Below are 57,671 nucleotides of genomic sequence, written 5' to 3'. Positions count from 1 at the left end.
GCTTGAATTTCTAAATGTTGAACATTGTCCTGATTTAAACGAGCTACCAATTTTTCACGTACTAGGCTATTTGCGATTGCAATTGTCACATGTTTATCGGTTTTAGAATCATTGATAAAATCCGTGTAGCTTAGTACTTTATATCCGTTTAAATCTGTATTTGCCTGACCGTCATCAATAAATACAAAATGTTCTTTATTTAATTCAGTAAATTGCGCACGTACTAGTGGCATGACTTCTTTACCAAATCCGCTTGCACCGTAAACACCAATCAATTTATTCGACATTATTCTTTATCCTTATGTTTCGATCCTGTAAAGCGAGTCATGGTTGCCTCACCTTCTGCACTAATGTCATCTTTAGCAATAACCTTTTGCACAGTTTTCAACATGATTTTAAAGTCGAGCCAGATGGACTGGTTTTCAACATACCATGTGTCCAGCTTGAATTTTTCTTCCCAGCTAATAGCATTACGCCCATTCACTTGGGCATGACCCGTCATGCCTGGGCGCACATTATGGCGTTTTGCCTGTTCTTCATTATATAAAGGCAAATATTCCATAAGTAATGGACGTGGGCCAACCACACTCATATCACCTTTAATCACGTTCCATAGCTCTGGCATTTCATCCAAACTGGTTGAACGCAGCATTTTGCCAAATGGGGTCAAGCGTTCACTATCGGGTAGCGGATTACCTTGTGCGTCTACTGCATCTTTCATGGTGCGGAATTTGATCATTTCAAATGGCTTACCATTGAGCCCTGGACGAACTTGACGAAACAACACCGGCGAACCTAGATTTTTTTTCACTTTATAAGCAACGTATGCATATAGAGGGGAAAGCAGAATAAGTGCAATAGAGGCAATAATAATATCAAGCAATCTTTTCATTAATTGGAATCACTTTGGAAAAACAATACTTTCAAGTTTGGTTGCAATTTTGGAATAATCTAAATGTTGTAAAACGTATTCCTTCCCACGTAGCCCCATGTCTTGGCGCTGGTGTTCAGGTAAATGGTATAACTGCAAGATTGATTCCGCAATCAATGCAGGATTTTCGGCATCGATAGTTAAACCTGCATCTGCCAGTTCAACAATGTCGCCTTTTCCAGAAAAGGCATGAATCACTGGTTTAGCTGAAAAAAGATACTCAGGCAGCTTATTCGGTGCTATACCAAAGCGATAAAGTGAATTTTTTTGCCAGCCTATATAACAGATATCAAATGTACTTAACATCGATTGAATTTGCTTCTTGGGAATGGCATCAATAAACGTAATATTATCCAATCCTAAATCTAATGCCTTTTGAACCAAATGCTGTTTTTCTTTCCCTGAACCGACAAGTACGAAATGAATATCTTTATACGCCAACAATAATTTAGCAGCATCAATTAAATCATCTATCGCATTTGCTACACCTATTGTACCTGTATAGCCAACAATAAATTTATTCTTTGGTAACTGTGATAAAACTTCTACAGACAAATTTTCTTTATGAATGACCTCATTTATTGATATTCCATTTGGAATCCAATTAAATTTTTTAGGGTTTAGCCCCCTACTCGTCATATGTTCTACAGCATTGAAGAGATTAGAGAATACATAGTCTGACTTTTGGTATGCTCTATCTTCAATCCACTGCATGAATCTAACAAATGGATGCTTGGGAGAATGCCCACCGAGCTCTATTAATGTCAAAGGCCAAATATCACGAACTTCAAAAATAAATTTAGATTTAAATTTATTTGCAAGATGCTTAGCTCCTAAGTAACCAATAGGTGAAGGAGATGAATACAAAATTGCATCAGGTCGGTCAGTAATAACTGATGTCAATTTTGTCAGTGCCCAAGAAAATTTAAACCAATTCAGCACACGTTGTTTGCTGTGAGCTTCTTGGTATTCTGGTAAATTCACCCAGACGAAGGTAAAATTTTTATCAATTTTTTCTAACAGATATGGTTCTGAAAATTGCTTCGGTTGACGTAGTAAATGACTATATCGCCCCGCAATTAAATAAACTTTATATCCTTTTTTTGCTAATTCCTGCGCAAGATAATAATGTCTTCCGCCCATTGCTGTTTCAGGTGTTGAGCTATATTGGTTGATGAGCCAAATGGTTTTAGATGTATTCATAACTCACCTTTTTTAAACTTGCTTACTGTTGACTCTAAAACATGGATCATTTGAGTAATGCAGGATTTCCAAATATAATTTTCTAAGACCTGCTTTTGAGCGTTTTTACCATATTCAGCAATTAATTGTGGTTGTGTAATCAATTCATACATGGCATCCGCTGCTTGAGTAATATTCTCACTCTCCACAATAATCCCAGTCTCATGATCAATAACTAATTCTGGTAGTCCCCCAACATTAGAAACAATCACAGGACATTGATTTAGCCCTGCTTCAAGTATTGCTACGCCAAAACTCTCACTTCGGCTTAATGCTACGTAAATATCTAATTTTGCTAATTCTTGTGGTACTCGTGAATATTCAACTTGCCCTACAAACTCTATAAACTCACGAATATTTAAGCGCTCTGCGAGTTTAGTGAGATTAACTAACTCGTCACCACCACCAACAATGCGTAAACATAACGCTTGCGCTACTTCTGGTTTACTTTTACATAATTTCGAATGCAGTAAAGCGAAAGCCTCTATAAGAATATCTATTCCATACACAGGCTTTAAAGATTTAACTGTCCCTATAACAATCTTATTTTCAGAGATAAAGCCTGATTGTTTGTAAATTCGGTTGTTATAAAAAACTGATTCATCAACACCAAAGGGGGTAATTTCAATAGGCTTATTCAGTTTAATCAATTTAGAAGTTTCAACTGCCATACATTGGCTAGTTGAAGCTACAGTATCCGCACTTAAAAGATTCTTTTTTACAAGCCATTTATGAATAAATGATTTCTTAGGAAACAAAAAAATATCACTTCCCCAAACAGAAAGTACATATGGATGGAACCCAATTAACCTTGCTGTAGTTCCATAGCCACTGGCATAATGTGCATTGATAATATCTGGTTTGATTTCGTTGATTAATTTTTTTACTTTCGAAACCATCGTAAAATATCCTAAATTACCTTTAAAAGGTAATTCGTAATATTTAACTCTTTGATCTAAATTATGCATTAATGGATGTTGACTGATCAAGAAGACCTGTAACCCAGCTTCCTGCAACCCATTAGCCCATTTAATAGTATGAATACTATTTGCGCCTGCAAGCAATACTATTTTCATAAGCTATTCACTCTTTCTAGCTCTATATCGAATCTTTGCTCCCATGTTAAAATACTATTTTGGCTAAACTCTAGAGAATTAGAAGATAATTTATTAAAATCAATTTCATTATTAATAATTTTGTCAAAAATCAATAATAAATCCGGGATAATCCTATCCTCACTAATTAACAAGCCATTTAAACCGTCCTTAATATATAGACCTGTATCTCCATTATTTACAGCTATCATAGGAGTTCCACATTGCATTGCTTCAAAAAAAGGATTACCAATATTTGAAGATTCATATAAGCTAAAAATACCTTTTGATGATTTTAAAAGCGGATATATTTTCGCATTATCTACAGCACCTAAAAAACAGAAAAATCTCTCTATATTATAATTCAATACTAGGTTTTTAAGATAATCAAGGTCTGGCCCATCTCCTACTATAACAAACTTATATTTAAATTTATTTTTAAACTCAAATAAGCTAAAAGCTTCAATTAACAAGTGAACTCTTTTAATCTTAGTGAGCCTAGAAACTAAGATAAAATAATTAAAATCTAAATCTAGATTACAACTATCTAAGTTAGATTCAGAAACTTTATTAACACCATTCGATATAAATAAAAAGTTTTTTAAAGATTTAGATTTAATTTTTTTTAAAACTTTATCACCTTGAGTACCATCATTTGTCATAATCATAAGATCTGAGGGTAACCATAAAGCCAATAGAGTATCTAAATTAAAGATTAGATTAAAGTAACGTCTGTGCAAAAAATGTTCTTTAATATAGTAGACACCTTGAAACCTAGAAATATATTTTTTATTTTTAAAAAATAATTTTAATATATTTGAAGCTAATACACCTTGCATTTCATAGCCATAAATAATTTTACAATCTTTATTTTTTAAAAGAAATACTAGCCCTTTAACAAAAAGAAGAAAAACAACTAATATAGAACTTAACTTTGTAAATAAAAGAGAAATAAATCTATTATTACTTGCTCTTAAATTGGGAAAAGGCCAATAAAATCTTTTCAAATTACCGCCTTCAAGTTTTTTTTCTTTCTCATAAAAATAATTACCTTTTTTCGAGTTATCACGATATACAATGTAATTAACATCATAACCATTTTTTATATAGGCTTCCGGTGTTTTATATATAACTTGTATCGATTTATCTTTAAAATCAATTCCAGATAAAAATAATATTGATTTTGCTTTCATAAAAATTCCTCTACTTAGCTTTTAGATACTTCGATAACACCATTATCATTGTTAAATATATCCACACAAAGCCCTGATATAACATCCAACTCCTGTGGAGGAAAATCACAAAAACAGTTAATAGAGTACACAATAAAATAGTATTTTTGTTTTTAATAGCATTAAAACATATCAACATAAAAAAAATAAATAGAAAAAATAAAGATATAAAACCTGAAGACACAATAAATCTTCTATAGTCGCTAATTAGAATATCATTTAATGACAAAAACTCAAAACCTTTACCCCAAAAATAATTACTTAAACTAATTTCCCCCAAATAATCCCCCCCTCGGGATCTATCTTCTAGGACAGAATCTGTTTGAAACTTATAAAAAAACAAGTTATCCATTAACGAAGTAATAAAAGGTATATACAAATAAGACAAACAACTAATAAAAATTAAAATAATTGGAATAACTATTTTAGTTGATTTTAAGTTCTTTAAAAATAAAATCAAAAAATACAATATATAGGCAGAGGACGAAAATGTTAGGAATAAAGCAATCGTTATGATTTTACCCTTAAAACTAGTAAATGTCTTTTCCATTAGAATTAATGCCATAGCTAAATATATACCAAAATGTCCTGGCTCCTGAAACCACCCATTTGCACGATAAATATTTAGACCTCCAACATTAAAAGCTTGAGAATCTAAGAAAACTGCTGAAAAATAAATAAAAGCTCTATCTGTTCTAGCCTCATTATTTATATAAATATGAGGAAAAGGAATATTAAAGGTCAAAAATACATATGAAATAATTGTAAAAATAGAAATAGCAGCCATTATATTAATAAAATTATTAGCAGCCTTATAAACCACCTCTCCATCCATTAAAAAAACCAAAAAAACTAAAAAAACCAGAACTAAATTATATAAACTAAATATATCAAACTCTCTAAATGGAATAAAAATTAAAGCTAACAATACGAATAAAATTATAAAATTTAAATCCAACTTCCTAATAATTAAAAAATTATTAAAAATAGCAAATAGTAATAAAACAAGAACTGGGACAACAATAACATATGCATTAAACCAAGTAAAAAATGGTTTAGCGAAACACAATAAAGTCACAGACAACAACAAAGAAATTATAGTTTTTTTATTTAGCATCATTATAAATCACACTCTTATTTAGTCTAACAAAATACATAATTACCAAAAAAAATATGATGTAAAAGATAAAGCTTGAGCATGCAAAATATTCAATTGATAAAGATGGAAATTTTTTTGAGAAAATCAATAAACCTATAATTCTTAATAGAAAACCAAATATATGTAAACACATTGCAACTTTTTGTTTATTTAGAACATGAAGTGCCATAGAAAGGGGGGATGTTAACAGTTGAAAAATAAACCATGGTAAGAGTAAAAGTACTATACTACCTGAACCAGCCCATTCTTTTCCAAAAATTAGTGGAAATAAGTAAGGAGATAAAATCCCTATTAATATTAAAGGCATCACTCCTAAAAATATTAATTTTTTAATGATAGCAAATGTAAAAGAAAATAAATTTCCTTTTAAAGCTTCATTTCTTGCATCAGACAAATATATTTGAGATATAGCATTTCCTATTAACATAATAGGTATAGCCATGATTTTCATAGCCAACATCAAATATCCTGTTTTTTCTCCAGAAACTGTTAGAAAAATTATTATTATAGGCAAATGAATACTTATACTACTTAAAAGGCCTTCTATTAATGAATATTTAGGATAATTTTTATTTTTAATAAAGACATCTATTAAACTATATTTAGTTATCTGTCTTAATTTTTCTTTATTTTCACTAAAAAAGAAGTAAATTAGCCTTACCCCACCCCCAATAAAATTAAATAACTGACCATATATTAATCCTACACTTCCTGCATTTAAAGAACCACTTAAGATTTGAACTGATGAAGATGATACAGATTGTACTAATCTAGTTTTCGCTATAAGCGTATATTTTTTTCTTCTTACATTCCAATACTGTAAAGAGGAATACACTCCTGATAAAAAAACCCCCAAGGGTATAGCCCATAAATACCTTAATAGTTCAAGTTTATTAAAGCTTTTTAAAATATTTTCTCCCCATAGAAATAGTGTAAGAGCGATTATCATAGTAAGCAAAATATTGCAAATAATTGACAAAACTACCAAAGCTATTGCATCTTCATCTTTTTCCTGAATTGTTATAGCTATCTCAAATCGAAAGCAGGCACCAACTGCCAAAATAGATACAGATGCTAAATAGACAGAAAATATTGCAAAATCATCAGGAGTATATAATCTAGTTATAAATGGCAGGCATAATAAGCTAATTAGTTGAGCAAAAGCAGTACCTCCAACCAAAACAGATACTGCTTTTAAAAAGCCTCCCTGTGCATTTAACTTTGCATTAACTTTATCAAGAAGGCTTTTCACAACTATTTACTCAAAAGTGCCGCAACAATTTTTTCTTGAGCTTCTGCAGTCAAATAAGGATGCATTGGCAAACTCATCACGCGCTCAGCAATTGCATCACCTACTGGTAGGCTTACATTCGCATTGGCAACTGCTGGCTGCTTATTCAATGGGATTGGATAATGTACCGCTGTAGGAATACCCTGCTCTTTCAGCTTCGCTTGCACAGCATCACGGTTTTCAACTTGAATGGTATATTGCGCCCATGCACTCTGATTATGTGCTTCAATACATGGTGTAGTATTAACACCCGCTTCATTAAACAGTTTGGTATAGGTTTCTGCTACACGCTGACGCGCTTGCATTTCTTCATCCAAAATTTCAAGTTTTGGCAAAAGAATGGCAGCTTGTAATGTATCCAAACGACTATTCATACCTACACGAATGTGATGATAACGACGGTCTTGACCATGTCGTGCAATTTGGCGAATCACTTTTGCCAGTTCATCATCATTGGTAAAAATCGCACCACCGTCCCCATAGCAACCTAAAGGCTTACTTGGGAAGAAACTTGTACAAGCCACAGTAGTTAAGTTACAACTTTTACGACCTTTATAGGTTGCACCAAAGCTTTGCGCTGCATCCTCAATAACAGGAATATTATATTTCGCTGCAATTGCATTGATTGCATCAAAATCAGCGCATTGACCGTACAAGCTTACTGGAATAATTGCTTTCGTACGCGGGGTTATCGCTGCCTCTAATTGTTCAACATCCAAATTATATGTATTTGGATTGACATCGACATAGACAGGCGTCGCACCCAATATTGCAACTGTTTCAGCTGTTGCAATATAGGTAAATCCGGGCGTAATCACTTCATCACCCGGACCGATACCAAACGCCATTTGTGCAATTTGTAAGGCATCGGTACCATTTGCACATGTAATACAGTATTTTGCACCGACATAAGCAGCAAGTTTTTCTTCTAACTCTTTTACCTCAGGACCTAAAATGTATTGACCATGTGTTAATACATGTTGAATACCCGCTTCAATCTTATCTTTTAAACGAGCTTGCTGAGCTTTTAAATCAATAAATTCAATCATGTTTATGCCTGTTCTTTGATTACAGTGCTACCAGACAATCGGTATATCGCACCTGTATGGGAACACACAGATTCTGCATTACCGGTTAAAGGTAAATCTAACTGTTCACCGAACTCACTCATCCAACCAATTTGTTTTGCTGGAACACCTACCATCAATGCATACGCCGGTACGTCTTTATTAATGACTGCACCAGCACCGACAAACGAGTATTCACCAATCGTTACACCACAAACAATGGTACAGTTCGCACCCAGTGTTGCGCCTTTTTTAACCAAGGTATTACGATATTGGTCTTTGCGTTCAATTAAAGAGCGTGGGTTATACACATTGGTGAAAACCATGCTTGGTCCACAAAATACACCTTCTTCCAAGGTCACGTTATCGTATACCGACACGTTATTTTGAACTTTACAATGGTCGCCAATAACGACTTTGTTGCCAACGAATACGTTTTGTCCTAAAGATACGCCTTGACCGATTTTGGCACCGCCACATACGTGAACAAAATGCCAAACTCGCGAATCGCTTCCTATTTGCGCACCTTCATCAACAATCGCTGTTTCATGTTGATAAAAACTCATAATCATTCCCTGATTTATTTTACTTTAGCTAATAATGGATGTGGGTTCGCAGGGTTTTCCACAATAGGAGCAACACGAATGACTTCTACTGTTTCAATTGCTGCTCGGTTTTCTTCCACACCGTAACCTTTGCCTTCCAAAATACGTTGATAACTCTGCGTATGTAAATCTGTAAAACCGCCTGAAAATTCTAATTCTTCATTTTCAATCGTAATACTACGGTAAGTTAGCTTTTCACCTTTTACAGCATTTGATGGCAGGTTATTTGCATCGATAGACAAGAACCAACGAACACGAGCACGTTCATATTCTAAATAGCCAGATGCAGTTTTTTCATCACGATAATGCACTTCATTTTTAACGATATCACCAAAAATGAAATGCAGCATGTCATAGAAATGCACACCAATATTGGTTGCTACGCCGCCAGATTTTTTATCTACACCTTTCCACGATTTTAGATACCATTTACCACGTGAAGTCAGATAAGTTAAATCGACATCAAATACTTTATCAGCAGGCGCAGCTTGTACTTTATCACGTAAAGCAATAATTGATGGGTGTAAGCGTAATTGAAGAATTGAGTTTACTTTTGCACCATACTGTTTTTCATATTCAGCTAACATATTTAAGTCTTCTGAATTTAAAACCAATGGCTTCTCACAAATTACCTCAATACCATTTTTTAGGGCATATTTCATATGAGGCGCATGTAAATAGTTTGGTGAGCAAATCGCAACGTAATCTAATTTCTGACCTTTAAGCTTCTGATCTTCAACATAGGCTTCAAACTGTTCAAACTCAGTAAAAAATTCAGCCTCAGGGAAATGACTATCCATAATCCCAACAGAATCGTTTACATCCATAGCAACGGCTAAATCGTTACCTGTTTCTTTAATCGCTTTTAAGTGACGTGGAGCGATATAACCAGCAGCACCGATAAGGGCAAATTTTTTCATTTATAAAACTTCTTAATTTTCAGATTAGAGACGGAATACAGTAAAACCTTGAGCAGTTAATTGATCGCGATCGAACAAACTTTTCACATCTGCAATGACAGGTTTTTCGGATTTCACCAAATTACGTAATTCTAAAGCAGACATATCACGGAATTCATTATGACCCACTGCAACGACTAAACTATCAACTTGGTGTTCAGCGTCAACCTGACCTAATTCAACACCATATTCATGCTGTACTTCTGCTGCATCTGCCCAAGGATCACAAACCACAACGTTTACGCCCCATTGTTTAAATTCAGCAATGACATCCGCAATTTTACTGTTACGAATATCAGGGCAATTTTCTTTAAATGTCACACCCAAGATACCAACAGTTGCAGTGGTTACATCAATTCCATTTTTAACCATATGTTTAATGGTAGATTGAGCAACATATTGCGCCATGTTGTCATTAATACGGCGGCCCGCCAAAATTACTTGTGGGTTATATCCCACTTCTTCTGCTTTATGTGTCAAATAATACGGGTCAACACCAATACAGTGACCACCCACCAAACCTGGACGGAAAGGTAAGAAGTTCCATTTACTACCAGCAGCCTCTAATACATCTATAGTATCTATATTTAGACGATCAAAAATCACTGACAACTCATTTACTAGCGCAATGTTTAAATCACGCTGCGTATTTTCAATCACTTTAGCTGCCTCTGCGACTTTAATACTTGCAGCTTTATGAGTGCCTGCTGTGATAATACTGCTATATACAGCGTCAACTAAATTTGCGATCTCAGGTGTGCTACCACTGGTAATTTTTTTGATCTTGGTGAGTGTATTTACTTTATCACCAGGATTAATACGTTCTGGACTATAGCCTGCGTAAAAATCTTGGTTAAATTTTAATCCTGATATTTTTTCAATAACCGGAATACAAACTTCTTCTGTTGCGCCTGGGTAAACCGTCGACTCGTAAACAACAACATCGCCCTTAGATATTACTTTGCCTATCGTTTCACTTGCTTTACGCAACGGAGTTAGATCTGGTCGGTTTACACCATCAATCGGGGTTGGCACAGTCACAATAAAGAAGTTACATTTTTTTAAATCGTCCAAATCAGCTGAAAATTGTAAATATTCTGCTTTTTTTAATTCTTCAGGCGAAACTTCTAAAGTGTGATCTTGACCACTTCTTAATTCATCGATTCTTTTTTGATGGATATCAAAACCAACAACTGGGCTTTTTTTACCAAATTCAACAGCTAAAGGTAAACCTACATAGCCCAACCCAATTACTGCTATTTTTAGTTCCGAGAGTTGCAACATTCCAGAGCCTTATAATTTATGATTTAATCATGTGAAAAACGCCTCATAATATAGCAGAAATAGCCCTTATATTTTTCGGGAATTATTATTTTTCGTAATCAAAAAATATAACTGCAAAATTCAACGTTTATTTTTTATCCAATATATTAATATTTGATTTTTAACACCAATTACTTAAATGAATTTATTATGTATTCATTAACAAATATGTGTTTTATTTCACACAATAATCATTACACTGTAGCAACACATTTTGACAGCAAATCCTAGGATGTTTACTTTACATAGTATAAAATGCTGCGTTATATATTTTAAAAATCAGGCGATTGCCTTTTTTACAATTCAATTATTTTTATAAGTAGGATTTCGAGTGAGTTACTATCGTTATAGCTTCTTGTTAGCACTCAGTTTAGGTATGACGGGTTGTGCAATCACATCAGGTCTTCAAACATATGATTTACAAAAAGAAGGTGTTTTCCAAACAGATCTAGGTTCAACTGTAAATGTCATCAAATTATCACAAGACAATTTAGCAGCCGTTCAACCCGCACAGATTAATCAACAAAATTTTGCTCACCTTTTCAATCAACAACAACAACAATATCGATTAAATTCTGGTGATATTTTATCCATTTATTTATGGGCATATCCGGAAATAACGCCACCTACAAATACCATTAGTAATGAAGAGGCGATAAAATCAAACGGTTACCAAATCGACCAAAATGGTTATATTCAATTCCCTATTATTGGCCGATATAAAGCTGCCGGAAAATCCCTAACAAAAGTCAATCAGGAGTTACGTAGCCAACTTGCCCGCTATTTAAAAACTCCAGATGTGATTGTTCGCGTTCTTTCCTACCAAGGCCAGCGTTATTCTGTCCAAGGTAATGTAATGAAAGGTGGTCAATTTAATCTCACCGACCAACCTACCAGCGTATATACTGCACTTGGTCTTGCTGGCGGTGTGAATACGCAATTTGGCGATAATACGTCTATTACCTTGGTACGCCAAGGACAAACTTACAACTTAAATAGCATTCAGTTAGAAAAGGCTGGCTATTCACTACATAATCTACTCATACAGCCTAACGATACAATTTATGTCAATTCACGCGAAAATCAGAAAATTTATGTAATGGGTGAATCTGGTAAAAATCAATCCCTACCAATGCGTGATCAAGGAATGAGTTTAAGTGATGTCTTGGGCGAAAGTCTTGGGGTAAACTCGCTTTCTGCAAGTCGAGGTAAAATCTACGTAGTACGTAGTGATATGAATAGTCCGATGACCGAAATTTATCATTTGGATTTAACCAGTATTGGTGACTTTGGACTCGCAAACCAGTTCAGAATGCGTAGCAACGATATTGTATATGTTGATGCATCTGGCTTGGCACGTTGGCAGCGCGTGATCAATCAGGTGATTCCTTTCTCAAATATGATCTATAACATCGACAGAATGGGTCAATAATGTTATTTAAAAATATTCTGGTGGTGTGTGTAGGTAATATTTGCCGAAGTCCTATGGCAGAATATCTTCTGAAAAAGAATCATCCCGATCTGAATATTTATTCAGCGGGAATCTCAGGCATGGTTGGACATCCAGCAGATGAAAAAGCTCAACACTGTATGCAAAAAATTGGCATCGATATGAGTGGACACATTGCGCAAAAATTAAATGCTGAACTGATCAAGAAATCAGATTTAATTTTAGTCATGAGTTCAAATCAACAAAAGCATATTGAACAAACATGGCCATTTGCAAAAGGAAAGACTTTTCGTTTAGGCCATTGGCAAGGTAAAAATGTGCCTGACCCATATCAGCACGATCAAGCTTTTTTTGACCAGACCTCAGAACTGATCCAATCTTGCATTGCAGATTGGACTAAACAAATTTAACTTTTGATGTACGATTATGAGCCAAAATACCAATACAGAAGATACAATTGATTTAAAGGAATTATTTTTCTCTCTGATTGCACAGTGGAAGTTAATTGCATTATGTGTAATTTTAAGTCTTGTTTGTGCCTTACTTTATCTTAGAACCACTCCCGACACTTATGCAGTCAATGCTTTAGTACAAGTCGAAGAGAATAAAGGGGCTTCTGCTGCCTTATTAGGTGATCTTTCTAATATGATTGATCAAAAACAACCAGCGCAAGCAGAAATTGAGATTCTTAAATCACGTTTAGTTCTAGGCACCGTGATTCAAAACTTACATCTAGATTTAAAAATTTCGGGTACTGAAAACTCTTTCACTGATCGCTTATTTTCGCCGCATGAATATGTCACAGAATATAAAAATAAATCAGTCGTTTTCAAAGATAATGAGAAAAGTTTTGAAATACGCCAATTTGATATTCCTGCACAATATCGTGACAAGAACCTTGGTCTCCAATTTCAAGATAATAAATTTTCTTTAATTGACCTCCAGACTGAACAAACAATTTTAACAGCACCATTGAACCAAAAAAGCTCTTTGCGTACAGCAGAAGGTTTTTGGGAAATCTCAATTTATAGCAAAGATCAATTCAAAGATGACTATTTAATTCAAAAACAGTCTTTACCTGCTGCAGTTGACAGTATTTTGGCAAATTATTCTGTTGCTGAAAAAGGTAAAATGACGGGCGTGCTTGGCCTTAACTATCAGGGCCAAGATAAAGAACATATTACAAAAGTTTTAAATGCCATTTTAGCAGCCTACAGCCATCAAAATATTGAAAGACGTTCGGCTGAAAGTGCACAAACATTAAAATTCCTCGACGAACAACTCCCTGAATTAAAACAGCAGCTTGATGTCGCAGAACGTGAATTTAACAAATTCCGTCAAGAGTTTAATACCGTCGATGTAACCAAAGAATCTGAACTATATTTAACTCAAAGCATCACTCTTGAAACTCAAAAAGCTGAATTAGAGCAAAAAGTTGCTGAAGCTTCTGCGAAGTACACTAGTGAACATCCAGTGATGCAACAAATGAATGCTCAATTGGGTGCAATCAATAGCAAAATTGGTGAATTGAATACCACCTTAAAAAAATTACCAGACCTACAACGTCGTTATTTACAGCTCTATCGTGAAGTTGAAGTGAAACAACAACTTTATACAGCGTTGTTGAATTCTTACCAACAGCTTCGTATTGCCAAAGCTGGTGAAATTGGTAATGTCCGTATTGTGGATACTGCCGTAGAGCCTATTGAACCAATTGCACCAAAAAAACTACAAATCTTGATACTTTCAATTTTTCTTGGTGGTTTCCTCGGTACATTACTTGCACTACTACGTAACATGCTACGCTCAGGAATCAAAGATTCTTCAGAAATTGAGAACACCCTTGATCTTCCGGTTTATGCCACTGTGCCACGTTCTCCTGTTCAGGAAAGTCGTATCAAGTTACTGAAGAAGAAAAAGACCATTCCTGTACTTGCGGTTAAAAATAGCGATGACATTGCGATTGAAAGCCTGCGCAGTATGCGTACTGCCATTCACTTTGCACTGACATCTGCAAAAAATAATCTGATCATGATTTCAGGGCCTGCGCCTGAAGTCGGTAAATCGTTTATTTCAACCAATTTAGCTACGATTCTTGCGCAAAGTGATAAACGCGTTTTAATTATTGATGCCGATTTACGTCGTGGTTATTTAAACAAATACTTCAATCATGATAACCAACCAGGCCTTTCTGAGTATTTAAATGGTCAGCGTGATCTAGACAGCATCATTAAAACCACTGAAATTCCAAATTTAAGTGTGATTACTCGCGGTAAGAGCCCTTCTAATCCATCTGAGCTTTTAAGTTCTGGTAAATTTAAAGAATTCTTAGATCTAATTTCACCGATGTTCGATCATGTGATCATTGATACACCTCCAGTACTTGCGGTGACAGACGGTATCATTATTTCGCAATTTGCTGGCGTGAATCTGGTGATTGCTCGTTATGCGAAAACTCAGTTAAAAGAGTTAGAGTTAACCGTGAACCGCTTTGAACAAGTGGGTGTGAAGGTCAATGGTATTATTCTAAACGACATTCAACGTAGCTCAGCAGGTTATGGTTATGGCTATAACTATTCTTATGGTTATAAAGCTTCAAAAGACCTAGACTGATTCAGCGCGTTGTAAAAAAGCCACCGAATACGGTGGCTTTTTTTTATTTGCGAAATTTATATTGCATGCCACTTTCTGTATAAAAAATGTTTTATATATTCATACCGTTATAGTATAAAAATAAGAACATGACTATGATGATCTTTCCTGCACCTTACCTGATCATAGAGATAGGTAAGCGCTGAACAGGAAAAGTCTGCTAGAATTTCAGCAACTTTTTACATATAAAATAATTGTGGGAAAATATATGAGTAAGGCCCTACCTATCGCTGTCGCTGTATTACTCGGCGGTGCCGCACTTGTTCCTGTTTACTATGCAACTAAAACACCTGCTACGCAATCAGCAACATCAACTCAACCAGCTGCAAATGCTTCTGCTGTCGCTAAAATCAGCTATGCTCTAGGTTATGAAGTTGCCCATCAAACGCCTCCAGAATTAGATATTGATAGCTTTGTCACTGGCGTTCGTGCAGGCCATGCTCGTGCAAAACCTGCATATACTGAAGAAGAATTACAAAAAGCATATGCTGAGTTCCAGCAAGAAATGCAAAACAAACAACTTGAAAGCAATAAGCAAGCACAAAGTAGCAGCGATAATTTCTTAACAGAAAACAAAAGCAAAGCTGGGGTTAAAACCACAGCTTCTGGTTTACAGTACCTAACAACGAAAGAAGGTACAGGTAAACAACCACAAGCGACATCGGTTGTTAAAGTCCACTACACAGGTAAGTTAGTAGATGGCACAGTATTTGATAGTTCAGTACAGCGCGGCGAGCCAATTGAATTTCCGTTAAACCAAGTAATTCCGGGTTGGACTGAAGGTCTACAGTTAATGAAGGAAGGTGGCAAAGCTACTTTATATATTCCCTCAAACCTAGGTTATGGTGCTCAAGGTGTTCCAGGAACAATTCCACCGAACAGTACTTTAATTTTTGATGTAGAACTCATTGAAGTTAAATAATAAAACCGGTACAGGAGAGCTTTTTTGCTCTCCTGCTTTATTTTGAGACTCGGTCATGAAATTACAGATCAGTATGTTGTGTTTGGCACTCTGCTCAAGCACTGTATTTGCCAAAGATGTCAGTAATAAAAGTAGTGCTGCAGAACAAGTGGGTTATAGTTTTGGTTATTTAATGGGACGCAGTAATGCTGAATCCATTAAGGATTTGGATATTGATGCATTTGTTGCAGGTTTAAAGGCAGCTTCTAAAGGTCAAGCTTCGTCATTAACAGATGAAGAAATGACTCGTGCTTTAACTCAATATAAAAAGCAAACCGAAGCGAAACAACTGATTGAATTGAAGAAAAAAGCGGACGCAAATGCGACTATTGGCACTACGTTTCTTGCTGAGAATGCCAAAAAACCAGGTATTCAGGTCACGAAATCTGGCCTGCAGTATCAAGTCATTCAAGCCGGCAAAGGCAAGTCACCCAAAGCCAATTCAAAAGTGAAAGTTCACTATGAAGGGCGCTTAATTGATGGCACTGTTTTTGATAGTTCAATTGCACGTAACCAACCTGCGATGTTCCAAGTGAGCCAAGTCATTCAGGGTTGGACGGAAGGTCTACAGTTGATGAAAGAAGGTGCAAAATATCGCTTCTTCATTCCTGCCAATTTGGGCTATGGTCAAATTGGTTCAGCAGACGTCATTGAGCCAAATAGCACGCTGATTTTTGATGTAGAGCTCATTGAAGTTCTCCCTAAATAACAATACCCACTTCAGGAGCATCGACAAATCTCGGTGCTCCTCAATATTTCTTCGTACCATTATTTTCTTTTACAATTTTTTTGATTGATTTGACTTAAAATTCACATTGATATCTTATATTTATTTCACAAAAACCAATTTCCATTTATTTTAAATCTTCATCAACTGCGTAGCCGCACATAAGGATTTGACCATGACCGTTAAAATTAAGACTCGCGAAATTCAATATACAGCAGCGGATGGAACTCAACTTTTTGGCTATTTTGCTGCTCCAGAGTTAGACACTGCGATCGCAGGTGTGTTAGTTGCCCCTGAATGGTGGGGACGCAATGAATATACCGAACAACGTGCGCGTGAATTGGCTGAACACGGCTATGCTGCTTTCGCTTTGGACATGTATGGTGACAAAAAAGTCACCACAGATGCCAAGCAAGCTTATGAATGGATGATGCAGACTTTTGATCATGCCGACACTATTGTGACCCGTGCGTCTGCTGCATTACACACTTTGGCACAGCAAAAAGAAGTAAATGCAGATAAACTCGCAGCTATAGGCTTTTGCTATGGCGGAAAAGTCGTGCTGGATTTAGCTCGTTCAGGTGCTGCATTAAAAGCTGTGGTGACCTTCCATGCAACACTTGCTACAGCGACTCCTGTACAAACAGGACAAGTTCAAGCAGAGATTTTAGTGCAACATGGTGAGCTCGACTCGATGGTGAGCTTAAATGATGTTGCAACCTTTAGAAATGAAATGGATGCTGCCCAAGTGAAGTATCAAATCAATATTTTTGAAGGTGCAAAACATGGCTTTAGCAACCCGATGGCGGATGAACGCGCCAAAGCCAACGGCGTAGATTTAGCTTATAACGCTACTGCAGAACAACAAAGCTTAGCGGCCATGTATGCCTTGTTAGCACGCCAGCTTGGTTCTTAAATCGCTAAGAACCACTACCAATATTGAATTTATAAAAATGAGGAGAGCACAATGACAGAACTCAATTGTCCATATTGCAATTTTGACGAATATGACGTGATTGCAAAAAATGATTTTGGTGTTGTACTTCCTGAACCACATACACTGTCTAAAGGGCATGCTGTCATTGTCCCACTACGTCATGTTGGTTCATTTTTTGAAATTACTGATAAAGAACGTAAAAGTTTAATGTCCTTACTTGAACAAGCGCGTAATGAATTAAATTTACGCTATCAACCTACTGGCTTTCATATTGGGTTTAATGATGGACAAGTTTTTGGCGAAGCCACTGAACATGTGCATATTCACATTATTCCACGTTATGAAAACCAAACATTGGCGCTTGATACCCGCTGGGGCTTTAAAAGCTAAACTTTAAAAATTCACACTCACTAAGGAGCTTCGGCTCCTTTTTTGATAGCCACTATTTTTGCATTTCCCCTGATATACAGATTTCGTTTTGAACAAAAAAGAATGCCTATAGAAAGATGTATACTAGGCAGATTTTTTCAATTTTGACTGTATTGCATGTTTAACTTTTCTGATGCCCTTCTCGACTGGTTTGATGTCCATGGTCGTCATGACTTACCGTGGCAAGTGAAGGATGACCCTTACAAAGTGTGGGTTTCAGAAATTATGCTGCAACAAACCCAAGTCAAAACTGTCCTACAATATTTTGATCGATTTATTCAACGATTTCCGACTGTTGAAGATTTAGGCCATGCCTCTTGGGATGATGTGGCGCCCTATTGGGCTGGCTTAGGCTACTATGCACGGGCTCGGAACTTACACAAAGCCGCAGGAATTGTTGCACGTCAGGGACATTTTCCAAGCAATCTTGAGCAGTGGATGGAACTACCGGGCATCGGCCCGTCTACCGCGGGTGCGCTGATGTCTTTGGGTTTAAGACAATATGGCGTGATTATGGACGGCAACGTCAAGCGAGTATTGTCTCGTTTCTTTGCTATAGAAGATGATTTATCGAAACCTGTACATGAACGGGCCATGTGGCAACTGGCGACAGAGCTCTGCCCCACTGAACGCAACCACGATTATACCCAAGCGATTATGGATCTGGGTGCAACGGTATGCACGCCGAAAAAACCACTCTGTTTATATTGTCCCATGCAACAGCACTGCAAAGCACATGCTCAGGGTTTAGAAACTGAATTACCTTATAAAAAGCCTAAAAAGCCTGTTCCAGTGAGAGAGGCTCAAGTCATGCTGATTCAATCTGCAGGAGAATGGCTTTGGATACAACGTCCGAATAGCGGTCTATGGGGCGGTCTATGGTGTTTACCTATTTTTGATCAACCCCATGAGTTTCAATCCCACACTCAGCAGCTTGGACTGAAACCTACCACCACTCAAGTGCAGATATCACATAGCTTTACCCACTTCACTTGGCTTTTAGAAGCTACTGTATTTACCGTTGCTGCCGATCAAAAAGAGCATTTAGCCATTGAATGCAACGCACAGTGGTATACCCCGATACAAGCCACTGCACTCGGTATTCCAACCGCCATGAAAAAACTCATTTCTACGCTAGAACTCGAAAGCCATTCTATGCCATAGTTTTGAACTGCTCATCAATTGTATAGGGACAAATGTGACTCAAGGATTTTTTCAGCTTCGCAAAGGATTGTTCGGTGGTATTGGTTTTATTTTGCTTTTACTCAGCGCCTGTACGTCGACTCCACCCAAACCATCAGGCAGTACATTGCCTGCTCATGAAGTGAAAAAATTACAAAACATGCGTTTATCCAATCAATTGCCTGTTCCTGTTCATCAAGTCAAACGAAGTGCGCTCAAGGATACTTGGGGCGCAGCGCGTAGCCAAGGACGAAGCCACGAAGGCATTGATATTATTGTTCCACGTGGAACAAAAGTTCTCAGTGCTACAGAAGGTTTAGTTGCTGACTTACGTAATAACAATTTGGGTGGTAAAGTGATATGGATTATGGGGCCCGCAGGTTCTTGGCATTATTATGCGCATCTTGATGGTCATAAACGTGGCTTAAACGTCGGCGACTATGTCAAAAAAGGTGATGTCATTGGCTATGTAGGTAATACTGGCAATGCTCGACATACTGCACCACATTTGCATTATGGCATTTACTTGGGTGAGAAAGGTCGCAATGCCGTTAACCCCTATCCGTATTTACGTTAATTTTAGGAAACATACATGTCAGAAGCGTTGATCAATCGTCTGGTGGAATTTGCAGAATCTGGTAATCAACAAAAAATCAGCCTCAATGGACAGTCTTATCAGGGCTGGATCATGGAGATCACTGAAGAAGCATTACTCATCAGCACCGGCTACGCAGACAAATCAGGTAAAGATGTATGGATTCAATTTGCCGATCTCGATCAAGCGGAACTGTTGTATTGGGACAATAAAAACGACCAATGGACTGTCTTTAAAATTTAAGTCAAAAGGAGTATTCAACATGACGATACAACGCTGTGCTTGGTGCTCCGAAGATCCTTTGTATATTGCCTACCACGACACTGAGTGGGCTAAACCTAGCTTTGATGAGCAGCATCTCTTTGAAATGCTGTGTCTTGAAGGACAACAAGCGGGGCTGTCTTGGATCACTGTGCTGAAAAAACGGGCCTGTTATCAGCAGCATTTTTTTCAATATCCCATTGCCGAAATTGCAGCGTTGAGTGACCTACAATTACAAGAAAAATTACAAGATTCAGGTTTGATTCGCCATATCGGCAAACTCACTGCCATTCGTGATAATGCCAAAGCATGGCAACAGTTAAAAGCCCAAGGGATTCATCCGGTGGAATTTCTTTGGAATTTTGTCGAAGGTCACATTGCCAACAACGATGTTGTTGAATATCGCAGCGCCCCTGCACAAACCGCTCAAAGTCAGGCCATGTCCAAAGCATTAAAACAGCATGGTTTTAAATTTGTCGGCCCAACGACTTGTTATGCTCTGATGCAAGCTATCGGCATGGTCAATGATCATGAAAATCACTGTGACTTTAAATACACGCTCGCAGAATGACCTCAAAAACAGAAAGGATAGAATAATGAGTGACAATACAATCCACGCCTATGCAGCAATGAACAGTGGTGAAGCCCTTGTTCCCTACCAATTTGATGCAGGTGAATTACAAGCCCATCAGGTTGAAGTCAAAGTCGAGTATTGCGGTCTTTGTCACTCAGATATTTCTATTATCCAAAATGATTGGAAATCTTCGGTTTATCCTGTAGTCCCTGGGCATGAAGTGATAGGAACCATTACCCAACTCGGCAGCGAAGCCAAAGGACTGAAAATCGGACAGCGTGTAGGCATTGGCTGGACAGCAGAAAGTTGTCAACACTGTGACCCATGTATCGATGGTCGCCAAGTGCAATGTACCGGAACCAAGACAGCGACGATCGTCGGTCATGCAGGTGGCTTTGCCGACAAAGTCCGTGCTGGCTGGCAATGGGTTATTCCCCTTCCAGATGATCTCGACCCAACCAGTGCTGGCCCTCTGCTCTGCGGTGGGATTACGGTATTTGATCCCATATTACAGCACCAAATTCAGGCCATTCACCATGTTGCCGTGATCGGCATTGGTGGTTTAGGTCATATGGCGATTAAACTGCTCAAAGCTTGGGGCTGTGAAATTACTGCGTTCAGTTCAAACCTAGATAAAACCGATGAACTTAAAGCCATGGGGGCTGACCATGTGGTGAATAGTCGTGATCTTGCTGCAATTAAAGCACAACGTGGTAAGTTCAATTTGATTTTAAGCACGGTCAATGTGACGTTGGATTGGCAAGCCTATCTTTCGACTTTGGCACCGAATGGAAGCGTTCACATGCTTGGCCTAGCACTTGAGCCGATGCAAATCCCCGCAGGTATGCTGATCAGCGGTGCTAAATCGGTCACTGGCTCATCAACAGGCTCTCCTGCAGCACTGCGTGAATTACTTCGATTCGCCGCACGTCAAAATATTGCACCTCAAATTGAAATGTATCCAATGTCTCAGGTGAATGAAGCGATTGAACGTTTGCATTCAGGAAACGTGCGTTATCGTATCGTGTTGAAAGCTGATTTTTAACGGCAAAAATCTAAGCCCCAAAAGCTTGCTGCATGCAGGCTTTTTTTTGTATGCTTTATGGACTCATTAATCTAGATGACATTTGTGTTTCTACATTCCTTACGCACCCAATCTGCAAGCAACAAAATGGCCTGCTGAATATCTACAGACAACTCATGCCCGGCATTTAGACGAATACAGTTGTTATAACGATTGTCCTCACCAAAAATTAAACCTGGCACAATATTGATGCCATGTTTTTGCGCATGGTAATACAGCGCCAAACTGTCTATTTGTTCAGGCATCTGCAACCACAGTGCATAACTGCCTTGAGGCCGATTTAGACGGACATCAACCCCTTGAAAAACATCGTAAATATACTGACGATACTGCTCGACTTGCACCATTAATTTAGGACGCAATTCAGCAAGATGTTGTCGATACGCACGACTAAAAATCAAATCGGCAAGTCCTAACTGCAAAGGCGTATTCACCGAATCATTTTGCAAAAGTAATTTGGGACGCAAATGTTGCAAATGTGGTGGAAGACAAAACCACCCCACCCGATAAGAAGGCGATAAAGATTTTGAAATCGACCCACAATAGATCACATAGCCCGCCCGATCCCAATATTTGATAGGCAATGGTCGCTTTGCATTGAAACTACACTCAGCATAAATATCATCTTCAATCACATAACATTGATATTTTTCAGCCAGTTGTGCAATTCGTTCCTTATCTTCATTACTTAAACAAAAACCCAAAGGATTTTGAAAATTTGCAGTCAATAAGCATACTTTCGCGCCTGAATCCCGCATTGCCTGCTCTAAACGATCTAAATCAAAACCTTCCGTATTGGCAGGAATTTCAACAATTTTCCGCTTCAATAAAGCCAATAATTGCAATTGTCCGTTATAGTTCGGCGTCGGGACAATGACACTCTCCCCTTCCGCACTCAGATTTTGCAACATCACTGACAAAGCCGGCATACAACCATTGCTGATGTAAATATCATTCTTAGGCATGTAAAAACCATCTTCAGCCCAATGTGCCGACAAAGCTTCACGCAATTGTGGATGTCCTTGCCGATTGTTATATAAAAAATCTTCTGGTTTACAATGCTTTAATGCCCTTTGGATTGAACGTCTGATTGCTTCAACAGGAACAAAATTGGGGGACAACTGAATTGAACCCAAATGAATCAGGCGACTATTTGCAGATGCTTCATGGATCTGAATTTGCAATTCTAAATTCGAAATTTCACGAGGTCGGGAATCAAAATCAGGATGATTCGGCACGGCAATTTGCTGGGCTTTCTGTGAGACTTGCACAAAATAACCAGACTTTTCTTTGACATAAATCAGGCCTTTGGCTTCAAGTAATTCATAGCAGCGTTTCGCGGTATTTAAACTGATCTGATGCTGCTGTGAAAATTGACGTAGCGCATACAGACGCTGCCCTGCGGCCAATTCACCACTATAAATTTTCTGTGCCAACTGCTGCGCAAGCTGCTGATATTGAAAAGCCATCTGTACCCTTTTTTTAATCATTCTTGTATCTGTACCCATTAAGTTAACAGATTTAAGCTGAATGCATCAGGTTGATATCTCAAAAATAACGATAGGGGGAAAATTAAATGAATGACTTCACGCAGCTTCGAGCGGGTCTAATCATCATCAGTACACTCACGCTTATGGCGTGCCAACCCGAACAGCACACTCAAGCTCAAAGCCAGCAAAATTTTATCTGTAAATCTTTAATTCAAGGTTTTTTGAGTGCCCAAAAACTGACGCAATATGAACTTGAGCAGATCCAACCGATCACTAGCGGCGGGTTACATCAGCAGCTATATATTTATAAAGCCAAATCTGAAAACGGCATGAATATCATGCCGCAGCAAGCCAAACTTCGCTTTGCCTGTGAACAAATGACCGCGCGGCAATTTCAAATCAAGTTACATCCGCATCCATTTCCAGAACAAACCTTACTCAGTATCGAACTTCCAGAAGCACAGCACATGCAGCAATTGACGGCATTTCGTCTGCCTGATCAGCAAAGTCATTGATCGTTCATATTGAACTAAATCATTGCTAAGGCTTATTTTAAAATTTCGGGAAAGGTCACAACAGTTTTGCTTTTACCCAGCTGCACTTTCATTTTTTGTAGCATTTGATAAGGCTGTTGCTGCACAAACATATTCACGAAACTGAGCGGAATGGAGCCTTCCGGATTGGCATAGCCATAGGTCGACACTTTGACTTTTTGATTGCCTAAACGCTGGAAGGTCCAATCGCCCTCATAGTCGGTGAGGCGTACATAATTGGGATTGATCGGATAACCTTTTTTAACTGCTTTATTTTGGATGCTAATGATGCCTTGTGCATCTTTACGCATTTTGCCTTGTACCACCAAATCACGGTCTTTTAAGGGAAAAGGAAAATCCAACACCATATATAAACTGAATTCACCTTTCTGGTCATCGCGGGATAAGACTTTGACACTGCCCATATAAGGGACCCAATTCACTGCATTTTCCACATCTAAAATCAGGGAAACCGCTTTTTCGATGGGCACATCAAAACTAGTTTCAGCTTTGTATTGAAAGACAGGATTTTGAGCATTTTGGTAGGTCCAAACCTTAATATTATTTTTATTAATCGTGAGTTTGGCATTATCCATAGTTTTCGCTTGTACTGCCGCAGTGAATGCGACAGCACAGGCCATAAAGATGACTTTTTTCATTCCATTGATCGTCTTATTTTAATTTTATGCTGTTGTTATAACGGATTTTAACGCGCTTTTATACGTCAATATCGTTAAAACCCAGTACATCTTTCATATCGTACTTACGTGCTTCACGACCAACTACCCATGCAGCTGCACGTACTGCACCAGAGGCAAAGTTCATACGGTTAGTCGCTTTATGGGTAATTTCAACACGTTCGCCATCCGCAATAAACATCGCAGTATGTTCACCGACAATGTCACCACCACGAATCGTTTGAAAGCCAATGGTTTGACGTTCACGTGGACCCGTATGACCTTCACGGCAATACACAGCATCTTGTTTTAAGTCACGTCCTAAAGCACCGGCAATGGCTTCACCCCACATCAGCGCTGTACCTGATGGTGCATCAACTTTATGGCGATGATGGGCTTCAATCACTTCAATATCCACAGTATCGCCAAACACTTTTGATGCCAATTCAAGAAGTTTGATTGAAACGTTTACACCGACAGAATAGTTCGCTGCATAGACTACTGGGGTTTCTGTTGCTGTTTCATCGAGATAAGCTTTTTGCTCATCATTCATACCTGTGGTACCAATGACAATCGCAACGCCTGCTTCACGGCAAAGTTTAAGATGCTGTGCTGTTGCTGCAGGTGCAGTAAAATCGATCACGACATCACAATCTTTTAAAACCTCAGCTAGGTTACCGACAACCTTTACGCCAACCGCGCCAATCCCTGCAAGTTCACCGGCATCTGCACCGACCAAGCTACTTTCAGGACGTTCTACCGCAGCAGCCAATTGATAACCAGCTTGCTGAACCGCCTGAATTAAGATGCGTCCCATACGACCGCCTGCGCCCAAGATACCAATACGTGGAGCTGCTGACATAACATTTTCCTAATGTTGATTCGAAATTGGTCTTACTATATCAAAACTCCATGCGCAGGCTAAGTTACAAACAAAAAAATCCTGCATTTTCCGAAGGACTTTTGCAAATCAACTTCTACCACAGACGCTGACTATTCCCTCACCAAGTTTGGGTATTTTCACGGTATGATAGGCACGTTCTATTGATCTTGAATATTCATGAAAACCCTATTGTATCTTTGTGCGGCAGTCTGTATTGCACTGGCATGGCTGATTCCGATTCATTACCGACCTTGGGCCACGTATACCGGTGAGCTTTATACCTTCTTTGCTCTGTTTGCCTTAGCGGCAACCTTCTTTAAAGAAAAGCTCATGGTGGCAAAAATTTCCTTGCCCCTGTTGCTTTTAGCGCTGATTCCCTTCGTCCAACTGGCTTTTGGGCAGGTATATTATTTTAGTATCGCCTTGCTCTGCATGCTGTTTGTGTTCAGCTTCTGGCTGTGTATCAATCTTGGTTTTAGCCTCTCGCAAGGTACAGAAAAACGCGAAAAAAACTTCCTATACCTGAGCTATACCTTTGTTGCTTCTGGGGTCATGACAGGGCTCATCGCAATATGTCAGTGGTTAGATTTCGACTCGTTTCTTCCTTTTGTGATGAAAATTAGTGGAACTACGCGCCCATTTGCAAACTTTGCTCAGCCGAATAACATGGCCACGTTTTTGCTCATGTCTTTGTTAGCCTGCCTATATGTTTATGAACAGCAAAAAGTTAAAACCCGCTATTTGGTCACTTGTGCAATTCCTATTTTAATTGGGGTCGCGCTCAGCCAATCTCGCACCTCTTGGGTGGCAAGTATCTGTGTCCTAGTCTATTTGGCTTATGCACAGTACAAAGATTATATCCGTCTTCGCTGGTTTTACAGCTTGGCCTGGTTTATCGGCTTTGTGGCACTGATTGTATTGATGCCAAAATTAAGTCAAATCATGAGCCAAATATCCGACATGAATATTCAAGAAAGTCGTGACGTAGCCGAACGTGCTGGTGGAGATATGTCTCGTTTAGCCATTTGGCAACAAATGGCGCATGCCGTAGCTGCACAGCCTTGGTTTGGCTATGGTTGGCATCAAACCAGTAGTGCTTTTGTCTCGATCTCTGACACGGTGCAAGGGCCTGTATGGATTCGTAGCTCACACAACTTTATTTTGGATTTCTTATTGTGGAATGGCGCCATTATTGGTGTGCCGTTCTTGGCCTATTTCGCTTATTGGGGCATCCAATTACAGAAGTTAGCCAAGTCTGCATTATCTGTCATTTGCCTATTAATGGTCGGTGTCTTCGTTATTCATGCCATGTTGGAGTTTCCGCAAAACTACGCATATTTCTTACTACCTGCGGGTTTTATTATCGGGATTCTTCAAGCAGCAAAGCCACAGACGGCTACATTGAGTCTGTCTCCGTGGTTTATCCGCATTGTTTTCGTGATTGGTGCCGTGCTGATTACGGTGATTTATCGTGATTATGCCAATGCAGCGATTCAGCTGGGTCAGGCATCAAAATATGAAAAAATGCCGGAGAAAATCACCAACCATGAGCCGATCTATTTGCTGACGGAATTTAGACATCGGGTGGCGATTATTCGTTTAAATCCGTATTCCATCGTTTCTGAACAAACCATTCAGGAGACTGAAAAATTGGTTCGCAGCTACCCAGCGAAATATCACATCATTAAATATGCACGTTTATTGGCATTTAATGGTCGTGAGGCTGAAGCACGTCATCAGCTACAGCGTCTTAAAAATATTTATCGGCTCGACATGAGCTATGAGAGTTTATTAGCGCCGATAACTCCTCCGAAACCTTAAAATGCTCGATAAAAAAGCCTGCAATTATGCAGGCTTTTTTATACCTGAGTTCACATCACAGCGAACTCAAGCAAATCATTTCAATTAATCAAACAAACGGTCGAAGAATGATTTTTTCTTCGGAGATGATTTATTGTCATCGCCATCCATCGTGTCTTGTAACTCTTTCAACAATTCACGTTGACGAGCCGTTAAGTTCACAGGCGTTTCCACCACAATACGGCAGAGTAAGTCACCGGTCATGCTGGTACGTACAGGTTTCACACCTTTACCACGTAAGCGGAATAATTTACCGGTTTGAGTCCCTTCAGGTACTTTCAAGCTCACACGACCATCGAGTGTCGGAATTTGAATTTCTTTACCCAATGCAGCATCTGCAATGCTTACAGGCACATCCATATATAGGTCAGCGCCATCACGTTGGAAGATTTCGTGTTCACGTACCACCACTTCTACATATAAGTCGCCTGCTTGGCCATCACGGATAGCCTCACCTTTGCCACTTAAACGTACACGGTCGCCATTATCCACACCTGCAGGAATGGTCACTTCTAAAGTTTGCTGACGGTCAGAAACCCCTGAACCATGACATTTATTACATGGGTTCTTAATAATTTTACCTTGACCACGACATGTGCTACAGGTTTGCTGCACAGAGAAGAAGCCCTGTTGCATACGCACTTGACCTGCACCATGACAAGTTTTACAGGTTTCGACGTCGTTTGGATTTTTAGATCCTTTACCACCACAGGCATCACATGGCGCTGGCGCAGTAAAGGTAATGGTTTTTTTCACGCCTTTTACAGCTTCCTCAAGGGTAAGCTCCATAACATAGCGTAAGTCTGAACCACGGCGTGCACGTTGCTGACCACCACGGCCACCACCGCCAAATGCGCCACCGAATATGTCACCAAACTGACTAAAAATATCTTCTGCGCTAAAACCACCACCGAAGCCACCGCCGCCGCCCATGCCGCCTTCAAAAGCTTGATGTCCCATACGGTCATACATACTACGTTTTTCGCTGTCCGATAAAACTTCATATGCTTCAGCAGCTTCTTTGAATTTTTCTTCAGCTTCTGGGTTATCTGGATTACGGTCAGGGTGATACTTCATCGCCAACTTACGGTAGGCTTTTTTAATTTCATCATCACTTGCGGTTTTAGATACACCTAAAACCTCATAATAATCACGTTTAGCCATGTCTGGCGATGCTCCTCACGGAATTTAATTTAATACTTAACTGTGGTCTGAAATTGGGGAATCAAACCATTTTTTCAAGGGGTAGGCAGGAAAAAAATAAATCGACTTAGAAAACAGCCTTATTTTTAACGAATTTAGATAGACCTTGGATCCATGCATTTAATAAATACAAAAAGGCAATCGCAGCAAAGACCACACCAATTACTGTGCATGCAGTCACCCAAAGATAGGTGTCCCAATAATAGAAGAATAAAGGAATAAACCACAGTGCGGCAAAAATGGCCATCATCGAATAAATCACAACGGTGCGCATGACCCAAAGCGCTTGGGCTTGTAGCCAAACTTCTGCAGAATCGATTTGAGTCACTTTGCGTGCAAAGCCGTAGGCAAATACACCACTAATCAGGGTAAATAAAGCGAAAAACATGAAGACATAAGAAATCGCAACATAACGGCGATACTTAGCTAAACTCTCTGCTGTCATCTGTGATTCAACCCCGTACACCACAATATGCCGCGCTGCACTTGTGGTTGTTTTACTTTTTAAAAATGTCTTTGTAGATCAGGTGCTACTATAGAGAAAAATTCAATATTTCGCACCCAATATTATGACACTTTTAAGGATTCTGCTGAGTTTTTTTCACTTTAAACCACTGTGCATATAACGCAGGTAAAAAGAACAAGGTCAGCAGGGTCGCCACGATCAATCCACCCATAATCGCCACGGCCATTGGACCGAAGAAAATACTGCGAGAAAGTGGAATCATCGCCAATACAGCGGCCAATGCAGTCAGCACAATTGGACGGCAACGACGTACCGTCGCATTGATAATCGCATCCCAAGCCGACTCCCCAGACTGAATATCTTGTTCAATCTGATCAATCAAAATAAGTGAATTGCGCATAATCATTCCAGACAGTGCAATCGTGCCGAGCATCGCCACAAAACCAAAGGGTTTATTGAACAATAACAGGAATAACACCACGCCAATAATGCCCAAAGGTGCTGTTAAAAATACGATCATCGCCCGTGAAATGCTGCGTAATTGAATCATCAACAAAGTCATGACAACTGCGAGAAATAATGGCATGCCCGCATTTACAGAAGTTTGGCCTCGTGCTGACTCTTCCACAGTGCCGCCTACTTCAAGTAGATAACCATTCGGCATCTCTGCACGTAACTGATCAAATGAATCTTTTAACTCACCCACCACCGTTGCAGGTTGCAATTTACTGCGAATATCCGCGCGCACAGTAATGGTCGGTAAACGGTTACGATGCCAAATCAAACCTTCTTCAAAGCTATACTCAATTTTCGCAATCTGCGCCAATGGCACTGAACCACCATTGCTGGTTGGTACTGCCAAACTGCTGAGCGAACCGACATCCAATCGCTCCGCTTGATCACCACGCATCCGAATTTCAATCAGCTCTCGTTTCTCACGATACTGATTAATCACTGCACCACTGATTGAACTATTCAGGAAATTGGACAGATCTAGACTGGAAACCCCCATTTGACGTGCGCGATCTTGGTCGATGTCCAGTTTAATGACTTTGCTTGGCTCACCCCAATCCAAATGCACATTGGTAGTGTTCGGATTTTCACTGACTTTTGCAGACACACGTTGTGCCCACTCACGCACTAAGCTTAGATCTTCACCCGACACGCGGAACTGCAATGGATAACCCACAGGTGGGCCATTTTCTAAAAGTGAAACGCGAGTACGTACTTCAGGTAAGAGCTTACGGATTTCTTCTGCTAATGACTGACGAATTTCATTGCGATCATCTAAAGATGAAGCCAATACCACAAACTGAGCAAAACTGGCTTGGGGCAACTGCTGATCTAGAGGTAAATAAAACCGCGGTGAACCTGTCCCCACATAAGCCACAAAATTATCAATGCCTTGTTTTTTCGACAAGAACGCTTCGACTTTTTTTACGGCCGCTTCTGTGGCTTTCAGAGATGCACCTTCCTCGAGCTTTAAATCCACTAAAATTTCAGCACGGTTTGACGGTGGGAAGAACTGCTGTGGTACAGTTTTAAACATTAAAATCGATAACACAAAGATGCCAACTGTCGCTGCAATCACCGTCTTACGATAGGTCACACAAGTGTCGACCCAACCACGGAAACGTTGATAAAACGGAGACTGATAAGGATCGTGATGTTCGCCGGCATGATGCACCATCGGCTGAGGTTCAGGTTGTTTGCGCAAACGTGCCCACAGGCGCTGATACCATGGGGCTTTTTGTACCAAATCTTTGTTGAAGTCGGGTAGTAATTTATCCCCCAGATAGGGAACAAACAGTACTGCTGCAAACCATGACACCACCAATGCAATGGTGACCACTTGGAAAATCGAGCGGGTATATTCGCCTGTGCTCGATGCGGCTGTGGCAATCGGCAAAAATCCTGCAGCCGTAATTAGCGTGCCTGTTAGCATTGGAAATGCAGTCGTCCGCCATGCATGTCCGGCGGCTTGTAACCGGCTATAGCCCTGCTCCATTTTGATCGCCATCATTTCGACAGCAATAATCGCATCATCCACCAATAAACCGAGTGCGAGAATCAATGCTCCCAAAGAAATCTTGTGCAAACCGACATCAAACATCTGCATGCCAGCAAAAGTCATGGCCAAGACTAAGGGAATGGAAAATGCCACAACCAATCCTGTACGGAAACCCAAGGAGAAGAAGCTCACCAATAGGACGATAATCACCGCCTCAGCGAGGACTTTCATAAACTCATTGACGCTGCGCTTCACGGCTACAGGCTGATCCGATACTTTTTTTAGTTCCATGCCCAAGGGCAAGGTTTTTTGCAAGCGGGCAAATTCTGTTTCAAGGTTTTTACCCAAAGCCAGAATGTCGCCACCTTTACGCATCGACACGGCAATGCCTAAACCATTTTCACCCATAAAACGCATACGAGGCTGCGGTGGATCACTAAAGCCACGATGTACATCTGCTACATCACCCAATTGAATGGTTCGACCATTCACCAATAAGGGCATCTGACGCAGTTCATCAATGTTTTGTAAATTACCACTGACACGCACTTGAATTCGGTCTGAATTAGTTTCAAAAAAGCCGGCACTGGCAACCGTATTTTGCTGCTGCAAGGCTTGTTGAATCGCCGTCACAGGTATGCCCATTTGCGTAGCTTTGGTGTTGGAAATTTCAATCCAAACTTTTTGATCTTGTAGACCAATCAAATCCACTTTCGCAACGTCTTTGACTCGTTGTAACTGGAGCTGTAAACGGTCGGCATATTCCTTCATGGTGGCATAGTCAAAGTCTTTGCCGGTCAGCACATAGATATTACCGAAGGTGTCACCAAACTCATCATTAAAGAAAGGACCTTGCACCCCAGATGGTAATTGATGGCGAATATCATTGACCTTTTTACGCACGGTGTACCAAACATCGGGGACTTGCTGCGAACGTAGACTGTCCTTGGCCACAAAGGTCACCATGGATTCACCCGGACGTGAATACGCCATGATACGTTCATACTGCCCCGTGGTCATCAGTTCTTTTTCAATTCGATCGGTGACCTGTAGCGAAACTTCTTTGGCTGTTGCACCAGGCCAATAGGTTTGAATCACCATGACTTTAAAGGTAAATGGCGGGTCTTCACTCTGCGACAATTTGGAATAGGAAAATATCCCAACGATGCCCAGCAGAATCATAAAATAAAGGATTAAACCTTTATTTTTCAGTGCCCACTCAGACAAGTTAAAATTCATTATTTAACTCCTGTCTGAATGTGTACCGCACGATTTTCACGATCAACAGGTTGTATTTTTTGTTTTTCGCGGAGCAAATGCACGCCGCCAACCACCACAAAATCCCCTGCTTGCAGACCACTAAGTACGGGCACGCTGTCACGTCCGTATTCACCTAAACTCACTGGAACTTTACGTACCGTATTATCTGCATTGACCACCATCACATATGCCTGCTGACCACTCGCAGACACACTCGATAACGGCACATGCAAAACATTCTGCTGTGCTTTGGTTAAAAATACCCGTGCACTTTGCCCCAGTTGAATGGCGCTATTGCCTTCACGCAATGCCACCTTGACACTATATGTACGAGACTGATCGGCAGCAGGACTAATTTCACGTACATAGCCTGCAAATTTTTCCTGTGGTTTAGACCACAAGGTGACCCATGCATCCTGCCCTGTTTTAATTTCAGTAACCGCTTGTTCAGGCACACCAATGACCACTTCACGTTCACCTGCAATCGCCAATTGAAATGCCGGTTGTCCTGCTGCAATCACTTGACCAATCTCAATATTGCGCTCAGTAATGACCCCAGTTTTATTGGCAATTAATTGGTTATAACCGGTCTGATTACGACTCACATCATAATTTGATTGAGCTTGCTTTAAATTCGACTGTGCTGCTTTATATTGGTTTTCTACCGCATCGTACTGCGAACGACTCACAGCATTGACTGGCAATAATTGCTTAAAGCGTTTTAGTTCATCTTCAGCAATCTGTGCAGCGGAACGCGCACTTTCAAGCTGCGCTTGTGCTGCATTCAGTTGCAGCTGTGCATCTTTGACGTCTAATTTTGCCAAGACTTGCCCGATTCGGACTTGGTCTCCAACATCGACATAGCGCTCAGTGATTTGACCGCCAACCCGAAACGCCAAAGCCGTTTGCTGGCGTGCTTGTACATCACCCGCATAACTTTTTTGTTCAAAATGTGTGGCGCCTGGCTGAGTCACCATCACAAATGGCACTTCCTGTTCCGTTTGGGCTTTATCCTTGCTGCATCCCCATAAGGTCACACTGCAAACGATAATCATGCTGACAACTGTGATCTTAATCGTACTCATGAAGTTCGCTCTTAATAAAAAGTCTTTTTTAGGGCAGAATATTATTCAATTAATTTGGTTATTTTTTAATTAATAAACCATGCGGTACATTAATTAGATTAATTATCCGAAATCAATGACCTTTTCGCCTTTTTTGGAATTTTTTCAGCAAATGAATGTCGGCCGCCCGAAAGACTTAGAAAAACGACAACGGATTTTAGAGTCTGCGAAACAATTATTTTTAGAAATGGGCTATCACGGTTGCAGCATGAATCAGATTGCGCAACATGCAGGGGTCACCAAACTGACGGTCTATAACCATTTTCAGGACAAAGCCACTTTATTTACCAGTGCGATTGAAGACACCTGTGAATATATTTTGAATACCCGCCCGCGACATCTGCACAGCGAAAGTCATTTTATGCAGGCTTTCGTTGAAATTTGTGAGTTGGGGCTGAACATCATGAATTTGCCAGAAGCCATTAAACTGGATTTATTACTTTTGGAATTAGCTGCCGAACACAGTCCCTTGGTCGACCAGTTTTTCCGTGCCTCACATTTAAAAATGCGCCAAGTCTGGGAAAAATTTTTTCAAGACGCAGCCGCTTTAAATTTCATTCAGCCGGATAATCCTGCCCGACAAACTGAACTGATTGTGTCGCTACTGATGGGACTACGCCATCAAGAAGTCTTATTGGGCATGCGCCCAGTACCTGAAGCAGCAGAGCGACAGGCCATTATTCACTCTGCCATCGAAATCTTTATGCTGAAATATCAACTCAGCACGCAGAGCTAAGCATTTTCTGAAATATTTCAACGCTAAACTGAAACAAATGGCATAGCTATTGCTCATTTACCTAGAAAAGTCATCCGACTTTTGTCTGTACCCCCTTTTGCCACAGCACTTTCGGGGTATAGTCGAGACAGGAATACGCGGAGAAATAACAAATGATTCAACAAATTGATGCTCCATTACGTGAAGACGTGCGCTTACTGGGCAATTTATTAGGTGAAACCCTAAAGCAGCATGCAGGACAAGATTTGTTTAATCAAGTAGAGCAAATTCGTGCTTTGTCTAAAGGCGCGCGCGATGGACAAGTTGAAGCTGAAAAACAGTTAGAACAATTATTTTTAAATTTAAAAGATGAAGAAATTCTGCCACTGACCCGTGCATTTACGCACTTTCTCAACTTTGCCAATATTGCCGAACAGTACAATGTGGTGCGCAGCCGTCGCCAAAGTGAGTTTGATGAGCAAGCACCATCACCGAATCCACTCGATCATTTATTTGAAAAATTTAAAAGCAATAACATCAGTGCGGACCAACTGTTCCAACAAATTTGTGAATTAAAAATTGAACTGGTCCTGACTGCACATCCAACCGAAGTCAGCCGCCGTACCTTGATCCAAAAATATGATGGGATTAATGATTGCCTGTTTAAAATGGATCAACAAAAACTTACGCCACGCGAACGCAAAGCCGTACTGGATGATTTAAAACAACTAATTTGCTCGGCATGGCAAACCGACGAAATTCGTCAACATCGCCCGACGCCTGTCGACGAAGCCAAATGGGGCTTCACGACCATTGAACAGACCCTGTGGAATGCTGTACCCAAATTCATGCGTGAATTGGATGGCATGGTTCAAGATCATTGTGGCAAGACCTTGCCTTTAAATGTTGCCCCTGTGCGCTTTGCGTCATGGATGGGCGGTGACCGTGATGGTAACCCAAACGTCACCCATAACATTACTCAAGAAGTACTGTGGCTTTCACGTTGGAAAGCTGCCGACTTGTATTTACGCGATATCGAAGACCTGCGCTGGGAACTTTCGATTCAAGAATGCAGCAAAGAGCTTAGTGATGCCTTGGGTCATTTCCACCCTGAACCATATCGTGAATATCTACGTGATGCGCGGGAACGCCTCAAAGCCACTCGTCACTGGTTGGCACTAAAACTCCGTGGCGAAGATGCTGACGATAGCCAAGTCATTAAAAGCCGCCATGAGCTGCTCGATCCACTATTGGTTTGCTACCGTTCACTGATTGACAGCGGTTTACCTGAAATTGCCAATGGTCAGTTACTCGACTTTATTCATCGAGTGAATTGTTTCGGTATCGAATTACTCAAACTCGATATTCGTCAGGAATCCACGCGTCATCGCCAAGCGATTTCTGCCATTACTGAATATTTAGGTTTAGGCAATTTTGAAACATGGACGGAGCAAGCCCGTCAAAACTTCTTGATTCAGGAACTCCAAAGCAAACGTCCACTGTTACCGAAGTTTTTAAATGAGCCGAAACAAAGTCTGATTGAACATCCAGATGTACAAGAAGTCTTTGCGACCATGCGCACTTTGGCAGAACAGCCACCTGAAAGTTTAGGGGCTTATATTATTTCCATGGCCGAACATCCGAGTGATGTCTTGGCTGTATTGTTACTGCAAAAAGAAGCCGGCATCAAACAAGCGCTACGTGTCGTGCCACTGTTTGAAACCTTAAAAGATTTGGATGGTGCCGCCCGTACCATGAATACCCTATTCAATATGCATTGGTATAAGCAGCATATTCAGGGTAAACATGAGGTGATGATTGGCTATTCAGACTCTGCCAAAGATGCGGGCTTTATGTCGGCAAACTGGGCGCAGTATCGTGCGCAGGAAGAATTAACCGCGGTTGCGAAAAAGCATGATGTACAACTGACATTATTCCATGGCCGTGGCGGTTCAATCAGCCGTGGTGGTGCGCCGACACAGCAAGCGCTGTTTTCACAGCCACCGGGTTCGATTTCAGGAGCGATTCGTGTCACAGAACAAGGGGAAATGATTCGCTTCAAGTTTGGATTAGAAGGCATTGCCTTACAAAACTTAGAAATTTACACCGCTGCGACCTTAGAAGCGACCTTATTGCCACCGCCTGAACCCAAACAGGAATGGCGTCAGCTCATGCACAGCATGACGGATCTGTCGGTACAGGTGTATCGTCAAACCGTGCGTGAAAATCCGCATTTTGTAAAATACCTACGGACTGTAACGCCAGAACTAGAATTACAAATGTTACCGCTCGGCTCACGCCCAGCCAAACGTAAAGTTAGCGGTGGAATTGAGTCATTACGTGCGATTCCTTGGGTGTTCGCATGGACGCAAATCCGTTTGATGCTACCTGCTTGGCTCGGTACAGGTGCTGCGATTAATCAAGTGATTGATCAAGGTCAAAAGCAGACACTCGAAGAAATGTTAGAGCAATGGCCGTATTTCCAAACCCTGATTGATATGTTGGAAATGGTCTTGTCTAAGGCTGATGGTCATGTGGCGCTATATTATGAGTCTCATCTGACGGATGACGCAGACCTCAAACAGTTGGGCGAAGAGTTACGTCAGCGTTTACGTGATGCGGTACAAACGCTATTAGCACTCAAAGGTGAATCGAAATTACTTAGCAGTAACGATGTGCTCGACCAATCCATGAAGGTGCGTAAGCCTTATTTATTGCCGCTACATTTACTACAAGCCGAACTGATGAAACGCCGCCGCGCTTACCTTGCCGAGCGTCAGGCTGAAAATACCCCAGTTGACCATGCGTTGATGGTCAGCATCGCGGGTATTGCGGCAGGTTTGCGTAACACTGGCTAAATCTTCCAAGTTTTCAAAAAGCACACAGAACTGTGTGCTTTTTTTTTGACCAGTCATATTGGTTTTAATTTATTTTGGAATATATAAAATAAGAAAAATTTATGAAGAATTGGCTCCAAGCCTATTTGATTAATTGCATGATTTAATGCCTTTTTTACACCCTCAAAACTTTTACCATTTGGTAAATTTACATGTAAAGTCATGTAATTAGTTTGAACAAAATATTTTTAAAAGAGATTAAATCTTCTAAAAAACAAGAGTATGATGTGCACAATTTATCTATTGAGTGCTCATTTTATGTCCAATTGGTTTCCCAAATGGCGCCCGTACGAAGGCAATATTGATGCACGTCCTGTAGGTACAAATGAGTACCTACCTCCGGTGCAAAGTGTTGTATTGGGGATACAACATGCCTTTGCAATGTTTGGTGCAACTGTCCTTGCGCCATTTTTGATGGGCTTTGATGCCAACCTTGCGATTTTAATGTCGGGGATCTGTACCATCCTGTTCTTCTTTATGACAGGTGGTCGTGTACCAAGTTATTTAGGCTCTAGTTTTGCCTTTATTGGTGTGGTGATCGCGGCAACCGGTTATGCAGCGTCAGGTACTGGCGCAGCAAATGCCAATATCGCATTGGCTGCTGGCGGGATTATGGCCTGCGGTATTTTATATGCCATTTTTGGTTTTATCGTGATGGCAACGGGTACCCGTTGGATTGAAAAACTTATGCCGCCTGTCGTTACAGGTGCAGTGGTGATGATCATTGGTCTCAACCTTGCCCCAGTGACCATTAAAGGGGTTGCCGGTAATAACTTTAATATGTGGATGGCTTTAGTAACCGTACTATGTATGGGTTCAATTGCTGTGTTCACCAAAGGTTTATTACAACGTCTATTACTCTTAGTTGGCCTTCTACTCGCTTACTTGGTGTATTACATCATTTCCAATGTCATGGGTCATGGCACACCAATCAACTTCGTTCCAGTACAAGATGCAGCTTGGTTTGGTGTTCCTCAATTCCATTCGCCTGTTTTTGATTTCAATGCCATGCTGATCATTGCACCGATTGCGTTGATTTTGGTTGCTGAAAACCTTGGCCACATCAAAGCTGTGGGCGCGATGACAGGTGAAAACCTCGATCCGCACATTGGTAAAGCCTTCGTTGCAGATGGTGTTGCAACCACACTTTCAGGCGGTGTCGGCGGTCCGGGTATGACCACTTATGGCGAAAATATTGGTGTGATGGCAGTGACTCGCGTTTACTCAACTATCGTCTTTGTCTTTGCAGGTGTATTTGCCATTTTCCTTGGTCTTTCACCAAAATTTGGCGCGATTATTCATACCATTCCGCAAGCCATTTTGACAGGTGCATCGATTGTTGTATTTGGTCTAATTACCATTGCAGGTGCGAAAATTTGGATTGAAAACAAAGTCGATTTCTCAAAAAACAAAAACCTGATGGTGGCAGCAGTCACGATTATTTTAGGTACGGGTGACTTTGCACTTCAATTCGGTAACTTCAACTTAGGTGGTATTGGTACTGCTACATTTGCAGCGCTGATTTTGAACTGGTTCTTTAGCTTGGGCGATAAATCAGAATAAGCCTCCAAAGCATTTAAAAAAGAATACAACATTTATTTGAAAAGCGGCCGAAAGGTCGCTTTTTTTTATAGCTGTTCTTTCGGTAAGATAAGGCATTAGCCAAGGAATACACTGTATGCGACTGGATTTGTTCGACCTTCAATTGGTACTGCACATTGTAGACAGCGGTAGTCTGACCAAAGGCGCTGCTCGTTCTGCCATCTCGCTACAAGCAGCCAGTGAACGGATTAAAAAACTCGAACAGCATTACCGCACAGCCCTGTTCACTCGCCAAGCCAAAGGGGTCAAACTGACTCTTGCCGGTCAAACCTTGGTTGAACATGCACAGCGCATCTTAGGTGAGGGGCAACAATTAGAATACGCGATGCTGCCCTTTGCCCATGGGCTAAGTTCCAATATGACCTTATGGTGTAATTCATCTGCACAAAGTGAATATTTGCCAGTTTTGCTGCCACGCTATTTGCTGGAAAATCCCAATACACAAATTGAGCTGCATGAAGCCGAGTCTAAAGACATCATTGCAGCGATAGAGCAAGGTAATGCACAACTAGGCTTAATTTCAGGTTTCTTTAAATCTGAACAACTACAAACGCTTGAGTTTGCAGATGATCCGTTGGTGCTGATTTGTCCTATAACTCATGAATTGGCCTCGATATCTAGCGTCAAACCCGCAGAGATTTTAAATTATCCCTTTGTCGGTTTGATGCAATATCATTCCTTGCAACAATCGATCGAGGCACAAGCCAAATTATTCGGCTGTGAAATTCAGTATCGGCTGCGTTTGCCGAATTTTGCCGCGATCGCGCAAGTGATAGCGAATGGTGTGGGCGTTGCCATCATGCCAAAACGTGCGGCCCAACGATTAATCAGTTTGTATGCCTTTGCCCAAGTTGAGCTCAGCGGTAAATGGGCCAATCGAAAACTGCTCCTCACCGCACGTAATTTTGATGATTTACCTTTAAATTATCAGCATTTCAGTCAGTTTCTACTGTCACAAAAATCTACTTTAGATGGCTAAGTCTAGGCTTTAAATCACGCCAAACTGGTGCAGCATCATATAGCTACCGAGGGCAATCAACCCGATAAAAAACACCTTACGGAATTTTTGTTCTGGAATGCGGTAACGGATTTTTTTCCCTGCCCACATACCAATGAGCGCAGGAATCAGTGCCATGGCTGACATGGCATAATCAATCGGAAGATCTTCCACAGGATTTTGCTGTAAGAACACTGCCAAACAAATGGTTGATGTGGTAAAGGCCAAACCGAGTGACTGTACAAGATCATCGCGTTTGAGCTGCAAACCTTGCAAATATGGTACTACCGGGATCACCACCACACCTGTGGCTACAGTCAGCGCTCCACCGAGATAACCGATCATTGGAGATAGCCATTTTTCATGTGGTGCAAAGTTCGGTAAGCTTTTCGCACAAAGCCCATACAGTCCGTATAGTGCCAACATGCCCCCCAGTAATGCTTCACTTTTAAATTCACCATGTCCTAAAGTTGGAAAAATACTCCAAATTGAACCGACGATAATCCCAAGTAACAAGGGCCAAAAGCGTTGAATGAGGCGCAGCACCTGCCCTTCGGCAAATAGTTGCCAAAAGTTGGTCACCATAGATGGAATGATCAATAACGTAGCTGCCTGAAATGGACTGATCACCATGGTGAGTAAGCCCATCGATACCGCAGGCAGGCCTAACCCAATCGTGCCTTTAATTAGACCTGCGATTGCAAAAACTGTGATGACAAACCAAATCATGGCGAAACTCGCTGAAGAATTGGTTCTATGCTATGCAATTCAGGCGCTTTGAAAAATCAGTGTTTTTGGAATAGAGCCTCAATAAAAAGTTGAGGCTGTGCTTAAAATCAACTATAGACAAGGTAGTTGGATTCAATAAAAAAGTAATTACAATTTACTTTAATTACTGTCATAACTACTCATTTGCTCTTCAGCTAATTCATAAGAACTTTCGAATTGATATTTCACCGTTTCATCTTGAATCGAATCAATAAATTTTTTTATTTTATTTTTATATTCAACGTTCCCAGATTTATACATTGATAGCAAATAGCCCCACTCACCATAAATATACTGAGGGTCATTTTTTGATACTTTCCTTAATTCTTCTTTTAAAATCAATGCTAAATCGGAATAACATTTTTCATATTCATCTTTCGATCTTTTAGCATAATAGCTTAACTCACACTGAGTCACTAAAAGTTCCTGACTGAAAGAGTCCTTTAACATTTTATGATTAAGATTATAAGCCTCTTCATACATGCCTGTTGCTAAGTAGATTTGCATTTCAATCTTTTGTCGTTCTTGATCATTCGTGATCTTTTTTATTTCAGACAAACTATCTTTCATTACTTTATCTGCGTTTTCTTTATCTCTCAGATTAAGTTTATTAATAGTATTTTTATAATCATTTATTATAGCTGTATCTTCTTTAGACAGCGTTGAAATTGATTCTTTTTTTTGAGCTTCTTTAACTTCATGCTGATTCAAACTAATTTTCTCAGACGAGCAAGCAGTACTACCAAATATAAAAAATAAGGTTAAGAAAATAAAAAAATGCTTCATCAAACTTCTCTCGCTGCGGAGTTTAAGGTAAAGGTATGAGTTTTAAAACTAGGAATTGGTGTAACTGTTCCACCATCAAACTTCAGTATATATCCCAAATCTAATTCAACTTTTAAGAGTGATATATCAGGTTCAGGTAAGTTGATATTACAAGATCCAACTGGCTCTTTTCCTTTTTCAGTATTCCAAATACCATTAGCAATTTTTAACTCTTGAGTTTTTAACAAGTCAAATTTTCTATTTTTTTCTTTAAATAGTCTTAGGGTCGCACGCGGAATAATTTTACTTGCATCATTTTTAACCACCGGCGGCATATATGACACCGTTACAAAAAGTTCTTTATTTTTAACAATATACGTAACAATAAAATCACATACTCCAGAGGCTAATTGTGCAACAATTCCAAATAATCCTTTTTTATCCTCATCATATGGAGGGATCGCAGTCTTAAATTTCACATAATCAGTTTGGTTTCTCTCTATATAGTAATTTTCATATTTTTTCTTATCACTTACAAAACTATTCGTTAAATTATTCTGCAACATACTTGGCTTAAAAATTGGGCTATTTAATGAACTTATTCCACCACTAGTCCCAACAACATGTACTTGGTTTGGCATCAATGAAGCCCCACAAGTAAATTTATCACCTACATAAGCCACTGCCTTTCCATCAAAAATCACATGATCATTACTCTTAATTAAGGTAGACCAAGTTTTACATTTTGGACAGGCGAAACCATCTCCCGCACGAAGAAAGAGATTCCCCATCTGTGAACTTCGGGACTGCGTGGACATGACTGTCCCACCGTGACTTGTTGTTGAGCCATGAATGCCAAATCCTTTAGACATTATTTGAGTCTCCCAAAGTTGGATTCATAAAACCTTCAGGGATAGTTGCATCATGATATAAGCGTAAAACATGGGAAGTGACCGGACTATCAATAATTTCATCGCCATTTTCTAATAATGATCCGATAAGTGCTGCGGCCCTGCCATCAACATTTAGAAGAAATCCTGCGCCGGAGATAATTTTTGCTGTCGAACCATCTAAATATATAGCTTCATCACCGACCAAAGCTAAAGAGATCCCGTTGACCTTATAAGCATGATTAGATGCTCGAACTAACCCACCTTTTTTTGTTTTTGAACCATTAAAAGCTGCATAATATTTGGTATGCGGCTTATGATTCCAATAGAGTTGTTCTGCTTGGTGAATCTTTTGAATATCGTCTTGAGAAAGTTTTTTTAGCTGTTCTTCTGATAGTTCATGTAAAAAAGTAGGGCTAGTCATGCTAGATCCAATTATTGTAATTAGAAGTAGAATAACAAATAAAAAAATTAATAAAATTTCAAAATGTAAATCAAATCATCATCTTTTCAGTTGGTGATATTAAAAAAGAACATTAATAAATTTGATCTAATCTCAAAAACTAAAAATTACGGTCGGATCTCTTTCAACTCACGTTGAATAAAATGCTGAATCATATCGCGGTATAAACGTTCCACAATATCTGCATTTACACCGTGCTCTGTGGCTTGTAGACGAATTTTACTTATCACCGCTTCGACACGTTCTGGTGATTGAACATCCTGTACTGAACGCTTAAAACGCACCGCTTGATCGACATAAAACTGACGTGCAGCAATGAGCTCAATAATCCCCTGATCAATCACATCAATCTGTGCGCGGGCTTGCTCTAATGACTCAACTTTTTCTTTCTTCATCTTCTCTGGCTTCACTTTCAGCGGTGTTTTCACTTTTATACTTCTCTTCTAACACATTACTGAAAATACTTTCAATCATCCAAACGCGGTATAAGCTATTAAATACATAGCTTTGACCTGCAATACGTAATTCTAAAACAGGAAAATCGGGCTGTGACTTCATCTCACAGTGCATATCATTTTCTTTTAATTTTTCAGCAATATCGTTAGTAGTCAGTTCAGAAATCTCTAACTCATACTGTAAAGCCTGAAAATGTGCTTTGAAAGATAAATCACGCCCTTTGGTCCATACAGCTTCCAAAATGCGATGCATCACATCGACACGTTGCTCTTCAGGCGCACTGTAGTAAAGCTGTGACATAGCTAAAGTCGCAGCTTCTGTAGGTCGGCAAAATGGCGTGAACTTAACTTCCGTCCGTTTAGACAGACGAGTTGCCAAACTCCAGTCAAACAGATCACGACCGTGATACGACAATGGATACACATTCAGCTGAATATTATAATAGTCCGCCAATTCCTCACGAATATAAGCCAACAGTAACCATGAAATCGGATCTTCCATCGCGATGTAGAGATCAAGCTCAGGATCGAGTCCCTGAATCTCATTCAACTCTTCTGCATCACTGATCAGGTGCTCACGCCATTCAATATGATTGATCATAAAGATCGGGTTATCTGTCAGAAGTTTTTGTTGTTTTAAACGGCGCGTTAAACGCAGTAAATCATCTACAGCATGGTACTTACGTTCACCAAACTCAAAATAGCCCGATAAAATCGGGGTATCGGTAAAGATACGTTCAGGAAAATCTTGAGCTTTATGATGACGGCTGGCCATCGCGTACAGTGTTCTCAGCTTGCCATACTGCTTTTGCCACAGCATGTGGAACACATCTTCAAGTAAATAAAGAAAATCTTGGCCGCGTAATGGCGTATTTTTTAGAATAATTTCGGCTTGTTCTAAAGCTTCGGCGGTCGGTTGTTCAGGTGTTTCATGAAAACTAAAACGATGCTGCCGCGCTAAAATTTGGGCATCATTCAGACAATATTGTTGCCATTCTATCGATGACATTTGATTTGGAGGTTCAGCACTCTGACGACAAATAATCACTTTTAGTGGCTTAATTTCATCACTGAGAATTTCTTCTAATTGAGGCAGTTGCTGCGCAGCCAAATAGCTATAAACATCATCCAGTCGAAGATAAACACTCAGACCTTGTTCCGTGGGTAACACCGCTTGTCGGGTCGGTTTCTGATAAAACCAACTCGATCGGATTGGATCGAACCAACGGCGTAACAGTGACATGCGTTTTTTGCCTCAAAATGATGAATTGTGCTGAGCACTGCCAGCACATGCTTAAATTCAACTTCTATTATGAAGCTGTTTTAAATGAGATATAAGCCTTGTGCAAAACTTATATCAAGTCAGGGCTAAATGTTCAATGTTTAACAATGGATTAGACGTCTAGATTTAGGTCAGTCACCGCACCTTTCTCCGCACCAGAGGTCAGCTTGGCAAATTTAGCCAAAGCGCCATGGGTATAATTCGGTTTCGGTTTGACCCAGGCCGCGCGACGTGCAGCAAGTTCATCCTCAGCCACATGCCACGTCATTTCACGGGTTTCAGCGTTAATTGATATTTTATCGCCGTTTTTGACCAAGCCAATTGGGCCGCCTTCATAGGCTTCTGGTGTCACATGACCAATCACAAAACCATGGCTGCCGCCCGAGAAACGCCCATCGGTCAACAGTGCGACGGATTGGCCTAGACCTTTACCAATAATCGCTGAAGTCGGTTTCAGCATTTCAGGCATACCCGGTCCGCCTTTCGGCCCAACACCGCGGATCACCACCACTTCACCTTCTTGTACTTCGCCATCTAAAATACCGCGCATGGCACCCTGCTCACCCTCAAATACCCGCGCAGGCCCCTCAAAATACAGCCCTTCTTTACCGGTAATTTTAGCCACTGCACCCGTCGGCGACAAATTTCCTTTGAGTACCACCAAATGTGAATCCTTTTTGATTGGCGCATCAAACGGCAAAATAATTTGCTGTCCTTCAGGATAGTCTGCTACATCGGCTAAGTTTTCCGCCAAAGTTTTGCCCGTAACGGTGAGGCAAGAACCGTCGAGCATGCCGGCATCCAGCATGCGCTTCATCAGCGGCTGAATACCGCCAATGGCGATCAGTTCCGACATTAAATATTTACCCGATGGCCGCACATCGGCCACCACAGGAATGTCTTTGCCAATACGCACAAAATCATCCAAAGACAGTTCCACGCCTGCGGTATGCGCCATGGCAATCAAATGCAGTACGCCATTGGTTGAACCGCCTAAAGCAATCAGCACTTTAATCGAGTTTTCAAAAGCGGCTTTGGTCATAATGTCGCGCGGCTTAATATCGAGACGCAGCAGGTTCATCACGGCTTCACCTGCGCGTTGGCAATCTTCAATTTTATCTGCTGAAACTGCTTCCTGCGCCGATGAACCTGGCAAGCTCATGCCCAGTGCTTCAATCGCTGAAGCCATCGAATTGGCCGTATACATACCACCGCACGAACCCGGCCCCGGCAGCGCGACTTCTTCAATCTGCTTGACCTGAATTTCATTAATTTCGCCTTTGGCGTGCTGACCAACTGCTTCAAATACCGAAATCATGTCGGTATGCCCTGCTCCGGGTTTGATGGTGCCACCATAAATAAACAGGCCCGGACGGTTTAATCGCGCCAAACCCATGATACAGCCCGGCATGTTCTTGTCGCAGCCGCCTATGGCAATTACGCCATCATAGGCCTGACAGCCCACTACGGCTTCAATAGAATCGGCAATGATTTCCCGCGATAGCAATGAATACTTCATGCCTTCTGTACCGTTGGAAATGCCGTCAGAAATGGTGATGGTATTAAAAATAATGCCTTTCCCGCCTGCAGCATTCACCCCACTTTCAGCTTCACGCGCCAAGCCATCAATATGCATATTACACGGCGTGACATTGGCCCAAGTCGAAGCAATACCAATAAATGGGCGTTTAAAGTCTGCATCTTGGAAGCCCGTGGCACGCATCATGGAACGTGCAGGCGCATTCTCTATGCCTTCATAAACAGGAGCAGAATGTTCGCGGATATTATTTTTACTCATTGTTCTTCCTTGGCGATCGCTGATTTTGGCTTCAGCTTTGGCGGGTTCTTTTAAATTTATTGTATAGAAAGCGCTCGGCATGTAAAAGAAATTACATCTCAACAAAAGAGATTTTTAGCGCATGCAATACCATTCAATCACATGACAAAGCGACATGGATGTCGCTGTTTTCCTGTATGGCAGGGATGCAATATCAGGAGAACAAAAGATTTTTGTTACTTTGGATCTTTCAAAAGTAAGGGATTGCCTACACAAAGCCATATAAATTATAGCTACTATTCGAGGCTGTCTTTTTAGAATTTTAATGACATCCACTAATTATTAAATTTTATTTAGTTGCTTCAAGAAACATTATTTTTAATCAGATTAAGAAATCTATAACTTAGAATTATTGTCCCATTATTTCATTTAAAAGCTGATTACAGCGGAGTCTTACCTCTATAAAAGCTAATTTTCGGAGCACGTATGTTACTTTTGTTTTGGCAAAAGTAACCAAAACCATTTGTCATCCGCAAAACTCGGCAACTGGTTGCAACTCAAAAATTGATCGCAGAAAAATCCACTTTTAAATTACCGTTTGCCTCAGACAGTTGCGGATGACATTTCCTCGTATCCAATGCAAGTTATGTAGATGTAAATTAAAAAAGCACCCCATGTGGAGTGCTTTTTTATTTGGAGATCTAAAATTTAGATTTCACGTACTGCGCCTTTCGCCGCACTCGTAGTATGCATTGCATAGGCTTTCAATGCTTTCGAAATTTTGCGTGGACGCTCTTCAACTGGATGCCAACCTTTGGCTTCTTGCGCTGCACGGCGAGCCGCCATCGTAGCGTCATCAACAGCTAAGTTGATGGTACGGTTTGGAATATCGATTTCGATTAAATCACCATCTTCCACCAAACCAATTGCACCGCCTTCTGCTGCTTCTGGAGATACGTGACCAATTGAAAGGCCTGATGAACCGCCCGAGAAACGACCGTCAGTCAATAATGCACATTCTTTGCCTAGACCTTTCGATTTTAAGTAGCTGGTTGGGTACAGCATTTCTTGCATACCCGGACCACCACGTGGGCCTTCATAGCGAATCACCACCACATCACCGGCTTTGATTTCATTACCCAAGATCGCCTCTACTGCTGAATCTTGGCTTTCAAACACACGTGCAGTACCGTTGAATTTCAAGATTGAATCATCTACACCCGCAGTTTTTACGATACAACCATCGAGCGCAATGTTGCCATAAAGCACAGCTAAGCCACCGTCTTTCGAGAACGCATGTTCAGCATTACGGATCACGCCATTTTCACGGTCACCGTCAAGACGTTGGTAATAACGATCTTGAGAGAATGCTGTTTGCGTTGGTACACCGCCCGGCGCTGAACGGAAGAATTGGTAAACGTCTTCATTTTCAGTACGGATGATGTCCCATTTATCCAAGGCATCTTTTAGTGAAGCTTCATGAACGGTACCAACCGAAGTATCGAGCAAGCCTGCACGGTCTAATTCACCGAGAATTGACATGATGCCGCCCGCACGGTGTACATCTTCCATATGCACGTCGTTTTTCGCAGGTGCAACTTTACAGAGTACAGGCACTTTGCGAGACAAACGGTCAATGTCGTCCATCGTGAAATCAACGCCAGCTTCATTGGCTGCAGCCAACAAGTGTAGAACGGTATTGGTTGAACCACCCATCGCGATGTCTAAAGTCATGGCATTTTCATACGAGGCTTTGGTCACCATTTCACGTGGCAATACGCTGTAATCATCTTGTTCATAATGACGTTTAGCCAATTCAACAATTAAAGAGCCTGCGCGTTCGAATAATTTTTTACGGTTTGCATGTGTTGCCAGTGTAGAACCGTTACCCGGTAAAGACAGACCCAATGCTTCTGTTAAGCAGTTCATTGAGTTTGCGGTGAACATACCTGAGCATGAACCGCAAGTTGGGCATGCAGAACGTTCGTATTCAGCAACTTCTTCATCGGTATAGTTGTCATCTGCAGCTACAATCATGGCATCAATCAAGTCGATCGCTTTGTCATTGCCACGAATTTTGACTTTACCCGCTTCCATTGGGCCGCCAGACACAAACACCACTGGAATGTTCAAGCGCATTGCCGCCATCAACATCCCTGGGGTAATTTTGTCACAGTTGGAAATACATACCATGGCATCGGCACAGTGCGCGCTTACCATGTATTCCACAGAGTCTGCAATTAAGTCTCGTGAAGGTAATGAATACAGCATCCCGTCATGGCCCATCGCAATACCGTCATCGACTGCGATAGTATTGAACTCTTTGGCTACACCGCCTGCTTGCTCAATTTGACGCGCCACGAGTTGACCAAGGTCTTTAAGATGAACGTGACCCGGTACAAATTGAGTAAATGAGTTCACGACGGCAATAATTGGTTTACCGAAGTCTTCATCTTTCATACCAGTTGCGCGCCATAAGCCGCGCGCACCCGCCATATTTCTTCCGTGTGTCGATGTTTTTGAACGATAGTCAGGCATTTTATATTTCCAACAAAGTTTGAGCTTGAAATGAATCCTACAGATTCACTCTGGCTAAATCATACTGACAATGATGTAAAATCAGTCGAATTTTAAACCTATCATACACCAAGCCATTGTTTTTAAAGATGGCTTTTTAAGCTGAGATTTGGGCAGATGGGTCTATCAATAAAAACGAGTGATTTGACGACAAAAATCTTTTAACTGAAATCTACTATACCGCCATCAATGGCTGCACAATACAAAACTTTCATGAATAATTTTTAAATTTTATATAAATATAATTTATTTAAAAATTGCAAATTTGCGATTTTGGGTTATGAAATCATTGAGCTTGGACAGCTTCAAAGTTGCAAAAATCAATTTCTAATGTTCTAAATTACGCATTAATCATTTGCTATAATCCACATATTCAACACAGATTCGGTTCATTCATTTTGAAAATCATCTTTGCCGGTACGCCAGAATTTGCCGCAACAGCACTAGCTGCATTGCTCAACACACAACATGAAATTGTTGCGGTATACACTCAACCTGACCGCAAAGCTGGACGTGGACAAAAACTCACAGCTTCTGCCGTAAAGCAATTGGCTTTAAAGCACCATATTCCTGTTTACCAACCCCTTCATTTCAAATCATCGACTGAAGAAGGTTTAGCCGCACAAGCTGAATTAGCCGCTTTAAATGCCGATGTTATGGTGGTTGCAGCCTATGGTTTGATCTTGCCGCAAGTCGTGCTAGATACCCCGAAATATGGTTGTCTGAATATTCATGGTTCATTGCTGCCACGTTGGCGCGGTGCAGCACCGATTCAACGTGCCATCGCAACAGGTGATATTGAAACAGGTGTCACCATTATGAAAATGGCAGCCGGACTCGATACTGGCGACATGATGTATAAAACCATCTGCCCGATTGAAGCAACGGATACCTCTGCAACTTTGCATGACAAACTTGCAGAGCAAGGTGCAACTGCAATTGCTGCCGTTTTAGACACTGAACAAACATTGCAGCAATATTTAGACAGCCGTGAAGTCCAAGACGAAGCATTAACAGTTTATGCACATAAGCTTTCAAAAGCCGAAGCAAAAATTGATTGGTCCATCGATGCCGTACAAATCGATCGTAATATTCGTGCCTTTAATCCGTGGCCGGTAGCATTTATTCAGTTAGATGAACAAAACAACTTACGTGTTTGGCATTCTGAACTTTCTGCTGTGTCTGCACCGAACGCTCAAGCAGGTGAAATCATCGCTATCGATAAAAAAGGCATACACGTTGCCTGTGCCAATGGCAGCGTGATTATTTTGACCTCTTTACAATGGCCAGGCGCTAAACCACTCAACCCTGTACAAATTTTACAAACCCAAAAATTGACTATTGGACAAATTTTATAATGAAGCAATCTCCCAACGCCTCGACCCGAGACCTTAATTTACGTGCTCAGGTAGTGAAGACGTTATTGGCTGTCCAAAATGGTCAATCGCTGCAATCTGTCCTCGCGCAGCAAATGAATATCGTGTCAGATAAAGACCGTGCGTTATTCCATGAATTGGTGCTTGGTTGTTTACGTCAATGGTACGCATTGAAACAACTGACTTTACCGCTTCTGTCTAAACCGGTAGATAACCAAGTGGTTGAAACCTGTTTATACCTTGGTTTGTACCAATTGTTGTGTACCCGTGTCGCAGCTCATGCTGCAATTTCTGAAACGGTGGAAGCTGCAAAACAATTGGGTATGGGAAGTCTAAGTGGCTTAATCAACGCAATTTTGCGCCGTGCAACACGTGAAACAGAACAGTTCTACGATGTACTTGAACAAGCCACAAATCTACCAAGTTGGTTAACCAAACGCCTGAAAAAAGACTGGGGCGAACAATTTGATGAACTTAGTTATGAGCTTAAGCAAATTGCACCACTGACTTTACGTGTCAATACACGCCAAGTCAGCCGTGACGAATACCTCGATATTTTGGAAGATGAAGGCATCGATGCACATCGCTGTGAACTCTCTAATGTCGGTATTGTGATGGACGAAAGCCTACATATTCCAAGTTTGCCGGGCTTTGAAGCAGGTGGTTTTTCGGTACAAGATGAACATGCTCAACTGTGTGCAACACTATTACCAAATCTCGATGGTAAATTTGTGATTGATGCTTGTGCTGCACCGGGTGGTAAAACCGCACATATTTTAGAGACTTTCCAACCGAAGAAACTCATTGCACTGGATCAAGATGAAAAGCGTCTGAAACGCGTGGTTGAAAACCTTGATCGTTTGGATCTCGATGGTAAACATGTTGAAATTCAGACTGCCGATGCCATCACCTATACTGCTCCTGAACTTGCTGATTGTATCGTGCTCGATGCGCCATGTACTGCTGTCGGTGTAATGCGTCGTCATCCTGATATTCGTTTACTACGTCAATCGGGCGACATTGCAAAAACTGTAGTGTTACAAAAACAAATTTTGGAAAACATGTGGAAGCAGCTTAAAGTCGGCGGCACGCTGCTTTACATCACATGCTCGATTTTAAAAGCTGAAAATGAACAGCAAATGGTTGAGTTCTTTGCCAATCATGCCGATGCCCAAGAAATTAAAATTGAAGCGGATTGGGGTGTTGAACAAATTCATGGTCGTCAATTGTTCCCGAAAGTGGGTTATGGCGATGGCTTCTTCTACTGCCTCATTCAAAAAACAGCTTAATCTACAATAGAATTTGCTTTTTAGTACCACATAAAAAAGGAACCCTCGGGTTCCTTTTTTATCAACGATGAAGCTTAATCTTCTTCATCTGGATGTTTTGCTAAATGGATCGACGCTAAGATCAAACCGCCCCAAAGCAAAACAATTGAAATGATCATCATGATTAATGCAGATGTATTCATGTTATTTCTCCTCAGGGTTTTTGTCTTTCATGCAACTAAATACAATCGCACCAAGCACAAAGATCGCAATGACTAAACCGGCTACAGGCAATAACACGTCAACTGGATAACCACCATAGCCTTTAGATGCAACGTCTTTAATGGTTAAGCCTAAAGCTACTAATAATGAAAGCGGAGTAACAACCGTTAATAAGAAGTTCCAACCAAAGCCCAATTTGATACTTGAATATTGATTCACATGATTACGTAATTGCGCAAGCAATGGACGACGGAACCAAGACACCAAGATAATCGAGAACAAACCACCCGCTACGATACCAATGTTATTGGCGAAGTAGTCAATGATGTCAACGAAAGTAATCGCACTGTGGGTTGAGAAAATTAAGGTCGATACAATGGCAGAACCACCCGCAACAATCGTTACAGCTTTTTTACGTGACCAGCCGAATTTATCTTGGAACGACGCAATTGGCACTTCCAAAATACTCACCATTGAGGTGATCCCTGCTACAGCCAGTGACGAGAAGAACAAGAAACCAAATAAATCGCCGCCAGCACCTAAGCTCGAAATGATTTTCGGGAAAGCAATAAACGCAAGACCAATACCGCCTGAAACCACTTCATTTACAGGTACGCCCGCACTATGCGCCATAAAGCCCAATGCCGCAAAAATACCAATACCCGCTAAAATTTCAAATGATGAGTTGGCTAATGCAACGACTACACCTGAACCGGTCAAGTTGGTTTTTGCTTTTAAGTAAGACGCATAGGTCAACATGATCCCGAAACCAATCGATAACGAGAAGAAGATATGACCAAAGGCTGCTAACCATACTTTATAGTCAGTCATCGCTTCCCAGTTTGGTGTAAAGAATGCATTTAGACCTTCTGTAGCCCCAGGTAAACGCACCGCTTGAATCACCAAAATCGAGAATAAAATCACCAACAATGGAATAAAGATTTTATTCGAAAGCTCAACACCCTTCTTCACACCACCATATAAGATGAACATAGTAATCGCCCAAACAATCACCAATCCAAAAAATAAGGTCGGTACAAAACCAAAGGCAATTCCATCGGCATTTTGCAAGTAGGTATTAAAGAAGAAGCCTTGCGTATCTTCACCCCATTTTTGACCAATTGAGTAGAAAATATAACTGCCGGCCCATGACAATACGCTGGCATAGTAGATTCCGATGATGAGTGTCACCATCACTTGCCACCAGCCTAATGCCTCACTGTTCATAAGTTTTTTATATGCAGTAGGCGGTGCTTTTCGGAATTTATGCCCCACTGCATAATCTAAGAATAATAAAGGCAAACCCGCTGCAAAAATTGCAATTAAATAGGGAATTAAAAATGCACCGCCACCATTTTCATATGCCACGTAAGGGAAACGCCAAATGTTTCCCAAACCTACAGCGGAACCAATAGCGGCAATGATAAATCCTGATCGTGCCGACCAGTTTTCACGATTATCTGACATAGAACACCTAAACCTCAGGCATCTTTAACTGCTGCTTGTTATGGTTATATCGCGAGCAAAAAAAGAACCATAAAAATAAAATTCTGGGTGTTTGATCTGGTGAGATACCTTGTGAGCGTCTATACCAAATTGCAAACAGAAAAATCACATGCGCATTTTGGTTAAAAACACCACAAATAACTTTCCCTTTGTATGAATTAACAATACTCACTTTTTTTAAGTTTTTCTGTAATTTCTACGGCAAATATTCCATTTTTATAATGTGTTTAGGCTTAAATGTTCATTTAATCAGCTTATTTTTCATACAATTTAAGTTATCAATAATATAACTTTTAGGAATATTTTATTTCCAATTAAATTTTTAAAGTTATTTCACTCGATAATGTCCGGTAATTTGATAGGCATGTAAAATATCTTCTTCCTGTGTGCCCTCTCCAATATTATGGATGATGAGCGGAACATCGCTAGCTTTCACTTTACGATCTGAAACCACGCCGATATGCACTAAACCACGTCCTAAGTCCCAAGTGACAATATCTCCTGCCAAATACTGCTTATCCTTGATTACATAGCCCTGACGTTGCATCCAAGTTTGAATATTGGGAACACGTCGATGATCAATATTTTTATCAGTACTTTTTAAGCCCCATTTTTGTGGATACTGCTTAAAATTGGCTTTCATATCTTCATGAATGGCTTGTTGTAAATCAATCCCTTGCTGTCGTAATGCACGAATTATCACATCGGTACAAACACCCTTGATTAAAGGGACATCTCCCATCGGATAACGCAGTGCAGTATACGCAGGATCATAATATAAGGTTTTCCCAATCTGACTGCGTGCATCCGTCACCATTTGAGTGGCGTTAAAGGCAAAGACAGCCATATTCACGGTCAGCAAACTGACCAATAATAAAATTCTTTTCATTTTTTCTTATGCACTTTAGGTTTTTGAAATGATTAAAAAATGGGCTTCGAACAGATCCATACTGAACCAAGCCCAAGTTTAAACTGCTACAGTTTTATCGCCAATACGCGTTCTTCTTGCATATCTCGAATGGCAGACTGAATTCCTTCACGGCCTAAGCCAGAATCTTTTACGCCACCATATGGCATGTTATCAACACGGAAAGATGGAATGTCATTAATAATCACTCCACCGACCTCTAAGTGATTCCACGCATACAACATTTTATTCAAATTTTGCGTATAGATGCCCGCCTGTAAACCAAAACGGCTGCTATTAATTTTGGCGATACCTTTTTCAAAGTTTTTGTATTTCTCTAAAATCGCTACAGGGCCAAAGATTTCATCTTTATACACTTCTAGCGATTCATCGACATTTTCTAATAAAATTGGATCGAGCAATGCACCCTGATGTTCACCACGAACCAATGCTTTGGCACCTTTTTTTACTGCTTTATCGACCCATTTATGCACGCGTGTTGCTTCAGCTTCCTTAATCATTGGACCGACCTTGGTGCTTTCCAACTGTGGATCAGCCGCTTTAAGCTCCTTCATTCTCGCCACGAGTTTTTTCTTCACCTCTGCATAGATATCAGCATGCACCAAGATGCGTTGAACGCTAATACACACCTGCCCTGCATGGTTATACGCCCCACCGACTAAGCGTTCAATAAATGCCGCTGAAATTTCAGTATCAGGCTCAACCAATACAGCAGCGTTGCCACCGAGTTCCAAAGTCACTTTTTTACGCCCCGCACGCGCTTTCATATCCCAGCCGACAACATCGGAACCGGTAAAGCTGAGCAGTTTAAATCGGTCATCTGTTACCAAGACATCTGCATGTTCACGTGGACAAGGTAAAACTGAAAAAGCACCTTTAGGTAAATCCGTTTCTGCCAAAACTTCCGCAATTTTTAAAGCTGAAATAGGCGTCAAACTTGCAGGCTTCAAAACAAATGGACAGCCTGCGGCAATGGCAGGTGCAATTTTATGCGCAGTCAGATTGATCGGAAAATTAAACGGGCTGATCAACGATACAGGACCAATTGGCACATGTTTGACCATGCCTTGATAGCCAGATGCCGCTGCGGTAACCGCCAATGGGATCATGCGACCATCATCCATCTGTGTGACAGCATCGGCAGCAATTTGAAAGGTATTAATTAAACGTTCAACTTCAGCAGCTGCGGCTTTACGCGGTTTTCCACCTTCCGCAATTAAAATTTCAGTCAATTCTGCACGCATTTCATTAAAACGTTTAACACAGTGCAGTAAGATTTTTTGTTTTTGAAAAGGTTCCAATGCCGCCATTGCAGCGCTAGATTTAACTGCTGAATCAATGGCTTTTTCAATGGTTGCAGCATCTGCAAGTGCAACGCGCGCATATACGTCTTGGGTATATTTTTGATCCACTTCTAACCACTGATCGGTAGTCGATGCTTTACCTGCAACATAGAGCGGATAATCTTTTATATCTTGTACGGCTTTGGACATGACGATATTTCCATGATCTTGAGATATTATTGATAAATGTGAATAAATCTATGCCTTCTATCATGCGCTGACTGAGCACAGAGTTCACTATATTTAAGTAACAAAATGAACCACAAGCCTCAAACTCAGCTACCTAAATGCCGTGAATATCATCCCCTATTTCAGATCTCTGCTTGCACTGAAAAACGTATGATCGAGTCTATATATAACGATGAAATTAAATTAGAAAAGCTATCTAAAATATTAAATCTCATTATTTATCATAATATTAATAAATTCTTCAAAACTAAATTAATAATAAAAAATGTGAATACAACATAAAAAAAGCCCATCAAATGACGGGCTTTTTAAATCTATGATTTAGCTATACGAACGCTGTGTTTTCACTGAAGCCTTATTCACATTTTCTAAAGCGGCAACTTCTTCATCCGTTTGCGCTTTGCGAATAAAGAACACTGCAATTGCTGCGATGACTACTGGAATTCCCACAGCCATAAAATTAATTTGATGTGGCAATTCTTGTGATAATAAATAGCCGATCAGAATCGGGCCAACAATCGCACCTGTACGCCCCACAGCAGATGCCCAACCAATACCTGTAGAACGAACAGACAGCGGATAATACTGTGCAACATAGCTATAGAGTAAGATTTGAGAACCAATTGCTGATGCACCTGCCACTGCAACCAAAAGGTAGATCACAGGCTGTGGAGAATTAAAGCCGAGTAAAGATAATGCCACAGCACCTGCTACACATAATGTAATGATCACCGGTTTTAAATGGAACTTATCCGCTAAGATACCTCCCCCAATCGTACCAATTACCGCACCAATATTCATCGCCAATAGGAACGTCAAACTGCTACCTAATGAATAACCTGCGGCCATCATTAGTTTTGGTAACCAACTACCTAATGCATACAGAGTTAATAGGCACATAAAAAAGCATAGCCAAAACAACATCGTACTTATGCCACGACCTTGCTTATACAACGCTCTAACAGACGCTCCACCCGGAACAGCAACTTCAGTCAGTTCAAGTTGAGTATTTGCAGTCACCGTTTGCTCTGGTGCAATGGTTTGAATCATCCTACGAGCTTCATCGTGACGATTCACCTTCACCAAAAATGTGAGCGATTCAGGTAAAAATTTCCAAGCAAATGGCAACAGTAACAGTGGAATACCCGCAATGAAGAACATGATTTGCCAGCCATAATCCGCAGTAAACCATGAACCAAATAGAGCGGCCATGATGCCACCCATTGCATAACCACTGAACATAGTGGTCACTAAAGTACTACGTAGATGCTTAGGTGCATATTCAGACGTCAATGCCACAAGGTTCGGTAATACTCCACCAATGCCAAGTCCAGCAATAAAACGTAAAGCACCAAATTCAGTGGGATTTGATGCAAAACCGCCTAGAAATGTGAATGTACTGAATAAAAATACACAGATCATGATGACTTTCTTACGGCCAATCTTATCAGCCAAAGTACCAAACATCATGGCACCAAACATCATCCCTGCAAGTGCTGTACTCGCAAGCATGCCTGCCTGAACAGCTGTTAATCCCCAATCTTTCATCAATAAAGGCAGCGCAACGCCATTGATCGCTAAGTCATAACCATCAAATAAAATAAGAATTAGACACCACATCATGATGCTGAAATGCGATTTTGTGAACTTAGCGTTATCGACAACGCTATTCACATTCATTGTGCTTGCAGACATTGAACCTCACCTCCAATTGTGAGTTTTATTTTTCGCTACAATGCCGTTTTTCAATGTAAATTGTCCAAAATTACAAAGGTATAGATCCATACCTTTCAGATATATCCATGTTGTTTGGGAATAAAATGTCATAAAAACTCGAATATTTTTGAAATATTTATACATAAAAAAGTCGATGGACTGCGGGTCTAGTTTTAATAATGATTAATTATCAATGTGTTATTAGAAGCTAAATCACAATCAGACGATAGATTATTTGATATGAAAATTGTCAGAATAAAACTCAAATTTTATAGAAAAAAATCGCAGTTCTACGATCTAAGTCGTAGATTTCTAAATCATAAGTCATCAAACATCACTTAAGTCGATAATTAGGCATTTAAACTGTTGTTTTAGCTGACTTACATTCAGGTTTTCCGACATTTTTAGGCTGAGAATTCCCTCAATTGATGATTTTTAAATGCGTTTATTGTCTAATAATCATCCATGTTTAAATAATTCAAGTCTCAATCTATCAATAATTTTCTCATTTTCCTGTTTTATCCTTCTACTTTTCTGCTTATTTTTCCCTTTTCTCCGCACATAAAAAAACACCCCCTGCACTAGTCAGGGGGTGTTTTCGAATAATGAGCTGGCGATGACTTACTCTCACATGGGTAACCCCACACTACCATCAGCGCTAAGAGGTTTCACT

Annotated in this window: 51 protein-coding genes (1 of these 51 running past the window's edge); 20 read left to right on the top strand and 31 right to left on the bottom strand. The window is 40.4% G+C overall.

The window, feature by feature from the left end:
- The 11 genes in view from FTT99_RS11390 to tviB are tightly spaced (at most 24 nt apart) and all read right to left on the bottom strand, a layout consistent with a single transcriptional unit that may run on beyond the window.
- Positions 1–287, bottom strand: the beginning of a protein-coding gene (locus FTT99_RS11390) for an acetyltransferase (protein WP_180161477.1). Its footprint begins 367 nt before the window's first position; the window shows 287 of its 654 coding nt (coding positions 1–287); its start codon is at positions 285–287; its stop codon lies off the left edge, out of view.
- Positions 287–892: a sugar transferase gene (locus FTT99_RS11385; protein WP_078194082.1), complete on the bottom strand. Its 606-nt coding sequence runs from the start codon at positions 890–892 to the stop codon at positions 287–289. Before FTT99_RS11385 ends, FTT99_RS11390 begins: the two co-directional genes overlap by 1 nt.
- 9 nt (positions 893–901) lie before the next feature.
- A complete protein-coding gene (locus FTT99_RS11380) occupies positions 902–2,134 on the bottom strand; it encodes a glycosyltransferase family 4 protein (RefSeq protein ID WP_180161475.1) in 1,233 nt (410 codons plus the stop codon).
- Complete coding sequence (locus FTT99_RS11375; RefSeq protein WP_180161473.1) at positions 2,131–3,249, bottom strand: glycosyltransferase; 1,119 nt, start codon at positions 3,247–3,249, stop codon at positions 2,131–2,133. Before FTT99_RS11375 ends, FTT99_RS11380 begins: the two co-directional genes overlap by 4 nt.
- Positions 3,246–4,460 carry a glycosyltransferase gene (locus tag FTT99_RS11370; RefSeq protein ID WP_180161471.1) on the bottom strand — a complete coding sequence of 405 codons (1,215 nt, stop codon included), beginning with the start codon at positions 4,458–4,460 and terminating at the stop codon, positions 3,246–3,248. Before FTT99_RS11370 ends, FTT99_RS11375 begins: the two co-directional genes overlap by 4 nt.
- A 10-nt stretch (positions 4,461–4,470) precedes the next feature.
- A complete protein-coding gene (locus FTT99_RS11365) occupies positions 4,471–5,619 on the bottom strand; it encodes a hypothetical protein (protein ID WP_180161469.1) in 1,149 nt (382 codons plus the stop codon).
- Positions 5,606–6,910: an oligosaccharide flippase family protein gene (locus FTT99_RS11360; protein ID WP_180161467.1), complete on the bottom strand. Its 1,305-nt coding sequence runs from the start codon at positions 6,908–6,910 to the stop codon at positions 5,606–5,608. Before FTT99_RS11360 ends, FTT99_RS11365 begins: the two co-directional genes overlap by 14 nt.
- Positions 6,911–6,912: 2 nt before the next feature.
- The gene (locus FTT99_RS11355) at positions 6,913–7,998 is read right to left on the bottom strand and encodes a DegT/DnrJ/EryC1/StrS aminotransferase family protein (RefSeq protein WP_180161465.1); all 1,086 of its coding nucleotides are present in this window, start codon (positions 7,996–7,998) and stop codon (positions 6,913–6,915) included.
- Between the two features lie 2 nt (positions 7,999–8,000).
- Complete coding sequence (gene wbpD / locus FTT99_RS11350; RefSeq protein WP_078194089.1) at positions 8,001–8,582, bottom strand: UDP-2-acetamido-3-amino-2,3-dideoxy-D-glucuronate N-acetyltransferase; 582 nt, start codon at positions 8,580–8,582, stop codon at positions 8,001–8,003.
- A gap of 14 nt (positions 8,583–8,596) precedes the next feature.
- A complete protein-coding gene (locus tag FTT99_RS11345; protein ID WP_180153051.1) occupies positions 8,597–9,541 on the bottom strand; it encodes a Gfo/Idh/MocA family protein in 945 nt (314 codons plus the stop codon).
- A gap of 24 nt (positions 9,542–9,565) precedes the next feature.
- On the bottom strand, positions 9,566–10,861 hold the full coding sequence (gene tviB / locus FTT99_RS11340) for a Vi polysaccharide biosynthesis UDP-N-acetylglucosamine C-6 dehydrogenase TviB (RefSeq protein WP_180128575.1): 1,296 nt from the start codon (positions 10,859–10,861) through the stop codon (positions 9,566–9,568).
- A 418-nt stretch (positions 10,862–11,279) separates the two neighbouring features.
- Here tviB and FTT99_RS11335 point away from each other — a divergent pair, with 418 nt between their 5' ends.
- From FTT99_RS11335 to FTT99_RS11280, 12 genes are all read left to right on the top strand, one after another.
- A complete protein-coding gene (locus FTT99_RS11335; RefSeq protein WP_180161510.1) occupies positions 11,280–12,335 on the top strand; it encodes a polysaccharide biosynthesis/export family protein in 1,056 nt (351 codons plus the stop codon).
- Positions 12,335–12,763 carry a low molecular weight protein-tyrosine-phosphatase gene (locus FTT99_RS11330; RefSeq protein WP_078194091.1) on the top strand — a complete coding sequence of 143 codons (429 nt, stop codon included), beginning with the start codon at positions 12,335–12,337 and terminating at the stop codon, positions 12,761–12,763. The genes FTT99_RS11335 and FTT99_RS11330 overlap by 1 nt, the downstream gene beginning before the upstream one ends.
- A 16-nt stretch (positions 12,764–12,779) precedes the next feature.
- Entirely contained in the window at positions 12,780–14,966 is a 2,187-nt protein-coding gene (locus FTT99_RS11325; RefSeq protein WP_180161463.1) for a polysaccharide biosynthesis tyrosine autokinase, read from the top strand.
- Positions 14,967–15,213: 247 nt separating this feature from the next.
- Positions 15,214–15,927 carry an FKBP-type peptidyl-prolyl cis-trans isomerase gene (locus FTT99_RS11320; protein WP_078191625.1) on the top strand — a complete coding sequence of 238 codons (714 nt, stop codon included), beginning with the start codon at positions 15,214–15,216 and terminating at the stop codon, positions 15,925–15,927.
- 55 nt (positions 15,928–15,982) lie between these two features.
- Positions 15,983–16,675: an FKBP-type peptidyl-prolyl cis-trans isomerase gene (locus FTT99_RS11315; RefSeq protein ID WP_180161461.1), complete on the top strand. Its 693-nt coding sequence runs from the start codon at positions 15,983–15,985 to the stop codon at positions 16,673–16,675.
- 193 nt (positions 16,676–16,868) lie between these two features.
- Positions 16,869–17,609 (top strand): dienelactone hydrolase family protein, encoded by a 741-nt coding sequence (locus FTT99_RS11310; RefSeq protein WP_180161460.1) that lies wholly within the window; start codon positions 16,869–16,871, stop codon positions 17,607–17,609.
- 51 nt (positions 17,610–17,660) lie between these two features.
- The gene (locus tag FTT99_RS11305) at positions 17,661–18,020 is read left to right on the top strand and encodes an HIT family protein (RefSeq protein ID WP_078191628.1); all 360 of its coding nucleotides are present in this window, start codon (positions 17,661–17,663) and stop codon (positions 18,018–18,020) included.
- A gap of 156 nt (positions 18,021–18,176) precedes the next feature.
- The gene (gene mutY / locus FTT99_RS11300; protein ID WP_180011066.1) at positions 18,177–19,223 is read left to right on the top strand and encodes an A/G-specific adenine glycosylase; all 1,047 of its coding nucleotides are present in this window, start codon (positions 18,177–18,179) and stop codon (positions 19,221–19,223) included.
- A gap of 67 nt (positions 19,224–19,290) precedes the next feature.
- Positions 19,291–19,818, top strand: a complete 528-nt coding sequence (locus tag FTT99_RS11295) for a M23 family metallopeptidase (protein ID WP_180131381.1) — start codon at positions 19,291–19,293, stop codon at positions 19,816–19,818.
- A 15-nt stretch (positions 19,819–19,833) separates the two neighbouring features.
- Positions 19,834–20,079 carry a hypothetical protein gene (locus FTT99_RS11290; protein WP_078191630.1) on the top strand — a complete coding sequence of 82 codons (246 nt, stop codon included), beginning with the start codon at positions 19,834–19,836 and terminating at the stop codon, positions 20,077–20,079.
- Between the two features lie 19 nt (positions 20,080–20,098).
- Positions 20,099–20,668 carry a DNA-3-methyladenine glycosylase I gene (locus tag FTT99_RS11285; RefSeq protein ID WP_180131330.1) on the top strand — a complete coding sequence of 190 codons (570 nt, stop codon included), beginning with the start codon at positions 20,099–20,101 and terminating at the stop codon, positions 20,666–20,668.
- Positions 20,669–20,693: 25 nt separating this feature from the next.
- On the top strand, positions 20,694–21,716 hold the full coding sequence (locus tag FTT99_RS11280) for an NAD(P)-dependent alcohol dehydrogenase (RefSeq protein ID WP_180022938.1): 1,023 nt from the start codon (positions 20,694–20,696) through the stop codon (positions 21,714–21,716).
- Positions 21,717–21,787: 71 nt separating this feature from the next.
- Here the strand turns inward: FTT99_RS11280 and FTT99_RS11275 are convergent, their stop codons facing one another.
- Positions 21,788–23,224: a PLP-dependent aminotransferase family protein gene (locus FTT99_RS11275; RefSeq protein WP_180131332.1), complete on the bottom strand. Its 1,437-nt coding sequence runs from the start codon at positions 23,222–23,224 to the stop codon at positions 21,788–21,790.
- Between the two features lie 107 nt (positions 23,225–23,331).
- On the opposite strand from FTT99_RS11275, the gene FTT99_RS11270 reads away from it, so the two are divergent.
- Positions 23,332–23,760 (top strand): hypothetical protein, encoded by a 429-nt coding sequence (locus FTT99_RS11270; protein ID WP_257229290.1) that lies wholly within the window; start codon positions 23,332–23,334, stop codon positions 23,758–23,760.
- Positions 23,761–23,792: 32 nt separating this feature from the next.
- Here the strand turns inward: FTT99_RS11270 and FTT99_RS11265 are convergent, their stop codons facing one another.
- Positions 23,793–24,437 carry an START domain-containing protein gene (locus tag FTT99_RS11265; RefSeq protein ID WP_180131335.1) on the bottom strand — a complete coding sequence of 215 codons (645 nt, stop codon included), beginning with the start codon at positions 24,435–24,437 and terminating at the stop codon, positions 23,793–23,795.
- A gap of 58 nt (positions 24,438–24,495) precedes the next feature.
- Entirely contained in the window at positions 24,496–25,317 is an 822-nt protein-coding gene (gene dapB, locus FTT99_RS11260; RefSeq protein WP_078194102.1) for a 4-hydroxy-tetrahydrodipicolinate reductase, read from the bottom strand.
- A gap of 198 nt (positions 25,318–25,515) precedes the next feature.
- On the opposite strand from dapB, the gene FTT99_RS11255 reads away from it, so the two are divergent.
- Positions 25,516–27,159 carry a PglL family O-oligosaccharyltransferase gene (locus FTT99_RS11255; protein ID WP_180131338.1) on the top strand — a complete coding sequence of 548 codons (1,644 nt, stop codon included), beginning with the start codon at positions 25,516–25,518 and terminating at the stop codon, positions 27,157–27,159.
- 84 nt (positions 27,160–27,243) lie between these two features.
- On the opposite strand, the gene dnaJ is transcribed toward FTT99_RS11255, so the two are convergent.
- From dnaJ to FTT99_RS11235, 4 genes are all read right to left on the bottom strand, one after another.
- Positions 27,244–28,362 carry a molecular chaperone DnaJ gene (gene dnaJ, locus FTT99_RS11250; RefSeq protein ID WP_180085953.1) on the bottom strand — a complete coding sequence of 373 codons (1,119 nt, stop codon included), beginning with the start codon at positions 28,360–28,362 and terminating at the stop codon, positions 27,244–27,246.
- 106 nt (positions 28,363–28,468) lie between these two features.
- The gene (locus FTT99_RS11245; protein ID WP_078194105.1) at positions 28,469–28,846 is read right to left on the bottom strand and encodes a hypothetical protein; all 378 of its coding nucleotides are present in this window, start codon (positions 28,844–28,846) and stop codon (positions 28,469–28,471) included.
- A 133-nt stretch (positions 28,847–28,979) separates the two neighbouring features.
- Entirely contained in the window at positions 28,980–32,117 is a 3,138-nt protein-coding gene (locus FTT99_RS11240) for an efflux RND transporter permease subunit (RefSeq protein WP_180131341.1), read from the bottom strand.
- Positions 32,117–33,223: an efflux RND transporter periplasmic adaptor subunit gene (locus tag FTT99_RS11235; RefSeq protein WP_180131344.1), complete on the bottom strand. Its 1,107-nt coding sequence runs from the start codon at positions 33,221–33,223 to the stop codon at positions 32,117–32,119. The genes FTT99_RS11240 and FTT99_RS11235 overlap by 1 nt, the downstream gene beginning before the upstream one ends.
- 151 nt (positions 33,224–33,374) lie before the next feature.
- On the opposite strand from FTT99_RS11235, the gene FTT99_RS11230 reads away from it, so the two are divergent.
- The 4 genes from FTT99_RS11230 (at position 33,375) to FTT99_RS11215 (ending at position 39,455) form a co-directional block, all read left to right on the top strand.
- Entirely contained in the window at positions 33,375–33,998 is a 624-nt protein-coding gene (locus FTT99_RS11230; RefSeq protein WP_180131347.1) for a TetR/AcrR family transcriptional regulator, read from the top strand.
- 152 nt (positions 33,999–34,150) lie between these two features.
- Positions 34,151–36,835: a phosphoenolpyruvate carboxylase gene (gene ppc, locus FTT99_RS11225; protein ID WP_180131350.1), complete on the top strand. Its 2,685-nt coding sequence runs from the start codon at positions 34,151–34,153 to the stop codon at positions 36,833–36,835.
- Between the two features lie 297 nt (positions 36,836–37,132).
- Positions 37,133–38,437, top strand: a complete 1,305-nt coding sequence (locus tag FTT99_RS11220; protein ID WP_180131352.1) for a solute carrier family 23 protein — start codon at positions 37,133–37,135, stop codon at positions 38,435–38,437.
- Positions 38,438–38,552: 115 nt separating this feature from the next.
- A complete protein-coding gene (locus tag FTT99_RS11215; RefSeq protein ID WP_180131355.1) occupies positions 38,553–39,455 on the top strand; it encodes a LysR substrate-binding domain-containing protein in 903 nt (300 codons plus the stop codon).
- Positions 39,456–39,464: 9 nt separating this feature from the next.
- Here FTT99_RS11215 and FTT99_RS11210 read toward each other — a convergent pair whose 3' ends face one another.
- From FTT99_RS11210 to ilvD (FTT99_RS11175), 8 genes are all read right to left on the bottom strand, one after another.
- Entirely contained in the window at positions 39,465–40,202 is a 738-nt protein-coding gene (locus FTT99_RS11210; RefSeq protein WP_180049573.1) for a sulfite exporter TauE/SafE family protein, read from the bottom strand.
- Between the two features lie 159 nt (positions 40,203–40,361).
- Positions 40,362–41,027: a hypothetical protein gene (locus FTT99_RS11205; protein WP_180116234.1), complete on the bottom strand. Its 666-nt coding sequence runs from the start codon at positions 41,025–41,027 to the stop codon at positions 40,362–40,364.
- Complete coding sequence (locus FTT99_RS11200; RefSeq protein WP_180107708.1) at positions 41,027–41,878, bottom strand: PAAR domain-containing protein; 852 nt, start codon at positions 41,876–41,878, stop codon at positions 41,027–41,029. Before FTT99_RS11200 ends, FTT99_RS11205 begins: the two co-directional genes overlap by 1 nt.
- Positions 41,871–42,320, bottom strand: a complete 450-nt coding sequence (locus FTT99_RS11195; protein WP_180107709.1) for a PAAR domain-containing protein — start codon at positions 42,318–42,320, stop codon at positions 41,871–41,873. Before FTT99_RS11195 ends, FTT99_RS11200 begins: the two co-directional genes overlap by 8 nt.
- Positions 42,321–42,466: 146 nt before the next feature.
- Positions 42,467–42,754, bottom strand: a complete 288-nt coding sequence (locus FTT99_RS11190; RefSeq protein WP_078191648.1) for a chorismate mutase — start codon at positions 42,752–42,754, stop codon at positions 42,467–42,469.
- Positions 42,735–44,057, bottom strand: coding sequence for a hypothetical protein (locus FTT99_RS11185; protein ID WP_180131358.1), 1,323 nt, complete (start codon positions 44,055–44,057; stop codon positions 42,735–42,737). Before FTT99_RS11185 ends, FTT99_RS11190 begins: the two co-directional genes overlap by 20 nt.
- 151 nt (positions 44,058–44,208) lie before the next feature.
- Positions 44,209–45,894: a dihydroxy-acid dehydratase gene (gene ilvD / locus FTT99_RS11180; RefSeq protein WP_180131361.1), complete on the bottom strand. Its 1,686-nt coding sequence runs from the start codon at positions 45,892–45,894 to the stop codon at positions 44,209–44,211.
- 687 nt (positions 45,895–46,581) lie between these two features.
- Positions 46,582–48,411 carry a dihydroxy-acid dehydratase gene (ilvD, locus tag FTT99_RS11175; RefSeq protein ID WP_180107271.1) on the bottom strand — a complete coding sequence of 610 codons (1,830 nt, stop codon included), beginning with the start codon at positions 48,409–48,411 and terminating at the stop codon, positions 46,582–46,584.
- Positions 48,412–48,848: 437 nt separating this feature from the next.
- Here ilvD (FTT99_RS11175) and fmt point away from each other — a divergent pair, with 437 nt between their 5' ends.
- Both fmt and rsmB read left to right on the top strand, forming a co-directional pair.
- Complete coding sequence (gene fmt, locus FTT99_RS11170) at positions 48,849–49,808, top strand: methionyl-tRNA formyltransferase (protein WP_180122069.1); 960 nt, start codon at positions 48,849–48,851, stop codon at positions 49,806–49,808.
- Positions 49,808–51,115: a 16S rRNA (cytosine(967)-C(5))-methyltransferase RsmB gene (gene rsmB, locus FTT99_RS11165; protein WP_180131364.1), complete on the top strand. Its 1,308-nt coding sequence runs from the start codon at positions 49,808–49,810 to the stop codon at positions 51,113–51,115. The genes fmt and rsmB overlap by 1 nt, the downstream gene beginning before the upstream one ends.
- A 74-nt stretch (positions 51,116–51,189) precedes the next feature.
- On the opposite strand, the gene FTT99_RS11160 is transcribed toward rsmB, so the two are convergent.
- From FTT99_RS11160 to FTT99_RS11140, 5 genes are all read right to left on the bottom strand, one after another.
- Positions 51,190–51,297 (bottom strand): methionine/alanine import family NSS transporter small subunit, encoded by a 108-nt coding sequence (locus FTT99_RS11160; RefSeq protein ID WP_078191653.1) that lies wholly within the window; start codon positions 51,295–51,297, stop codon positions 51,190–51,192.
- A 1-nt stretch (position 51,298) separates the two neighbouring features.
- Positions 51,299–52,783, bottom strand: coding sequence for a sodium-dependent transporter (locus FTT99_RS11155; protein ID WP_180131367.1), 1,485 nt, complete (start codon positions 52,781–52,783; stop codon positions 51,299–51,301).
- A gap of 367 nt (positions 52,784–53,150) precedes the next feature.
- A complete protein-coding gene (locus tag FTT99_RS11150; protein ID WP_373684588.1) occupies positions 53,151–53,669 on the bottom strand; it encodes a DUF1287 domain-containing protein in 519 nt (172 codons plus the stop codon).
- 128 nt (positions 53,670–53,797) lie between these two features.
- Positions 53,798–55,243 (bottom strand): aldehyde dehydrogenase family protein, encoded by a 1,446-nt coding sequence (locus FTT99_RS11145; RefSeq protein ID WP_180131373.1) that lies wholly within the window; start codon positions 55,241–55,243, stop codon positions 53,798–53,800.
- 360 nt (positions 55,244–55,603) lie between these two features.
- Complete coding sequence (locus tag FTT99_RS11140; protein ID WP_180107717.1) at positions 55,604–56,977, bottom strand: MFS transporter; 1,374 nt, start codon at positions 56,975–56,977, stop codon at positions 55,604–55,606.
- Between the last annotated feature and the right edge of the window lie 694 nt (positions 56,978–57,671).

Source organism: Acinetobacter sp. YH12040, from assembly GCF_013420005.1.
GTDB classification, from domain to species: Bacteria; Pseudomonadota; Gammaproteobacteria; order Pseudomonadales; family Moraxellaceae; genus Acinetobacter; species Acinetobacter amyesii.
Note: the sequence above shows the minus strand (reverse complement) of the source record. Positions and strands in the feature narration are given on the sequence as shown.

Coding starts and splice junctions, on each gene's coding strand:
- FTT99_RS11385 (WP_078194082.1), bottom strand. CDS start 892: ATGAAAAGATTGCTTGATATTATTATTGCCTCTATTGCACTTATTCTG.
- FTT99_RS11380 (WP_180161475.1), bottom strand. CDS start 2,134: ATGAATACATCTAAAACCATTTGGCTCATCAACCAATATAGCTCAACA.
- FTT99_RS11375 (WP_180161473.1), bottom strand. CDS start 3,249: ATGAAAATAGTATTGCTTGCAGGCGCAAATAGTATTCATACTATTAAA.
- FTT99_RS11370 (WP_180161471.1), bottom strand. CDS start 4,460: ATGAAAGCAAAATCAATATTATTTTTATCTGGAATTGATTTTAAAGAT.
- FTT99_RS11365 (WP_180161469.1), bottom strand. CDS start 5,619: ATGATGCTAAATAAAAAAACTATAATTTCTTTGTTGTTGTCTGTGACT.
- FTT99_RS11355 (WP_180161465.1), bottom strand. CDS start 7,998: ATGATTGAATTTATTGATTTAAAAGCTCAGCAAGCTCGTTTAAAAGAT.
- wbpD (WP_078194089.1), bottom strand. CDS start 8,582: ATGAGTTTTTATCAACATGAAACAGCGATTGTTGATGAAGGTGCGCAA.
- FTT99_RS11345 (WP_180153051.1), bottom strand. CDS start 9,541: ATGAAAAAATTTGCCCTTATCGGTGCTGCTGGTTATATCGCTCCACGT.
- FTT99_RS11335 (WP_180161510.1), top strand. CDS start 11,280: ATGACGGGTTGTGCAATCACATCAGGTCTTCAAACATATGATTTACAA.
- FTT99_RS11330 (WP_078194091.1), top strand. CDS start 12,335: ATGTTATTTAAAAATATTCTGGTGGTGTGTGTAGGTAATATTTGCCGA.
- FTT99_RS11325 (WP_180161463.1), top strand. CDS start 12,780: ATGAGCCAAAATACCAATACAGAAGATACAATTGATTTAAAGGAATTA.
- FTT99_RS11320 (WP_078191625.1), top strand. CDS start 15,214: ATGAGTAAGGCCCTACCTATCGCTGTCGCTGTATTACTCGGCGGTGCC.
- FTT99_RS11315 (WP_180161461.1), top strand. CDS start 15,983: ATGAAATTACAGATCAGTATGTTGTGTTTGGCACTCTGCTCAAGCACT.
- FTT99_RS11310 (WP_180161460.1), top strand. CDS start 16,869: ATGACCGTTAAAATTAAGACTCGCGAAATTCAATATACAGCAGCGGAT.
- FTT99_RS11305 (WP_078191628.1), top strand. CDS start 17,661: ATGACAGAACTCAATTGTCCATATTGCAATTTTGACGAATATGACGTG.
- mutY (WP_180011066.1), top strand. CDS start 18,177: ATGTTTAACTTTTCTGATGCCCTTCTCGACTGGTTTGATGTCCATGGT.
- FTT99_RS11290 (WP_078191630.1), top strand. CDS start 19,834: ATGTCAGAAGCGTTGATCAATCGTCTGGTGGAATTTGCAGAATCTGGT.
- FTT99_RS11285 (WP_180131330.1), top strand. CDS start 20,099: ATGACGATACAACGCTGTGCTTGGTGCTCCGAAGATCCTTTGTATATT.
- FTT99_RS11280 (WP_180022938.1), top strand. CDS start 20,694: ATGAGTGACAATACAATCCACGCCTATGCAGCAATGAACAGTGGTGAA.
- FTT99_RS11275 (WP_180131332.1), bottom strand. CDS start 23,224: ATGGCTTTTCAATATCAGCAGCTTGCGCAGCAGTTGGCACAGAAAATT.
- FTT99_RS11270 (WP_257229290.1), top strand. CDS start 23,332: ATGAATGACTTCACGCAGCTTCGAGCGGGTCTAATCATCATCAGTACA.
- FTT99_RS11265 (WP_180131335.1), bottom strand. CDS start 24,437: ATGAAAAAAGTCATCTTTATGGCCTGTGCTGTCGCATTCACTGCGGCA.
- dapB (WP_078194102.1), bottom strand. CDS start 25,317: ATGTCAGCAGCTCCACGTATTGGTATCTTGGGCGCAGGCGGTCGTATG.
- FTT99_RS11255 (WP_180131338.1), top strand. CDS start 25,516: ATGAAAACCCTATTGTATCTTTGTGCGGCAGTCTGTATTGCACTGGCA.
- dnaJ (WP_180085953.1), bottom strand. CDS start 28,362: ATGGCTAAACGTGATTATTATGAGGTTTTAGGTGTATCTAAAACCGCA.
- FTT99_RS11245 (WP_078194105.1), bottom strand. CDS start 28,846: ATGACAGCAGAGAGTTTAGCTAAGTATCGCCGTTATGTTGCGATTTCT.
- FTT99_RS11240 (WP_180131341.1), bottom strand. CDS start 32,117: ATGAATTTTAACTTGTCTGAGTGGGCACTGAAAAATAAAGGTTTAATC.
- FTT99_RS11235 (WP_180131344.1), bottom strand. CDS start 33,223: ATGAGTACGATTAAGATCACAGTTGTCAGCATGATTATCGTTTGCAGT.
- FTT99_RS11230 (WP_180131347.1), top strand. CDS start 33,375: ATGAATGTCGGCCGCCCGAAAGACTTAGAAAAACGACAACGGATTTTA.
- ppc (WP_180131350.1), top strand. CDS start 34,151: ATGATTCAACAAATTGATGCTCCATTACGTGAAGACGTGCGCTTACTG.
- FTT99_RS11220 (WP_180131352.1), top strand. CDS start 37,133: ATGTCCAATTGGTTTCCCAAATGGCGCCCGTACGAAGGCAATATTGAT.
- FTT99_RS11215 (WP_180131355.1), top strand. CDS start 38,553: ATGCGACTGGATTTGTTCGACCTTCAATTGGTACTGCACATTGTAGAC.
- FTT99_RS11210 (WP_180049573.1), bottom strand. CDS start 40,202: ATGATTTGGTTTGTCATCACAGTTTTTGCAATCGCAGGTCTAATTAAA.
- FTT99_RS11205 (WP_180116234.1), bottom strand. CDS start 41,027: ATGAAGCATTTTTTTATTTTCTTAACCTTATTTTTTATATTTGGTAGT.
- FTT99_RS11200 (WP_180107708.1), bottom strand. CDS start 41,878: ATGTCTAAAGGATTTGGCATTCATGGCTCAACAACAAGTCACGGTGGG.
- FTT99_RS11195 (WP_180107709.1), bottom strand. CDS start 42,320: ATGACTAGCCCTACTTTTTTACATGAACTATCAGAAGAACAGCTAAAA.
- FTT99_RS11190 (WP_078191648.1), bottom strand. CDS start 42,754: ATGAAGAAAGAAAAAGTTGAGTCATTAGAGCAAGCCCGCGCACAGATT.
- FTT99_RS11185 (WP_180131358.1), bottom strand. CDS start 44,057: ATGTCACTGTTACGCCGTTGGTTCGATCCAATCCGATCGAGTTGGTTT.
- ilvD (WP_180131361.1), bottom strand. CDS start 45,894: ATGAGTAAAAATAATATCCGCGAACATTCTGCTCCTGTTTATGAAGGC.
- ilvD (WP_180107271.1), bottom strand. CDS start 48,411: ATGCCTGACTATCGTTCAAAAACATCGACACACGGAAGAAATATGGCG.
- rsmB (WP_180131364.1), top strand. CDS start 49,808: ATGAAGCAATCTCCCAACGCCTCGACCCGAGACCTTAATTTACGTGCT.
- FTT99_RS11160 (WP_078191653.1), bottom strand. CDS start 51,297: ATGAATACATCTGCATTAATCATGATGATCATTTCAATTGTTTTGCTT.
- FTT99_RS11155 (WP_180131367.1), bottom strand. CDS start 52,783: ATGTCAGATAATCGTGAAAACTGGTCGGCACGATCAGGATTTATCATT.
- FTT99_RS11150 (WP_373684588.1), bottom strand. CDS start 53,669: ATGGCTGTCTTTGCCTTTAACGCCACTCAAATGGTGACGGATGCACGC.
- FTT99_RS11145 (WP_180131373.1), bottom strand. CDS start 55,243: ATGTCCAAAGCCGTACAAGATATAAAAGATTATCCGCTCTATGTTGCA.
- FTT99_RS11140 (WP_180107717.1), bottom strand. CDS start 56,977: ATGTCTGCAAGCACAATGAATGTGAATAGCGTTGTCGATAACGCTAAG.